Source organism: Bauldia sp., assembly GCF_020442045.1.
Lineage (GTDB): Bacteria > Pseudomonadota > Alphaproteobacteria > Rhizobiales > Kaistiaceae > Bauldia.
Map to the genome: position 1 here is coordinate 1 of NZ_JAGRLA010000014.1, position 56,387 is coordinate 56,387.

Annotated in this window: 54 protein-coding genes (1 of these 54 running past the window's edge); 25 read left to right on the plus strand and 29 right to left on the minus strand. The window is 65.5% G+C overall.

Annotated features, from left to right (window positions below):
• Positions 1-54: 54 nt before the first annotated feature.
• On the minus strand, positions 55-321 hold the full coding sequence (locus KDJ86_RS01485; RefSeq protein WP_291741961.1) for a hypothetical protein: 267 nt from the start codon (positions 319-321) through the stop codon (positions 55-57).
• Positions 322-547: 226 nt separating this feature from the next.
• On the opposite strand from KDJ86_RS01485, the gene KDJ86_RS01490 reads away from it, so the two are divergent.
• Positions 548-1,000 carry a hypothetical protein gene (locus tag KDJ86_RS01490; protein ID WP_291741964.1) on the plus strand — a complete coding sequence of 151 codons (453 nt, stop codon included), beginning with the start codon at positions 548-550 and terminating at the stop codon, positions 998-1,000.
• A gap of 111 nt (positions 1,001-1,111) precedes the next feature.
• Here KDJ86_RS01490 and KDJ86_RS01495 read toward each other — a convergent pair whose 3' ends face one another.
• Positions 1,112-1,348, minus strand: coding sequence for a hypothetical protein (locus tag KDJ86_RS01495; RefSeq protein ID WP_291741966.1), 237 nt, complete (start codon positions 1,346-1,348; stop codon positions 1,112-1,114).
• A 212-nt stretch (positions 1,349-1,560) separates the two neighbouring features.
• Between KDJ86_RS01495 and KDJ86_RS01500 the strand changes: the two genes are divergently transcribed.
• The 3 genes from KDJ86_RS01500 (at position 1,561) to KDJ86_RS01510 (ending at position 4,518) form a co-directional block, all read left to right on the plus strand.
• Entirely contained in the window at positions 1,561-3,378 is a 1,818-nt protein-coding gene (locus tag KDJ86_RS01500) for a tetratricopeptide repeat protein (RefSeq protein WP_291741968.1), read from the plus strand.
• A gap of 123 nt (positions 3,379-3,501) precedes the next feature.
• The gene (locus tag KDJ86_RS01505) at positions 3,502-3,867 is read left to right on the plus strand and encodes a hypothetical protein (protein WP_291741970.1); all 366 of its coding nucleotides are present in this window, start codon (positions 3,502-3,504) and stop codon (positions 3,865-3,867) included.
• Between the two features lie 42 nt (positions 3,868-3,909).
• Positions 3,910-4,518, plus strand: a complete 609-nt coding sequence (locus tag KDJ86_RS01510; protein ID WP_291741973.1) for a DUF1236 domain-containing protein — start codon at positions 3,910-3,912, stop codon at positions 4,516-4,518.
• Positions 4,519-4,629: 111 nt separating this feature from the next.
• Here KDJ86_RS01510 and KDJ86_RS01515 read toward each other — a convergent pair whose 3' ends face one another.
• Complete coding sequence (locus KDJ86_RS01515) at positions 4,630-5,502, minus strand: hypothetical protein (RefSeq protein WP_291741976.1); 873 nt, start codon at positions 5,500-5,502, stop codon at positions 4,630-4,632.
• 96 nt (positions 5,503-5,598) lie between these two features.
• A complete protein-coding gene (locus tag KDJ86_RS01520) occupies positions 5,599-6,444 on the minus strand; it encodes a transporter family protein (RefSeq protein ID WP_291741979.1) in 846 nt (281 codons plus the stop codon).
• A gap of 513 nt (positions 6,445-6,957) precedes the next feature.
• Between KDJ86_RS01520 and KDJ86_RS01525 the strand changes: the two genes are divergently transcribed.
• The 3 genes from KDJ86_RS01525 (at position 6,958) to KDJ86_RS01535 (ending at position 8,615) form a co-directional block, all read left to right on the plus strand.
• Positions 6,958-7,752 (plus strand): DUF2092 domain-containing protein, encoded by a 795-nt coding sequence (locus KDJ86_RS01525; RefSeq protein ID WP_291741980.1) that lies wholly within the window; start codon positions 6,958-6,960, stop codon positions 7,750-7,752.
• Positions 7,752-7,964 (plus strand): hypothetical protein, encoded by a 213-nt coding sequence (locus KDJ86_RS01530; protein WP_291741983.1) that lies wholly within the window; start codon positions 7,752-7,754, stop codon positions 7,962-7,964. Before KDJ86_RS01525 ends, KDJ86_RS01530 begins: the two co-directional genes overlap by 1 nt.
• A 162-nt stretch (positions 7,965-8,126) precedes the next feature.
• Positions 8,127-8,615: a DUF992 domain-containing protein gene (locus KDJ86_RS01535; protein ID WP_291741986.1), complete on the plus strand. Its 489-nt coding sequence runs from the start codon at positions 8,127-8,129 to the stop codon at positions 8,613-8,615.
• 76 nt (positions 8,616-8,691) lie between these two features.
• Here KDJ86_RS01535 and KDJ86_RS01540 read toward each other — a convergent pair whose 3' ends face one another.
• Entirely contained in the window at positions 8,692-10,458 is a 1,767-nt protein-coding gene (locus KDJ86_RS01540; RefSeq protein ID WP_291741989.1) for a mechanosensitive ion channel family protein, read from the minus strand.
• Positions 10,459-10,718: 260 nt separating this feature from the next.
• Between KDJ86_RS01540 and KDJ86_RS01545 the strand changes: the two genes are divergently transcribed.
• Positions 10,719-11,333 (plus strand): calcium-binding protein, encoded by a 615-nt coding sequence (locus tag KDJ86_RS01545; protein WP_291741990.1) that lies wholly within the window; start codon positions 10,719-10,721, stop codon positions 11,331-11,333.
• A gap of 78 nt (positions 11,334-11,411) precedes the next feature.
• On the opposite strand, the gene KDJ86_RS01550 is transcribed toward KDJ86_RS01545, so the two are convergent.
• The 3 genes from KDJ86_RS01550 to KDJ86_RS01560 all read right to left on the minus strand — a co-directional run bounded on the left by KDJ86_RS01550 (position 11,412) and on the right by KDJ86_RS01560 (position 15,105).
• Positions 11,412-12,779, minus strand: coding sequence for a TrpB-like pyridoxal phosphate-dependent enzyme (locus tag KDJ86_RS01550; RefSeq protein ID WP_291741992.1), 1,368 nt, complete (start codon positions 12,777-12,779; stop codon positions 11,412-11,414).
• A 112-nt stretch (positions 12,780-12,891) separates the two neighbouring features.
• Entirely contained in the window at positions 12,892-13,764 is an 873-nt protein-coding gene (locus KDJ86_RS01555; protein WP_291741995.1) for a phytanoyl-CoA dioxygenase family protein, read from the minus strand.
• A gap of 255 nt (positions 13,765-14,019) precedes the next feature.
• Positions 14,020-15,105: an ABC transporter substrate-binding protein gene (locus KDJ86_RS01560; RefSeq protein WP_291742091.1), complete on the minus strand. Its 1,086-nt coding sequence runs from the start codon at positions 15,103-15,105 to the stop codon at positions 14,020-14,022.
• A 646-nt stretch (positions 15,106-15,751) separates the two neighbouring features.
• On the opposite strand from KDJ86_RS01560, the gene KDJ86_RS01565 reads away from it, so the two are divergent.
• Entirely contained in the window at positions 15,752-16,663 is a 912-nt protein-coding gene (locus KDJ86_RS01565) for a dihydrodipicolinate synthase family protein (protein ID WP_291741997.1), read from the plus strand.
• A gap of 30 nt (positions 16,664-16,693) precedes the next feature.
• Here KDJ86_RS01565 and puuE read toward each other — a convergent pair whose 3' ends face one another.
• The 6 genes from puuE to KDJ86_RS01595 all read right to left on the minus strand — a co-directional run bounded on the left by puuE (position 16,694) and on the right by KDJ86_RS01595 (position 23,851).
• Complete coding sequence (gene puuE / locus KDJ86_RS01570; protein ID WP_291742000.1) at positions 16,694-17,605, minus strand: allantoinase PuuE; 912 nt, start codon at positions 17,603-17,605, stop codon at positions 16,694-16,696.
• Positions 17,606-17,759: 154 nt separating this feature from the next.
• Entirely contained in the window at positions 17,760-18,635 is an 876-nt protein-coding gene (pssA, locus tag KDJ86_RS01575; protein ID WP_291742003.1) for a CDP-diacylglycerol--serine O-phosphatidyltransferase, read from the minus strand.
• Between the two features lie 7 nt (positions 18,636-18,642).
• Positions 18,643-19,344 (minus strand): phosphatidylserine decarboxylase, encoded by a 702-nt coding sequence (locus tag KDJ86_RS01580; RefSeq protein ID WP_291742006.1) that lies wholly within the window; start codon positions 19,342-19,344, stop codon positions 18,643-18,645.
• 74 nt (positions 19,345-19,418) lie between these two features.
• Positions 19,419-21,341 carry an ABCB family ABC transporter ATP-binding protein/permease gene (locus KDJ86_RS01585; RefSeq protein ID WP_291742009.1) on the minus strand — a complete coding sequence of 641 codons (1,923 nt, stop codon included), beginning with the start codon at positions 21,339-21,341 and terminating at the stop codon, positions 19,419-19,421.
• The gene (locus KDJ86_RS01590; RefSeq protein ID WP_291742012.1) at positions 21,338-21,670 is read right to left on the minus strand and encodes an ArsR/SmtB family transcription factor; all 333 of its coding nucleotides are present in this window, start codon (positions 21,668-21,670) and stop codon (positions 21,338-21,340) included. Before KDJ86_RS01590 ends, KDJ86_RS01585 begins: the two co-directional genes overlap by 4 nt.
• A 54-nt stretch (positions 21,671-21,724) precedes the next feature.
• A complete protein-coding gene (locus tag KDJ86_RS01595; protein ID WP_291742015.1) occupies positions 21,725-23,851 on the minus strand; it encodes a LysM peptidoglycan-binding domain-containing protein in 2,127 nt (708 codons plus the stop codon).
• A 106-nt stretch (positions 23,852-23,957) separates the two neighbouring features.
• On the opposite strand from KDJ86_RS01595, the gene KDJ86_RS01600 reads away from it, so the two are divergent.
• Positions 23,958-24,569 carry an LOG family protein gene (locus tag KDJ86_RS01600; RefSeq protein WP_291742017.1) on the plus strand — a complete coding sequence of 204 codons (612 nt, stop codon included), beginning with the start codon at positions 23,958-23,960 and terminating at the stop codon, positions 24,567-24,569.
• On the opposite strand, the gene cimA is transcribed toward KDJ86_RS01600, so the two are convergent.
• The 6 genes from cimA to cysS form a co-directional block, all read right to left on the minus strand.
• Positions 24,562-26,187 (minus strand): citramalate synthase, encoded by a 1,626-nt coding sequence (gene cimA / locus KDJ86_RS01605; RefSeq protein ID WP_291742020.1) that lies wholly within the window; start codon positions 26,185-26,187, stop codon positions 24,562-24,564. The genes KDJ86_RS01600 and cimA overlap by 8 nt on opposite strands.
• Positions 26,188-26,251: 64 nt before the next feature.
• Positions 26,252-26,740 (minus strand): GFA family protein, encoded by a 489-nt coding sequence (locus KDJ86_RS01610; protein ID WP_291742023.1) that lies wholly within the window; start codon positions 26,738-26,740, stop codon positions 26,252-26,254.
• Positions 26,733-27,257: a GFA family protein gene (locus KDJ86_RS01615; protein WP_291742026.1), complete on the minus strand. Its 525-nt coding sequence runs from the start codon at positions 27,255-27,257 to the stop codon at positions 26,733-26,735. Before KDJ86_RS01615 ends, KDJ86_RS01610 begins: the two co-directional genes overlap by 8 nt.
• A gap of 19 nt (positions 27,258-27,276) precedes the next feature.
• Positions 27,277-27,783: a GNAT family N-acetyltransferase gene (locus tag KDJ86_RS01620; RefSeq protein WP_291742029.1), complete on the minus strand. Its 507-nt coding sequence runs from the start codon at positions 27,781-27,783 to the stop codon at positions 27,277-27,279.
• A gap of 24 nt (positions 27,784-27,807) precedes the next feature.
• Positions 27,808-28,206, minus strand: coding sequence for a VOC family protein (locus KDJ86_RS01625; RefSeq protein WP_291742032.1), 399 nt, complete (start codon positions 28,204-28,206; stop codon positions 27,808-27,810).
• 388 nt (positions 28,207-28,594) lie between these two features.
• Positions 28,595-30,223 (minus strand): cysteine--tRNA ligase, encoded by a 1,629-nt coding sequence (gene cysS / locus KDJ86_RS01630; RefSeq protein ID WP_291742035.1) that lies wholly within the window; start codon positions 30,221-30,223, stop codon positions 28,595-28,597.
• Positions 30,224-30,542: 319 nt separating this feature from the next.
• On the opposite strand from cysS, the gene KDJ86_RS01635 reads away from it, so the two are divergent.
• Positions 30,543-31,214: a GDSL-type esterase/lipase family protein gene (locus KDJ86_RS01635; RefSeq protein ID WP_291742036.1), complete on the plus strand. Its 672-nt coding sequence runs from the start codon at positions 30,543-30,545 to the stop codon at positions 31,212-31,214.
• A gap of 24 nt (positions 31,215-31,238) precedes the next feature.
• On the opposite strand, the gene KDJ86_RS01640 is transcribed toward KDJ86_RS01635, so the two are convergent.
• Positions 31,239-32,078: a sulfotransferase gene (locus KDJ86_RS01640; RefSeq protein WP_291742040.1), complete on the minus strand. Its 840-nt coding sequence runs from the start codon at positions 32,076-32,078 to the stop codon at positions 31,239-31,241.
• Positions 32,079-32,328: 250 nt separating this feature from the next.
• On the opposite strand from KDJ86_RS01640, the gene KDJ86_RS01645 reads away from it, so the two are divergent.
• From KDJ86_RS01645 to KDJ86_RS01655, 3 genes are all read left to right on the plus strand, one after another.
• Positions 32,329-34,641 carry an NADP-dependent malic enzyme gene (locus KDJ86_RS01645; RefSeq protein WP_291742043.1) on the plus strand — a complete coding sequence of 771 codons (2,313 nt, stop codon included), beginning with the start codon at positions 32,329-32,331 and terminating at the stop codon, positions 34,639-34,641.
• A 362-nt stretch (positions 34,642-35,003) separates the two neighbouring features.
• Positions 35,004-36,197 carry a lytic murein transglycosylase gene (locus tag KDJ86_RS01650; RefSeq protein WP_291742046.1) on the plus strand — a complete coding sequence of 398 codons (1,194 nt, stop codon included), beginning with the start codon at positions 35,004-35,006 and terminating at the stop codon, positions 36,195-36,197.
• 130 nt (positions 36,198-36,327) lie between these two features.
• A complete protein-coding gene (locus KDJ86_RS01655; protein ID WP_291742048.1) occupies positions 36,328-36,939 on the plus strand; it encodes a dihydrofolate reductase family protein in 612 nt (203 codons plus the stop codon).
• 24 nt (positions 36,940-36,963) lie between these two features.
• Here the strand turns inward: KDJ86_RS01655 and KDJ86_RS01660 are convergent, their stop codons facing one another.
• Complete coding sequence (locus tag KDJ86_RS01660; protein WP_291742051.1) at positions 36,964-37,818, minus strand: universal stress protein; 855 nt, start codon at positions 37,816-37,818, stop codon at positions 36,964-36,966.
• Between the two features lie 97 nt (positions 37,819-37,915).
• Entirely contained in the window at positions 37,916-39,400 is a 1,485-nt protein-coding gene (locus KDJ86_RS01665; protein WP_291742055.1) for a SulP family inorganic anion transporter, read from the minus strand.
• Between the two features lie 530 nt (positions 39,401-39,930).
• Here KDJ86_RS01665 and KDJ86_RS01670 point away from each other — a divergent pair.
• From KDJ86_RS01670 to KDJ86_RS01720, 11 genes are all read left to right on the plus strand, one after another.
• Positions 39,931-41,226 carry a DEAD/DEAH box helicase gene (locus KDJ86_RS01670; protein ID WP_291742057.1) on the plus strand — a complete coding sequence of 432 codons (1,296 nt, stop codon included), beginning with the start codon at positions 39,931-39,933 and terminating at the stop codon, positions 41,224-41,226.
• A gap of 23 nt (positions 41,227-41,249) precedes the next feature.
• On the plus strand, positions 41,250-41,525 hold the full coding sequence (gene infA, locus KDJ86_RS01675) for a translation initiation factor IF-1 (protein ID WP_291742059.1): 276 nt from the start codon (positions 41,250-41,252) through the stop codon (positions 41,523-41,525).
• Between the two features lie 121 nt (positions 41,526-41,646).
• Positions 41,647-42,411 (plus strand): DUF1295 domain-containing protein, encoded by a 765-nt coding sequence (locus KDJ86_RS01680; protein ID WP_291742061.1) that lies wholly within the window; start codon positions 41,647-41,649, stop codon positions 42,409-42,411.
• A gap of 16 nt (positions 42,412-42,427) precedes the next feature.
• Positions 42,428-43,411, plus strand: coding sequence for an NAD-dependent epimerase/dehydratase family protein (locus KDJ86_RS01685; protein ID WP_291742063.1), 984 nt, complete (start codon positions 42,428-42,430; stop codon positions 43,409-43,411).
• Between the two features lie 211 nt (positions 43,412-43,622).
• Entirely contained in the window at positions 43,623-44,312 is a 690-nt protein-coding gene (locus tag KDJ86_RS01690) for a calcium-binding protein (RefSeq protein ID WP_291742064.1), read from the plus strand.
• A gap of 24 nt (positions 44,313-44,336) precedes the next feature.
• Complete coding sequence (locus KDJ86_RS01695; RefSeq protein ID WP_291742066.1) at positions 44,337-45,239, plus strand: C40 family peptidase; 903 nt, start codon at positions 44,337-44,339, stop codon at positions 45,237-45,239.
• 120 nt (positions 45,240-45,359) lie between these two features.
• Complete coding sequence (locus KDJ86_RS01700) at positions 45,360-46,229, plus strand: metal ABC transporter solute-binding protein, Zn/Mn family (protein WP_291742067.1); 870 nt, start codon at positions 45,360-45,362, stop codon at positions 46,227-46,229.
• Complete coding sequence (locus KDJ86_RS01705) at positions 46,226-47,026, plus strand: metal ABC transporter ATP-binding protein (protein WP_291742068.1); 801 nt, start codon at positions 46,226-46,228, stop codon at positions 47,024-47,026. Before KDJ86_RS01700 ends, KDJ86_RS01705 begins: the two co-directional genes overlap by 4 nt.
• Positions 46,980-47,792, plus strand: coding sequence for a metal ABC transporter permease (locus tag KDJ86_RS01710; protein ID WP_291742070.1), 813 nt, complete (start codon positions 46,980-46,982; stop codon positions 47,790-47,792). The genes KDJ86_RS01705 and KDJ86_RS01710 overlap by 47 nt, the downstream gene beginning before the upstream one ends.
• Positions 47,793-47,899: 107 nt before the next feature.
• Positions 47,900-48,700, plus strand: coding sequence for a calcium-binding protein (locus tag KDJ86_RS01715; protein ID WP_291742072.1), 801 nt, complete (start codon positions 47,900-47,902; stop codon positions 48,698-48,700).
• Positions 48,701-48,758: 58 nt separating this feature from the next.
• Positions 48,759-49,853, plus strand: a complete 1,095-nt coding sequence (locus tag KDJ86_RS01720; RefSeq protein WP_291742074.1) for an ATP-dependent DNA helicase — start codon at positions 48,759-48,761, stop codon at positions 49,851-49,853.
• Here KDJ86_RS01720 and KDJ86_RS01725 read toward each other — a convergent pair.
• The 6 genes from KDJ86_RS01725 to KDJ86_RS01750 form a co-directional block, all read right to left on the minus strand.
• Entirely contained in the window at positions 49,850-50,074 is a 225-nt protein-coding gene (locus tag KDJ86_RS01725) for a hypothetical protein (RefSeq protein WP_291742077.1), read from the minus strand. The two genes, KDJ86_RS01720 and KDJ86_RS01725, sit on opposite strands and share 4 nt — an antisense overlap.
• A gap of 232 nt (positions 50,075-50,306) precedes the next feature.
• Positions 50,307-51,050 carry a L,D-transpeptidase gene (locus KDJ86_RS01730; protein ID WP_367116732.1) on the minus strand — a complete coding sequence of 248 codons (744 nt, stop codon included), beginning with the start codon at positions 51,048-51,050 and terminating at the stop codon, positions 50,307-50,309.
• 295 nt (positions 51,051-51,345) lie between these two features.
• The gene (locus tag KDJ86_RS01735; RefSeq protein WP_291742079.1) at positions 51,346-52,467 is read right to left on the minus strand and encodes a DUF2865 domain-containing protein; all 1,122 of its coding nucleotides are present in this window, start codon (positions 52,465-52,467) and stop codon (positions 51,346-51,348) included.
• Positions 52,468-52,731: 264 nt separating this feature from the next.
• Positions 52,732-54,408 carry an NAD+ synthase gene (locus KDJ86_RS01740; protein WP_291742081.1) on the minus strand — a complete coding sequence of 559 codons (1,677 nt, stop codon included), beginning with the start codon at positions 54,406-54,408 and terminating at the stop codon, positions 52,732-52,734.
• 272 nt (positions 54,409-54,680) lie between these two features.
• Positions 54,681-55,634 (minus strand): ABC transporter permease, encoded by a 954-nt coding sequence (locus KDJ86_RS01745; RefSeq protein WP_291742083.1) that lies wholly within the window; start codon positions 55,632-55,634, stop codon positions 54,681-54,683.
• Positions 55,624-56,387, minus strand: the 3' portion of a protein-coding gene (locus KDJ86_RS01750) for an ABC transporter ATP-binding protein (protein WP_291742084.1). Its footprint extends 181 nt past the window's final position; 764 of the gene's 945 nt are visible here — the last part of the coding sequence; its start codon lies beyond the right edge, outside the window; the stop codon is at positions 55,624-55,626. Before KDJ86_RS01750 ends, KDJ86_RS01745 begins: the two co-directional genes overlap by 11 nt.

Sequence of the window (56,387 nt, forward strand, 5' to 3'; positions counted from 1 at the left end):
GGACTCTGACTCCGCCAGTCTAGGTTCGAATCCTAGTGCCCCAGCCAAATTTTTTCAAAGACTTAGCGGGCAGCCGGCGTTCAGAGATGGATGCCATGTCGCGCATGCGATTTCACGGGCGTCAAGCATCAGGTCCCCTGTTTCGCCAATCATCATATTTGTGCTGGTTACGCCCGGCTTGACCATTGCGGCGGATCGGCCTTCCTCGCGCAATTGATCCTGAAGCGCGACAGCCGGTACGCTCAATTGCGAGAGCCTGACGTGACCGATGAACGGGAGAATGTGCAAGTCGACATGCTGCCGGTATTCGGCGAGTGTCACCTTTTCCAGTCCGGCCGCCTCCCCGCTCCTGATTCAATCGCTACATCCCATCTCGCACGCAAGAGACCGGGCGGAGCGCAGACGTGCCGCCGGTCGCAAGGTCAGCGTGCCGGATGATCGATTTCCCTGACAAGGCAAGAAGCCCAACGCCGCGTCGTCCGGCGTTTCATTTCACATCGACAGCCGAGGCGCTAATCTCTGCCGGTGGGGATTCGGAGACGGGCAGATGGTGGAAAAGGGTGAATTCGACGGGGTCTTCTCGGTCACCTTCAGCGGGCCGGCCGGTTCGGCGCTGGGATATTACAAGGTCGAGGGAACCAGTCTCTCGGGCGGCGACATCGCCGGCGCGAGGGCAACCGGCACGATCGTTCGCAATCCCGACAGATCGGTCACCCTCGACATCCAGGCGGACCTGCCACCGGATGCGTGGATGATCCGCGGCACGACGCCGACCTTCGTCTGGCACAAGCGGCATGTGACATTCACGATTCCCGCCGATGCGGTCGATGCCACCTTCAACGGCAATCCCTACTTCGCGCCGGAGGAGGAGGTGACCGTGGTCATCCGCAAGGTGCCGGCGGAACAATTTGGCGACATGGCCGGCCCTGGCGGTCTCGATATCTGGATCGACCTCCTGACCCAGGTCCGCGACGAATGGAAAAAGGTCGACAAGGACTAGCGTCCTGATAGCCGGGAAGCCGGCCGGCCCAGGGTCGACCGGCACCCGTTCCCTTGACCTGGACGTTCAGTTGCTTGACGAGGCGGCATCGCCGGCGTCCGGCCCGCCGGTTCAGCTTGCCAGCAGCATCTCGATCTCATCGGCGAGCTCGTTCACCAGGGTTTGATATTCGCCAAGCCTTGCCGCTCGCACCGAGGACGAGGAGGCAGCCCAGGTATCGCGTGCATGCTCGGCATCGGCGAGGTCTTCGCAGAGCGATCGAAAGGACATGTCCGAAAGCGCAAGGCGCATGATCTCCTGTCCCTTCAGAGGAAACCGACGGACCGCGGCAAGCAGCCCCCTATCCATGTCCACCTCACACAGCCATGACACCGCTCGCATCATGGAGTGTGGACCTCTGCCACGCCCGGCGCGACGTAGCGTACCGTAGCAAACACGCCCGACGCCCGGCCGTTGCCATCTTCGGCCGGCATGCGAACACCGTGACGACCCATCGCTGAAGTGGTAGGGACTTTCCAGGGGGAGCACGATGCCCTTCCCTGCGGTTGCGGAGAGGAAGCGTGACGAGTGCGGCGCCCCATTCCGGCGATGCGGAACGAAGCGGTGATACGGTGATGTCCTCGGCCGACATACGCGCCGCGGTTGAACGCATTGTCGACAGCCCGGACTTCACCGCATCCGATCGAGCCCGCAATTTCCTTCGGTATGTCGTCGAAGAGGCGCTCAATGGTCGCGCCGACCGTATCAAGGCGTTTTCCGTAGCGATCGAGGTCTTCGGCCGCGACGAAACCTTCGACGCCCAGAATGATCCGGTCGTGCGGATCGAGGCTGGACGGCTGCGACGCGCGCTGGAGCACTACTATCTGCTGTCCGGCAAGGACGATCCGGTGGTGATCGAGATTCCCAAGGGCGGCTACGTGCCGGTCTTCGGTCGCAACCCCGCGGCCACCAGGACACCCGACTCCGATCCCGCCTCCCCGGCCGACGGCCGGCCCACCGCGCCTTGGTGGCCAATGAACCGCTGGATGGCTGCCGGCGCCGCCGCCGCAGTCGCCGTTCTCGCAATCGGCCTGGGCTCATACGCTGTCGGACTGTTCGACCCCGGCCTGCCCGATTCCGGGCCCAAGGGTCCAAGCCTTCTGGTGCTCCCCTTCACGGACCTCGGCAACGGCGACGTTTCCGCGATCTATTCCGCGGGACTTACCGACGAAATCGTATCCGAGCTCGCCCGGTTCAAGGAAATTACCGTCTTCGGCGTCCAGACGTCGCGCGCGGTCGACAGGGATGCCGACATCTCCACTCTTCGCGACCGGCTCGATGTCGACTACGTGCTGGAAGGCAGCGTCCGGGCCGACACGGACAAGGTTCGCGTCAGCAGCCGTCTCCTCAATTCCGAGACCCGGGCGGTCCTTTGGGCGCGGACCTACGAGAACCCGCTGACCGCCACCGACCTGTTTTCGATCCAGGAGAAGACCGCGCAGGAGGTCGCGACCGCGATCGCCCAGCCCTACGGCATCGTCTTCAGGGCCGAGCGCGCGCGCGACGGCGCCGCGCCGCCCAATGATCTCGCGGCCTATCTGTGCACCTTGCGCTACTACGCCTATCGCGCCGCGCAGGATGCCGGCCGGCACAAGGCCGTGCGTGAATGCCTGGAGCAGGCTGTAGCCAGCTTCCCGTCCTATGCGACGGCATGGGCGCTGCTCGGTCTCGTCTATGTCGACGAGGTCCGCGCCGGGTTCAATCGCCGGCCCGAGGCACAGCAACGCGCGCTGGACGCGGCGAAGAAGGCGGTGCGCCTCGATCCGGAGAACGTCCGGGGCCTCCAGTCGCTGGCCATGGCCTATTCCTACGCCCACATGCCCTCCGAGGCCCTCGAGGCCGCACGAGAGGCAATCAACCTCAACCCGAATGATACCGAACTGCTCGGAACGCTCGGCCTCCTTGTCGGCCTCTCGGGCCGGACCGAGGAAGGCCGCGCCCTCATCGAGCGCGCACTCGACAAGAACCCCGGCCATTCCAGCTTCTACCGGGGCGTGCTGGCCACCATCGCCTATATGCAGCACGACTATAAAAAGGCGCTGGAGGAGATCGACAAGGTCGATATGACCGGGCTGCCGATCTACTATGGCGTGGCGGCGATCGTCTATGCGCAAAACGGTCTGGATGAGAAGGCCCGGGCTATGGCCGCGCAGTTCCGGAAGATGGCACCGAATTTCGTCCCCAACCTGTGGTCCGAGCTGACCATTCGCAACATCCCGCCGGACGAGCAGCTTCACATCGCGGAAGGACTTCGCAAGGCGGGCGTCGAGATCCCCCCACCGCCGGCAGGATCGACCGACGGCAAGGCCGCCGCGGCGGCCTCAGATTCCGGAACATAGAGCCTACGCGAAGCTACAGGCGGTGGCGTTCGCCCTCCTGTATCCGGATGACCAACGCCACGCCGGGTCGTGGGTCGCGACAGGTTTCGGCCCGGCCGTTGCCGCCTTTGTGGAGGGTTCCCGATGCGATTTCCGCACGTTGCAGGCCCATTCACGCTTTCCGCCGGCCTCCTGCCGGCGCAGGCCGCCAAGTCGGAGAGGACAGCCGGCTTCCGGTTTGTCCAGACCGCCGATCCAATGACCTTCGACAAGGATGCGGACACGATCACACCCGATGACGACGACCTGAGGCAAGCGGTCGTGGTCCGCCGCGATCCCGTTCTTGACGGTCGTGCGCTGACCTATAAGGTCGATATCATTGATGGTGAAATGCCGAAAAAGGGGGCCGATCCGTCGGTATTTATTGATATCATCGGTATGCCGTTAACGCCTGTCTCCTATGCCGGCGTTGCCCGGGAGGTTACTGCCGGGCGTGCCTTCGTTAGCTGATCCACCGACCAAGACAATTCGACCGAGGAGTAGAAAAATCCCATGAGGCATTCCCTGAAACTCGCCGCCGGGACCGCCCTTGCAACCCTTCTGGTTGCGGGCCCGGCATTCGCGGTAAGCGGCTATTCGACCGCGCACCTGAACCTGCGCACCGGCCCTGGCACGCAATACCCGGTCGTCGGCGTGATGGAATATAACGTACGCTCCAACATCACCGGCTGCCTTGCTGATTATTCGTGGTGTGCCGTCCAGGTGGCCGGCCTTTCGGGCTGGGCGTCGGCCGAGTATCTCGTCGTCGATGAAGGCGGCCAGATCCAGCAGGTCGACAGCGCCGGTGCCGCGACCGGGATTCCGGTGGTCGCGGCCGAAGGGGTCGAGGAAGTGGTGGCGCCGGCGACTGTCGGTGTGGTCGTCGGCGCCGGCGGCAATGTCGCCGCGATCGTGCCGGAGCCGGCAGTCGTCCAGTATATTTCGGCGACGCCGGTTCCCGCGGTCGCCGTTCAGGGTGAAATCGTCGTTGGTGCCGTGCTGCCGGCCGAGGTCCAGCTCTACGAGGTGCCTGGCTCCGCCTACGGCTACGCGATCGTCAACGGTCTCACGGTACTCGTCGACGTCAACGCCCGTTCGGTGGTCTATATCCACCGCGCCTGAGGTTGGGGGGCATTTCCCCCACCGAGTTGCAAAGGGCCGCCCCGCAGGGCGGCCCTTTTTCCGTTTATGGCTTGCGAACGAAATCGGTGGCCCGCAATGGCCCGAGGCCTCTCACCAGCGGACGGTGAATCCGGCGATCGGACCGTGCAGCACGAAGTCCAGCGAATTACCCGATTTCGCCTCGTAGTTGGCCGCCAGCGCGCGGTAGCCCAAGGTCCAGGCGAGGATTGCCTGGCCGACCTGATAGCCCTTGGTGTAGCCGGCGTATACCTGCCAGGAGAATTCGCTGCCGACACCGAAGCCGCCGATATCGCCGAGCAGTTCGAACTTCTGCATGTTGGCGAATTCCTGGCTTATCCGGGCACCGATCACCGGATCGACCCAGTCGATATCACCGGACTTCGCGACCGCGTATTTGCCCTTCTTCTTCAGGCCGAGATTGCCGAACTTGACGGTGCCGTTGATCTTGAGCGACGTGTCGATCGAGCTGTACCAGTAGCGGGCGCCGCCCAGCACCTCGAGCCCGGTATCTCCCATCGGTCCCTGCCAGCGCGCGACTTCGTAGCTCGCCCCCCCTTCGGCAAAGGCCAGAGTCTGGGTTACCGCCGCCTTGCTCTTCAGGGTCAGGTTGGCCTTGGCGAAGGGATTCTTCGTGATCATGTTGGACTTGCTGAATTTCATCTGGGTGTAGAAGCCGTCCGCGAAGATCGCGAAGCGATCCTTGCGCAGCTCCGTGTAGCCCATCACCGGAATCAAGTAGTCGCTTTTGGTGAGCAGGTCGTAGAAGTTGGCGTTGATCTGGAGAGTCCGGCCCGCCACGCCGAGGTCGCCGCTGATGCCGGCCATCCATCCGTAGGGGGTGATGCTGACTTCCCAGCCATTGGGCATCTCATCCGCGACGCTGAAATCGACGTCCCGCTCCTGCGCCGCGGCAATGGAAACCGCCGCGCTGCCGGCAATGCCGGCACCCACCGCAAGCGCCATGCAGGACCGCATTCCCCGCAGAAAAACGCTCTTGCCCGTATTCATCGTCATTACCCCCTGATCACCCCGTGTCACCCGGCGCGGCGTCCCCCGCCGCTAGCCACCCGTCGGGAAAAGAAACGTCAACTGACCGCGAAATCCCCAACCGTCAGGGCCGCCTTTCGGGCTTTCGGCCCAATAGCGGACACCGGCCTGCAGGCTGACCTTCTGACTGCCGATCGATGTCACCTTGGAGACCATGAAATTGATCGGCACCGACCATTGGTCGGTTTCCCAGTTGTAGGTCGATTCGGAATTCAGCGTGTAGGTCCAGGCAGTCGGTGTCGTGTAGACGAGGAACGGCTGGATGAAGGTCGAGTTCACGGGGCCGCGCCGATCGTCGCCGCCAATGTCCCATGAGTGACTGACCAACGCGCCGGTGGTCCATCCACCGTTGATCAGCAACGCGACGGCGGTCGGCCCGGCCGTGTATTTGCCGGTACCCAGCAACGGGTCGGCATTGCCGGTCGGAAATCCGAAGATTGGTCCGACACCCCAGACGAGATTGCCGGTCTCGCCGAGCGACAGCGGCTGCTTCGGCGAGAAGAAGAAGGACTGGGTGCTGTCGGCGAAACCGCTCTGGTGACCGGAAGGCGCCACCGGATTGACGTTATACTGGTCCCAGACATACGGGACGATCGTCCGCGAAATGACGTTCCAGTTCTCGCCGAGCGAGATCGGAATCACCGGCTGGACGGTGGTGACGACCTGGTAGCCGTTGTCCTTTGGTCCGTATCCCTGATTGTAGTCCGTCTTGAACGGAACGCTGATCAGCGCGGCGACGGGATTTGCCAGCTGCTGGGCGAGTTCGGCGTTGCTGTCCTGGGCCGACGCTCCGGAAATCCCGACTCCCAGCGCCATGCCGGCCGCCAGGATCGTCGACAAGAAAACATACCTATGCATCGCCGCCTCGCCCGTCTCGTTTGCCAAAATATTACGCCGCACACCTCCACCCACCAACCGGACAATCGCCATTCGACCGGACCCCGGCCAATTTGGCTCGTCGCAGGTGCAAAATTGCAACGCGGCATCGGATCCGGCGGACGGCATCAATGCGCCTTCATTCTCTCCTCACCGCCCAAGGCGCGCATCGAGGCCCCGATTCGGTGTCTCCCGGAAGGTTCATACCCGTGACATGGCGGCCGGCGAAGGTAACCTACGCGTCGCTACCCGGGTGCCGGCGGACCCTGTCGGCCGTCGCCGCGGGCACGACCTGGCCACCACCTTCAATTCCGCGAAAATTGTGGTTCTGCATGGAGGCTACCCCGAAGCTACTACCCGCTGACGACGGACAGGTGTAGGCTTACAATCGTCAAGTCACGCAACCGGGCAAACACGGAAACACCGGTCGGATAGCGCACCGGGACGGGCACCGCCATGTCAACGATGTTTGCTGAAACGCAAGAGGTATCAACGATGCGGAGCGTACGGGGAAAGCTCGCACGCGGGGTCTCGGCCAGCCTGCTGGCCGCGGCAGTGGGGATCTCGTCCGCCGGCGTCGCAGGCGCCGACGAGACCGACGCCAAGAACCTGCTCAAGGCAATGTCGGACTACATGGCCTCGACCGAGGCGTTTTCGTTCAATTTCAACAGCGACCTCGAGGTCGTCACCACCGAGGACCAGAAGCTCGCCTTCGCCAGCTCCGGCACCATGGCGATCAGCCGGCCCGACAAGGTCCATGCGACACGGACGGGAGGCTTCGCCGACGTCGAGTTCATCTTCGACGGTACGACGGTTACTTTGTTCGGCAAGTCGGCGAATGTCTATGCGCAGGCCAGCGCCCCGGGTTCGATCGACGACCTGATCGACACCTTGCGTGATACCTATCGTCGGCCGATCCCCGGCGCCGATCTGCTGACGTCCGACGTCTATGACACGCTGATGGCCGACGTCACCGACATAAAGGACCTCGGCAGCGGGGTGATCAATGGCGTCGAGTGCAACCACTTCGCATTCCGTGCGCCGACGGTCGACTGGCAGATCTGGATCGCGACCGGTGACGAGCCTTATCCCTGCCGCTTCCGGATCGCCAGCAAGGAACTCACGACATCGCCGCAATACACGGTCGACATCACGGACTGGAAGGCCGGCGACGCCGCGGGTGCGACCGACTTCACGTTCAAGAACACCACCGATGCCCGCGAAGTCGATGTAGCCAATCTGCCTGACCTGGACGAGCTTCCAGAACAGTATACTCCGGGAGAGAAATGATGACCTTGACGAAGAAGCTGGCGGTCGGCGCGATCGCCATCGCCGTTGCGATCGGTGGCCTCGAACTCGGCGCGCGCCTGTCGGTTCCCGGCGTCTACAGTCCGGTCTCGACGGCGGAAGCCATCATCGGGCGTCCGCTGACGCCGGTCAGCGTCGCCGGCGTGGGACGGCGCACCGTCAGGCGCTGCGCCGTCGGCGTCTATTACTGCTGATCCTGGCCGCCCATCGCGTCCCGGCCCTGCCGGGACGCACTTGACCGTATTCGGGAATCGATCCCCAATCCGCGCCTGACCTGCCGACCGGCCGCCACAGGAAGGCGCGGTGCCCTTCGTGATCGCATTGAATGAATCCCCTGAGCAACGGAGCCTGCATCGATGAAAAGCAAACTTGGACGTACTCTGGCCGGCCTCGCCGCGCTGATGCTGATGTTTTCCTTCTATTCCTCCAGGCCGGCCGAGGCGGCGCACATCAAGATCGGCGTCCTGACCTGCGCGGCCGGCGTCCAGGTCGGGCTTCTCATCACCTCGGGTGAGCGCATCCAGTGCTCCTTCGTTCCCGACGCGACCGACAGCGAGAACTATCATGGCTTTATCCGCAAGTTCGGCCTCGACGTCGGCATCACCGCTGCTTCGGTAATCGTCTGGGCGGTGATGGCTGTCGAGGGAACCAAGTACACGCCCGGTGCTCTTGCAGGTACCTATGCCGGACTGACGGCCGAGGAGACATTGGCTCTCGGCCTCGGCGCCAACGTCCTGGTTGGCGGTTCCCAAAAGTCGTTCGCCCTGCAGCCGCTCAGTGTTTCGGGCCAGGCCGGCCTCAACCTCGCAGTCGGCGTTTCGGTCCTGCGGCTCGAGTCCCGCTGACGCGGCGATCGACCTGCCGGTGGAGGACCATCTTGCGTCCGGCCCCTGACGAACGCGGCCGGACGTTTTCGTTTCCCTAGCCGGTTTGTGGCATGCTTCCGGCAGCCTCTTCCGCCGCGGCGGCGATCCCGGCGCGGCGTTCCTCGATCTCCCGCTCCACGCGCGCCCTGGCGTCCGTGTCGATTCCCTCGTCGCGGGTGAGATAGGCGGTCTGGCTCGGGAAGGCGAAGCCGGTTCCGGCCGTCTCGATCGCCTTCATGATCGCCAGCATCAGCGACTGCTGAATATCGAGGAAGGCGCCATAGTCGCCGGTCATTACATAGCAGCGGACCTCCATGTCGATCGAGGACGCGCCGAAGCCGACCACCACCACCCGCGGCAGCCCCCTCGCCTCCTCCACCATCGGATGTTCGGCGAGAAGCCGGTGGATTTCCTCCGCGAGCCATTCGAGCTGCCGCGGCGATGTCTCGTATCTGAGGCCGAGGACGTGCTGGAAGTGGCATTTCGTCCGCGCCGAATAGTTCGAGATGTGCAGCTTGGCGAGGTCTCCGTTCGGCACGGTGGTGAGAGTGCCGTCCAGCGATCGGATGCGGCTTGAGCGCGGGCCGACCGCCTCGACCGTGCCGCCGCCATCGCCGTAGTGGATGAAGTCTCCGACTCGGAACGGCCGATCGGCGAAGATCGAGACACCACCGAACAGATTCTCCACGGTCGACTGCGAAGCCAGCGCGAAGGCGAAGCCGCCAACGCCGAGGCCGGCGACCAGTCCCAGCGCCGGTATCCCGATGTCGTTTGCCCCGTAGATGACGATCGCGCCGGCGGCAAGGATGCCGCAGACCCGTGCCGTGAGCCGAAGGAGATGGGCGTCATAGCTGTTGTCGGGAATTCGTGGCGAAGCGATGATCGCTTCGACGACGAAGAAGCACGTGACCCAGGCGGCCCAGGCACCGGCGAGGTAAAGCAATGCCGCGACGGCGATGTCCTCCCCGGCGGCGAAGGCGCCCGAGAGATTCAGCTCGTAGTCGACAAACCAGTCGGCCAGAAGGGCCAGGCCGAACAGCAGGATCGGCGTCGTCAGGTGCCAGGCAAGCGAGACCGGCCTGGACATGTGCTTGCGGAGGCGCCGCGTCAGCCACGCCCATTGCCAGGTCGCGACGGCGACGAGCGCCGCGATCACCAGGGTGGAGAACACCTTCCACAGCGGCGTGCCAAGCACGTCGACCTGGATCGAGCGGGGCAGCCCGCGGGTCAACGTGTCGGGAAACAACGGACCTGTCAGTCGGATCTGCTCGTTTCGCCAGTCCTCGTAGCGCACCGGCCTCAATGGCTGCTGGCCGATGATCAAGGCATGAAACTCGGGAAGGCGTTCTATGCTCTCGCCGGTGAACAGGTATTGCCCGGCCTGCGGACCATCCTCCACCTTGTCGATCTGAATCTCGGTTCCCGGAACCTCCCATTTCTTGGGCAGGTCGCCCCAGTCGCGGCCGGCAGCGCCCGGAATCGCAGCCGCCGGAACCTCCGGGATCCGGTTCAGGATATCCATCAGGTAGCCGAAGGCCGCGCCGCCGACCTTGTCGCGCGTCGCCGACGGTATCGCACGCAGGTCCATCAGGCCCCGCAGGCGGGCGATGTCGCGAAGGAGCCTGCGCTCGCCCGCCCAATCCTTGTCGGCGAGATAGTCGGCGTAGTGGCTTTCGATCACCCCCGCCTGGCTCAGGAACGACTGGAAGGTCGCGCTGGGGCTTGACGTGTCCAGCGGGGCGAGCGGGTTGACCGGCTGCGCGCCGGCGGTTCCCGCGAAGGCAAAGACAAGAAGGAGGATGTGGAAAGAAATTCTGGGCATTGAAGGAACTCCGGCCGACATCGCGGTGACGACACGTCACTACCGGACGATCACAATGTGGCAAGTGTGATCATAGTGTGCGCTCGGTTCCGGGCTCCGTATTGTCCGGGAGTCTCCACGTTCGCGCCTTTTTCCCACCCGGACGAGCCAGCGGCATCGGGGTCGCTGCCCCCTTTTCGACACCATTGACCACCATTTGTCCACGCGTCGGGGGCAACCGACACGCGGCCGACCAGCCGGCCGGCAGAACGGAGTCCGTAATGGCAACCTTCGTAGGCAGCAACTTCAACGACACCAATTACGGCAGCGAGCAGATCCAGTACGGCCTCGACGGCGCCGACTACCTGTCACCGCAGCACGACAACAAGTCTTATTACATCTATGGCGGCAACGGCAGCGACAAGCTGTTCGGCTATGGCTACGAGGACGAACTCTACGGCGGCTCCGGCGGCGACCGAATTCGCGGGCTCGGCGATGACGACTATATCGAAGGCGGAGCCGGCAACGACAAGATATTCGGCGATTTCGGCAACGACGACCTCTATGGCGGACGAGGACGCGACACCTTCACCTTCGACACCAAGCTCAACAACAAGAACAACGTCGATACGATCTACGATTTCAGCACCGGCCGCGATGAGATCGACCTCGCCAAATCGATCTTCACCAAGATCGGCCCGACCGACAAGACCCTCAAGAAGAACAAGTTCGTCGTCGGCAACAAGGCGGAGGATTCATCCGACCGGATCATCTACAACGACAAGAACGGCGTCGTGAAATACGATCCCGACGGCGACGGCCCGAAGGGCGCCAAGAAGTTCGCGATCCTCGACTCCCACCTCGACCTGACGCATTCCGACTTCTTCGTGATCTGATAGCCGACGGCCGGCGAGACGGGCGAGACGGCCGGAACCGTCCGGCTGCCTTGCCCATCCCGTCTGTCGCGCTTGGCGTCAGGCCGCCGCTTCGGTCGGCAGTCCGGCGAGCGCCATGGCAAGGTCGGCCTCGTCATAGTCGAGGTCCTGCAGCTTGCCGCCGAAATAGTCCATGTAGGCCTGCATGTCGAAATGACCGTGGCCGCAGAGATTGAAGAGGATGGTCTCGGACTTGCCCTCCTCGCGGCAGCGGATTGCCTCGTCGATCGCGCCCCGGACCGCGTGGTTCGCCTCCGGCGCCGGCAGGATGCCCTCGGTGCGGGCGAACTGGACGCCGGCTTCGAAGCACTTCGTCTGATGGTAGGCTTTCGCCTCGATCAGCCCGAGCTCCTTGATATGGCTGACCAGCGGCGCCATGCCGTGGTAGCGCAGACCACCGGCATGGAAGCCCGGCGGGATGAAGGTCGAGCCGAGGGTATGCATCTTGACCAGCGGCGTCAGGTGCCCGGTATCGCCGAAATCATAGGCGTATTTGCCGCGGGTCAGGCTCGGACAGGCGGCCGGCTCGACCGCCACGATCCGTACCTTTTGTCCACCGCGGAGTTGGGCGCCGAGGAACGGGAAGACGATGCCGGCGAAGTTCGAGCCGCCGCCGGTGCAGCCGACGATGACGTCGGGATAGTCGTCGGCCATCTCGAGCTGGGCGATCGCCTCCTGCCCGACAACGGTCTGGTGCAGCAGCACGTGGTTCAATACCGAGCCGAGGGCGTATTTGGTGTCGTCACGCTGCGCGGCGACCTCCACCGCCTCCGAGATAGCGAGGCCGAGCGACCCCAGGTGGTCCGGCTTTGCTTCGAGCGCGACACGACCGGCATTGGTCTCGCCCGAGGGCGAGGGAATGCAGCGCGCGCCGTAGGTCTCCATCAGCGCCCTGCGATAGGGCTTCTGGTCATAGGAGACACGCACCATGAAGACCTCGACCTCGAGGTCGAAGAGCGCGCCGGCAAAGGCCAGCGACGAACCCCATTGCCCGGCGCCGGTCTCGGTCGACAGGCGCTTGACGCCGGCTTCCTTGTTGTAGAAGGCCTGCGCCACTGCGGTATTCGGCTTGTGGCTGCCGGCCGGCGAGACGCCTTCGTACTTGTAGTAGATCTTCGCCGGCGTATTCAGCGCCGTCTCGAGCCGCCGGGCACGGAAGAGCGGCGACGGACGCCACTGGCGATAGACTTCGCGCACCGGCTCGGGAATCTCGATATCCCGCTCGGCGGAGACTTCCTGGCCGATCAGCTCCATCGGAAAAAGCGGCGCGAGGTCGTCCGGCCCGATCGGCTGCTTGGTGCCGGGATGGAGCGGCGGCGCCAGCGGCTCGGGCAGATCGGCCGCGATGTTGTACCAGGTCTTCGGAATACGGCTTTCGTCGAGAAGAAATTTGACAGTATCGCTCATGGGTCCCTCCCCCGGCTTCCCGGGCGTCCGATCGTTGCTATTCGAGGACTGTAGCGCCCGCCGAAGCGCCCTGTCGAGCGACGCAGAGCCGCGCCCGCGAGTCGCGCCGCCGTCAGTTCCACCAGCCGCGCTGTTCGCGCTTCGGATGGCGCAGGACGCCATCGCCGTCCTTCGGCGGCTCGATCTCGAGAAGGTAGCGATGCTCGGGGCTCATCCGGTCGTAGAGTTCCCTGGTGAGGTAGTCGAGCTGGACGAGCTGTTGCGGCAGGTCGCGCCGGGTATAGGTCAGGTGGATCAGCCGCCGGGGCGCGTCGCTCTCCTTCCGCGTCCCGCTGTGCCAGCCGGAGGAGTTGAGGATGACGGCGGAACGGGCCGGCGCCGTCACGAGCAGCTCGCCCGGATACGGCGCTTCGAGGTCTTCCGGCACCCGCGCAGCGTCTTCCGGTGACAACGGAGACGGCTCCCAGTCGCCCTGGTTGACCACCGGCACGTTGATCGGCGCCCACTTGTGCGACTGCGGGATGACCCGGGTCGGCCCGTTCTCGAGCGTCATGTCGTCGAACAGGATCATCGCATTGACGACCCACCAGTCGTCGTCGAAATGCTTCGGAACGTCGACATGGAGTTGCTGCTGGCCGTAGCCCTTCACCGGATCGCGGATATTGGCGCCGTGCACCTTGATTTCTCCAAGCAGGTAATGCGCGGCGGCAAGTACCGGCTTGATCTCAAGCAGCGGATCGAAGACCGGGGATTTGTTGAAGATGTTGGAGAGACGCCGCGAGCCCGGCTCGATATGGACTTCCTTGCCGCCGGTGTCTCTCTCGGCGGCGTGAAGCCGCTCGAATTCCTCCGCCATTGCCCTGGCCTGCGCCTCGGTGATCACGTCCTCGACGATGACGTAGCCCAGGTCATCAAGCTGGTGCTTCTGCTCGGTGGTCAACTCGTCCTTGACGCCAAGGGCGTGGAGCGCCTGCTTCGTGTACACTCTTCCTGTCCTCCCCGAACGGTTTCTTTGGTCGGGATTGTCTTGGCTTTTTGCCGGGCTCGCAAGATTTCTGCGACGATTTCCGCCGCGTCACCTCGCCCCCGGGACGGCGATGGAGCGCTTCTGCCTGGAAGAAACAAGAGGGGCGTCGATCAACCGGTGGACCGCGAGCGGACCACGGCGCCGGTCGCTCGCCAACAATTCCTTCCAATCGCGCGCGACACAGGCCGCACGCCGGCTATTTCGCGGTCGGCCTCAGTTCACCCCGGCGCCGACCATCGTCTCCCATTCTTCGGCGGTCGTCTGGTTCGCGGCACCTTGATCCTCGATCGACGGGAAGACCACGTCGGCATAGGCATCGGCCGGCGGCATCGTCGCGGCCAGGGCTTCGGGTATCTTCTTGTATTTGACGAGATCGTCGAAGCGGATCGGATGACAGCCGCCCTTCAACCAGCCGAGCTGGCCGTCATCCGAATAGAGGTATTCCATCCACAGCCGCGCGGCGTTCGGATGCGGCGCGTGGGCACTGATCGCCTGGACATAGGGCCGCGCGACGACGCCGCTCTTCGGGACGACGACCTCGATCCTTGGCTCCTCGACGCTGTCGCGATCGGCGAGCCCGACATAGTCCCAGCGGATGACGATCGGCGTCTTGCCTGCGATCAGCGAAGCGGCCGTGCCGGCTTCCGGAACAAAATTGCCGGCGGCGTTGAGGTCGGCAAAAAACTGCACGCCAGCCTTTCCAATCGCCGCGCCGTCGGCGTCGGCATCGGCGGCGAGGCCGGCGGCGTAGACGCTCTGCGCGGCCTGTGCCGAGCTTCGTGGGTCACCTGAGAGCGCCACCGCGCCCTTATAGGCCGCGTCGAGAAGATCCGGCCAGTCCTCCGGGATTTCCTTGACGATATCCGCATTCACCTCGAAGGCGATAACCCCGTAATAGTCGCCATACCAGTAGCCCTCGACATCCTTCACCTCTTCGGGGATCGTGTCCCAGCTACCGACCTTGAAGGGCGCAAGAAGCCCCTCGTCACGCGCGGGTCCGGCAAAAGAGAGCCCGATATCGACAACGTCGGGCGTATCCGCGCCTGCATCCCCGGCGCTCGCCCTGATCGCTTCGAGCTGCTCGGCCGAGCTGGCTTCCGGCTGCGTCTCGTGGACTTCGATGCCGTATTTGTCGGTGAAGGCCTCGATGATGCCGCCATAGCCGCACCAGTCATGTGGCAGCGCGATCGTCGTCAGGGTCCCCTCGTCCCGGGCCGCCTGGATGAGATCGTAGGATTGCGCCTCGGCAATGCTGGCGCCGCCAGCCAATGCCGCCGCCGAAACCGAGACTACCCGCATCCACTTGAATCGCACGTCATTCTCCTCGCAAGAAACGCCATCGACGCGGGCCGCAACCTGCCACGCCGATCAAGGCCGCATTTGACTCGACTTGATTCCACTTGGGTAGCATCGCAGACGCCGGTCTTCCAGACGTCCACATAATACCAGGGATCGCGAGGACTTTGATCCAGACAAGAGTGCGGCGCCGAGGGGGCCTTCGGCGCCGCACCTACTTCGGGGGATGAAAGGAGGCTGTTCGGAAACGCAAACACCCCAGCCCTGGTATCCGTTTGCTTCCCCCTCGTCTTGCGCGAGCAGCTCTTGAAGGACGCGTTCCCTGCGGCGGCTAAGGGCGGCGTCCCCGAGCAAATGGCCCTGCTCGATACACTTCGGGCCGGAACTCAACCGGCTAACTCAAGCCGTTCCCGCTCGTGCGGGGGCTGAGTAGCCGCCGGCGGCGACAGCACGATTTCGGTTCGATGACGCTTCGATGACGGGCGACCGGGTACCGGGTTTATCCACAGGCTTCCGGCGCGGACACCGTCGATGGACGCGAAAAGACCCTTCCCGGGCGTCTGTCCGCGAATGGCGCCGTCCGGCTTACAATCACCACCGCAAAGCTGCTATTGCAGCGCGGGGTCCCACATCGTCCGGGCAAACCGTCATGACACCAGCTCTCACGGGCCTCTGGCCGCCTGTCGCAACACCATTTGGCGCAAACGGCGAGGTCGACCTCGCCCGCCTTGTCAGGCACAGCAAGACACTGCTCGCCGACGGAGCCCACGGTCTCGCCCTCCTCGGCACGACAAGCGAAGCCAACTCACTGACCGTCGACGAGCGGAGAAAGGTGATCGACGCGCACCTCGAGGCCGGCATTGACGCCGCGCACTTCCTGCCCGGTACCGGTGCCTGTGCGATCGGGGACGCGGTCGCCCTGACGCGGTACGCCGGCGAGGTCGGCGCGGCCGCGGTCCTGCTGCTCCCGCCCTTCTACTACAAGAACGCCACGGACGAGGGACTCTACGCCTTCGTCTCGAAGGTGATCGAGCGGGCCGGAGCACAAGCGCCCAGGATTATGCTCTATCACATCCCGCAGATGGCCGGCCTCGGCTGGTCGATCGAGCTGATCGGCCGGCTTAAGGCCGCATTCCCCGAGATCGTCGTCGGGATCAAGGATTCCGCCGGCAAATACGATCACACCGCCGCCCTTATCGAAGCCTTCCCGGGCTTCTCGGTCTTCCCCGGCGCCGAGGTCTATCTGCTGAAGGCGCTGCGCGCCGGAGCGGCCGGGTGCATCTCGGCCAGCGCCAATATCAATGCCCGAGGCATCCGTGGCCTTCTCGACCGCTGGCAGGGACCCGGAGCCGAGGCGCTCCAGGAGGAGCTCATCGCCGTACGCAAGGCCGTGGAAAGCCACGGCATGATCCCGTCGCTGAAAGCCGTGCTCGCCGAGCGCTACCGCGACCCGGTCTGGCTCGCGGCCCGTCTGCCACTGCTGCCGATCACCGAAGAAGCCCGGGCGGCCGTCCTCGCCGACCCGGCAATCACCGGCCTCCTCGAGGCTGTCGCGACCTGAACGCGCTGCACGACGGCGCGCTCCGGGTTCTCACGCCGGCTGGTGATGGGCGTGCCAGTGCCAGGCGATGTCGATCCGCCGGGGCAGCCAGACCTTCTCCTTCGATCCGACATAGTCGAGGAAGCGCGCGAGCGCCGCCGCGCGCCCCGGCCGACCGGCGAGCCGGCAATGCAGCCCGACCGACATCATCTTCGGGGAGCCGGCCTCGCCTTCGGCATAGAGCGTGTCGAAGGCATCCCTGAGATAGGCGAAGAACTGGTCGCCCGAATTGAAGCCCTGCGGCGTCGCGAAGCGCATGTCGTTGGTGTCGAGGGTATAGGGGATCATCAGGAACGGCCCGTTCGGCCCATCGATCCAGTAGGGCAGATCGTCCGAATAGACGTCAGCCGAATAGAGGAAGCCGCCCTCCTCCGCCGCCAGCCTGATCGAGTGGATTGACGAGCGCCCGGTGTACCAGCCGAGCGGCCGCTCCCCGGTCACCTCCGTGTGGATGGCGATCGCCTGGCGCATATGCTCGCGTTCGTCGTCCTCGTCATAGTCGCGATATTCGATCCACTTCAGGCCGTGGCTGGCGATCTCCCAGTTCGCCTCCTTCATCGCGGCGACCGCCTCGGGATTGCGGGCGAGCGCGGTGGCGACGCCATAGACGGTGACCGGAATGTTGCGGCCGGTGAACATCCGCCACAGCCGCCAGAAGCCGGCTCGCGAGCCGTATTCGTAGATCGACTCCATGTTCATGTGGCGCATGCCCGGCCACGCGGCCGCGCCGACGATCTCCGACAGGAAGGCCTCGGAAGCCGCATCGCCGTGGAGGATGTTGTTCTCGCCGCCTTCCTCGTAGTTGACGACGAATTGCACCGCGACCCGCGCGCCGTCAGGCCATTTCGGATCGGGCGGGTTCCGGCCATAGCCGATCATGTCGCGGGGGTAGGTGTCGTCCATGTCCGGTAGCCCTCGGCATCGTTGCGTCACCCGCAAAGCATGCAGGCGTCGCACCGTTTGGCAAGACCGAAGCGGCGGATCCCAGCCGGCGAAATGGCCGCCACGCCTTCGAGCGATCTTCCCGCTCGCCCGGATTAGGTCGCGACGCCGCCGGCTAAGCTGCGGATGGCGGGCCGGCATCCGGAGAACCGTTGCCGCTCCCCCCGTCAGCCGCGCCCTCTTCCTTCGGTCCACATTCCTCGGCTGCCAGATGCCGATGGAACGAGCGCCAGCTCAGCGGCAATGCGCCGAGATAGGCGAGTGTCAGCACGGCCATCGTTTCCCATGGGAAGCTCAACAGCAGCGCGACCACCAGCACGACCACGACGAAGAGCGGCAGCACCATGTCGCGCGGGATCTGCCTGCCGATCAGCTTGCCCGACCAGGTCGGTACGCGGCTGACCAGCAGCAGCGCTATCGCCAGCGTATAGACGATGACCAGCGGCGCGGTCAGGAAACCGTGCGGCGCCCCGACGAACTCGAGATAGACCGGCAGGAAGACGATCATCGCACCGGCCGGCGCCGGCACCCCGACGAAGAAATTCGACTGCCATTCCGGCTTTTTCGGACCGAGCAGGGACACGTTGAAGCGCGCCAGCCGCAGCGCGGCACAGATCGCGAAGATCAGCGCCGCGATCCAGCCGACCGATCCGGCATCGTCCAGCGCCCAGACGAAGAGCAGGATCGCCGGCGCAACGCCGAAATTGACGAAGTCCGTGAGCGAATCGAGTTCCGCGCCGAAGCGCGAGGTGGACTTGAGGAAGCGCGCCACCCGCCCATCGACCCCGTCGAGCAGCGCCGCGATCGCCACGGCGGCGATTGCCCAATCGAACCGCTCCTCGATGCTCATCCGGATCGAGGTCAGCCCGGCGCAGAGCGCCAGCAGCGTGACCAGGCTCGGCAGCACCATGCGGATCGGCACGACACGAATCTGCCGCAGCCGCTTGAGCTTCGGTTCGTCATCCGGGTCGAAAGGCTGGAAGATCGACATCGGGATATCAGTCGGTCCGTGCCTGTCGGGTGACGATCGCTCCGTCGAGGCGGGCCAGCACCGTCTCGCCGGCAATCGCGATCTGCCCCTCGGCGACGAAGACGCTCGCATTCTTCGGCAGGTAGACATCCAGGCGCGAACCGAAGCGGATCATCCCGAACCTCTCTCCCCGCTCCACAACGTCCGCCTCTCGCGTCCAGCAGACAATCCGCCGCGCCACGAGCCCGGCGATCTGGACCACGGCGATGGGTCCGGCCGCGCCCTCGATGACGAGCGCGTTGCGTTCATTATCCTCGCTTGCCTTGTCGAGTTCGGCATTGATGAACTTGCCCGGCGTATAGACGATCTTCGACACCGCACCGGCTATCGGCGAGCGGTTCACGTGGCAATTGAAGACGTTCATGAAGACCGATATCCGGCGCTTCGGCTCGCTACCCAATCCGAGTTCCTCAGGCGGGACGACGCTGGCAATGGAGGAAATCCTCCCGTCGGCGGGGCTGACCACCAGTCCCGGCTCCAGCGGGATGACCCGTGCCGGATCGCGGAAGAAGTAGATGCACCAGCCGGTCAGAAAGAGCCCGATCCACAGGAGCGGCTGCCATAGCAGGCCGACCAGTACCGCGACGACGAAGAAGATGGCGATAAACGGCCAGCCTTCCTTTCGGATCGGCACAAGCATCGACCGGATCGAGTCGAGTACGGACTCCATAACTTGCCTGAACCTTCCCGACCCCGGTCTCGCCGGGCGCTAGAAAGCATGGAAAGCACCGGAAGTGAAGCGGACTATTCGGCCGGCTCCGGTTGCTGGACCGGCGCACGCCGGACAAAGCCCTCGGCGTCGGTCTCCTCGACCTCGTGCAGACGTTCGATCGCCTCGGCGGCCTGGCGCTGGCGGTTCCACATGCTGGCGTAGAGACCGTCCTCGGCGAGCAACTCGTCGTGCCGGCCGCGTTCCGCGATACGCCCCTGGTCGAGGACGATGATCTCGTGGGCATGGATCACGGTCGACAGGCGGTGGGCGATGACCAGCGTCGTCCGCCCGGCCGAAACCCGGTCCAGCGCCGCCTGGATTTCCCGCTCGGTATGGATATCGAGCGCCGAGGTCGCCTCGTCGAGGATCAGGATAGGCGGTGCCTTGAGCACGGTGCGGGCGATCGCCACCCGTTGTTTCTCGCCGCCGGAGAGCTTCAGGCCGCGCTCGCCGACCTCGGTGTCATATCCGGCCGGCAGCGTGGCGATGAAATCGGCGATCTGGGCGGTCTGCGCCGCTTGCCTGATCTCCTCGTCGGTGGCGTCGGGCCGTCCATAGCGGATATTGTAGGCGATCGTGTCGTTGAACAGGACGGTATCCTGCGGAACCATGCCAATTGCTGCCCGGAGGGATTCCTGGGTAACGTCGCGAACGTCCTGGCCGTCGACGGTTATCTTCCCGCCGATCACGTCATAGAAGCGGAAGAGCAGGCGCGAGATGGTCGACTTTCCGGCGCCCGACGGACCGACGATGGCGATGGTGCGACCGGCCGGCACGTCAAAGCTGATCCCTTTCAGGATCGGCCGGTCAGCATCGTAGTGGAACGCGACATCCTCGAAACGGACATTGGCCCCGTCGACGATCAGGTCCCTTGCTCCGGGCTTGTCGACGATCTCGGGCGCCACGTCGAGCAGATCGAACATCGCTTCGATGTCGATAAGGCCCTGCTTGATCTCGCGATAGACAAAGCCGATGAAATTCAGCGGGATCGAGAGCTGCATCAGCAGTGCGTTGATCAGCACGAAGTCGCCGATCGTCTGCTCGCCGCGCAGCACCGCGGCGCCCGACATGGCCATGCAGATGGTCATGCCGGTGGTGAAGATGACGACCTGGCCGATATTCAGCCAGGCAAGCGACGTCCAGATACGGATCGCCGAAGCCTCGTAACGCTCCATCGCGGTATCGAAGCGCCGCGCCTCCATCGTCTCGTTGCCGAAATACTTGACCGTCTCGAAGTTGAGCAGCGAGTCGATCGCCTTGGCGTTGGCATCGGTATCGGAGTCGTTCATCGCCCGGCGAATCTTGATCCGCCAGTCCGACGCCTTGACGGTGAACCAGGTGTAGAGGACGACCGTGACGCTGATGACGATCAGGTAGGTCCAGTCGAACTGGTAGGTGATGATCACCGCCGCCAGCAGGAACTCGATCACCGTCGGCGCGGTGTTGAGGATCGTGAAGCGGACGATGATCTCGATGCCGCGCGTGCCTCGCTCGATGATCCGCGACATCCCGCCCGTCCGCCGTTGCAGGTGGAAGCGGAGCGAGAGCTCGTGCATATGCACGAAGGTCTTGTAGGCGAGCTCGCGCACGGCGTGCTGGCCGACCTTGGCGAACAGCGCGTCGCGAAGGTTGTTGAAGACGTTCATCAGGATGCGGCCGACGCCATAGGCGATGACCAGCAGGATCGGCACGGTGATCACCGCCGTCAGGCCGGCTGCCGCCTCCTTGTCGCCCGGCATCGGCGAAACCAGGGCGTCCGTCGCCCATTTGTAGGTGTAGGGAATGAGCACCGTGACGACCTTGGCCGCCACCAACACCACCAAGGCGACGCCAACGCGGCGCTTGAGGTCCGGCCGGTCGCCCGGCCACATATAGGGCCACAGGTTGAGTAGGGTCGCGAAGGCGGATTCGGCCTTCACCCTGGGCTGGTTGGTCGGGTCGGCCGCGGTGGTCATTCACAGGCCCCCACGGGTTCGGCGGTCTTCGCCGCTACCGCCCGCTGAAATCCGCCCATGGCCTCCCCGACCTCGGCAAGCGCCTGCGTATCGAGCCAGTAGCAGGATCGCGGACCTTCGATCTCACCCCGAATGATCCCCGCCTCCCGGAGAACCTTCAGGTGCTGGGATACGGTCGATTGTGCCAGCGGCAGGTCACGGACGATGTCGCGACAACGACAGGCGCCGTCCGGCGCGCCGAGCAACGCACGGACGATCGCGAGCCGGGCTGGATGCCCGAGCGCCTTTATTCGCGTGGCAAGCTGAACGTCTTCTTCGTCGAAGGGCATGCAAACTTCATCGTAATTTTACGATGGAGCAGGTAGGGCCGGTCTGGACAGATTTCAACCCGGCGGGTCGGTTTTCTCCGTGTCCTCCCAGGCTGCGTTGCCTTCCGGAAGCACGAAGACCTGGCCCGGATAGATCCAGCGCGGATTGCGGATCTGATCCTTGTTGGCCTGGTAGATCGTCGACCAGCGAATGCCCTTGCCGTACAGCCGGCGGGAGATCCGCCACAGGTTGTCGCGCCGCTTGATGATCATGGTCTGCGGCCCGCTGACCGCGCCGGCGATCTCGGCGCCCGCCGATCCGCCAGCCTGGCCGACAGGCTTGAGGATCGCCACCTCGACATCACGCTCGAACGGCACCTCGGCGCGCGCCACCACGTCGCCAGAACCGGTAACCTGATCGGCACGGACCGAATAGGTCCCGGCCGGCAGGTCGCGACTGACCTCGAGCAGCCAGGTCCCCGACGGCGACGGCTTTGCCTCACCGAGCAGCTTGTCGTCCATATAGACACGGACGAATTCCGGCGTCGTCGCCGTGCCGGCGACAAACAGCGCACCGGTGGTCTCGGCCTCGACCGCCGTCACCACCACCTCGGGCTCGATCACCGGCTCGGGCTCGGGTTCCGGCTCCGGTTCGACGGCGGCCATCTCGACCTCGGCGGGTCGGGTTTCGGCGGCGGGGGCCGGCTCGTCGCCCGGCTTTGCCGCATCGGCAACGTCCGGCGCCATCCCCTCGGCGGGCTTCTCGCCGGCAACCTCGGGGGTCATCTCCGGTGCGGCCCCGGGCGTGGTTTCAGGCGTGGTCGCGGGCTCCGGGGCCGCGCCGACCTCCGTCTTCTCCGGGGCTGGTCCGGCCGATGGCTCGTCGGTCTTCGGACCGGCTTCAGCAACACCGGTCCCGGCCTTGTCCCCATCAGCGGCGGCGGGAACGTCCGTCATCGCCATTTCGGTTTCCTTCGCCGGCTCGCCGGGCTTGCCTTCGGCGGCGGCCTTCTCCGGTGTCGCCGCTGCCGCAGGCTCTTCCGGCTCGGTCGGCACACTCGCAACGACCGTCTCCTCAGGCCCGGCAGCGGGCGTATCGGCGACCGCGGTCTCCTTCGGCGCTTCGGGAAGCTGGACGACCGTCGACGGCGCATCCGGCGCGTTGAGCACCACAAGCGGCTCCTCGTCCGGCGACTCCGGCACCATTACCGCCACGCGCTGGTCGGAGATCATCACACTCGACTTGTCGGGCGAGGTCGTGCGGATTGCGAGATCGTGCGGTCCCGGCGTCAACGGCTCAAGCAGCGCCAGCGCCCATTCGCCACGATCGTTCGCCTCGGCCGTGGCGACCGCGTCGCCGCCGCTCATCAACTCGACGGTCGAGCCCGGCTCCGCGAGCCCGGCAATCACCGCGTCACCGGTCGGCTCGACCCTGACCACGTCGAAGCTCGGCGCGACGATATCGGCCTGCGGCTCGGCGGCCGCCGACTCGGGTGCGGCGCCGGCATCCTTCGCCTCGTCCGCAGGCACATCGGCCGGCGCCTCGACCACCTCGGCCGGGGGAGCGGGCTCGTCGTCCGGCGCAGGCATAACGGCATCGACCTTGGTGTCGACTTTCGCATCGGGGCCTGGCTCGCCGGGCGCAGCCGCCTCGGCTTCCTTTGCCGCGTCTCCGGCCGGGACCGCGGCCTCACCGGGTTCCGCCGCCGCGACATCGCCGGCTTGGTCGGCGGGAGGCGGCATCTCCTCAGGCGCCGCGGCGATCATGTTGTCGTCGGCTTCCTGGATCATGCTCGGCAAGTCGGTCGGCGCGGGTTCCGCCACCTCGCCGCCCGCCTCCTCGGCGAGGCCCGGCTCGCCGTCGGGCGCGGCCTCCGCCACGGTCTCGGAGATCTCCTCGTCGGGCGCATCGACATCCGCCCCGGCCATCTTCGCCGGTGTCTCGGCGGCCGCGACCACGGACTTCTCGTCGTCAGTCTCGGCAAGCGCCGGCTCGGCCGGCGACGGCGCACCTTCGGTTGGCGACGGATCGGCGGCACCCGCCTCATCGGGCGTCGCCGCGGCCATCGCGGGCTCCTCGGCCGTGCTCACGCTGCCCGGCGTGCCGGCGTCCTGTCGGCCATAGTCGAAATAGACAAGGACGGCGATGCCGAGCAGTAAGACGATCACTCCGATCCAGACGGTGGTGCGTCGCGCGTCCATGTGACCTCCAGTGCGAGCCGACTCCGTCATTTAATCCCTGTTCTCCGGGCGCCACAAGAAGGGCAGGCGCTTGACGCCCTGCCTCGGCCAATGCCACATGAGTCCCATGGCAGAACTACGGAATGTTTGTGTTTATTGCGGGTCCAATGACGGAACGTCGCCTGAATATGCGGCGGCGGCCCAGATACTTGGCCGCGATATCGCCGAAGCCGGCATCCGGCTCATCTATGGCGGCGGCTCGGTCGGCCTGATGGGAATCGTCGCCCGTACCGTGCTCGAGAATGACGGCAAGGTGACCGGGATCATCCCCCAGTTTCTGAAGGACCGGGAGGTGATGCTCGGCGAGGCCAGCGAGCTGGTAGTTACCGCCGACATGCACGAGCGAAAGCGAATCATGTTCGAGCGGGCCGACGCCTTCGTCGCCCTGCCCGGCGGCATCGGCACCCTCGAGGAGGTCGTCGAAATGATGACCTGGGCCCAGCTCGACCAGCATGAGAAGCCGATCCTGATCGCCAACGTCAACGGTTTCTGGGACCCTCTCGTCGACCAGTTCAGGCGGATGGCCGATGACGGCTTCCTCCGCAAGGACTTCCTCGGCGAGCATGTCGCCCTCCCCGTCCGCTTCTGTGACAGCGCCGAGGATGTCATCCCGACGCTTCAGGACGCGGTGGCGGACCTTCCCCAGCCGGCACTCGACGAGCGCGCCGGGCTCATGTGACGAGCGCGGGCGCCCGGCTCTCGGCCACGTCGGTTCCCTCGTGGAGCAGTTTGTAGACGATCGAATCGTGCAGCGCCTCGAAGGAGGCGTCGACGATGTTTTCCGAGACCCCGATGGTGAACCACGATTCGCCGCCACCGTCGGCGCTCTCGATCATGACGCGGGTCACCGCCCCGGTGCCGCCGTTGAGGATGCGGACCTTGAAATCGACCAGCTCGAGGTCGGCGATCACGTCGCGATAGACGCCGAGATCCTTGCGAAGCGCCGTATCGAGCGCGTTGACCGGGCCGTTTCCTTCCGCGACGGTCAACAGCCGCTCGCCGCCGACCACCAGCTTGACGACGGCCTCCGACACGGTGACGAGGTTGCCGAGCGCGTTGTGGCGGCGCTCGACGGTGACATGGAAGCCCTCGACGTCGAAATAATCCGGCACGCCACCGAGCATCCGCCGCGCCAGCAGCTCGAAGGAGGCGTCGGCGGCCTCGTAGGCATAGCCCAGCGATTCGCGGTGCTTGACCTCGCGGAGCAGCGCCTCGAGCCGGCTGTCGGAACGGTCGACGGCAATCCCCAGCCGATCCAGCTCGGACAGCAGGTTGGCCTTGCCCGCCTGGTCGGAGATCAGCACGTGGCGGCGGTTTCCGACCATCGCCGGATCGACATGCTCGTAGGTTCGGGGATCCTTGACGATCGCGGAGGCATGGATGCCGGCCTTGGTGGCGAAGGCGCTGGTGCCGACATAGGGCGCCTGGCGGTTGGGCGAGCGGTTGAGGAGCTCGTCGAAGCGGTGGGCGAGCCGGGTCAGCCCCGAAAGGCTCTCGGCCCTGACACCGATCTCGAAGGCGTCGGCATAGGCGGGCTTCAGCATCAGCGTCGGGATCAGCGATGTCAGGTTGGCGTTGCCGCAGCGCTCGCCGATGCCGTTCAGCGTCCCCTGGACCTGGCGCGCGCCGCCGCGCACCGCCGCGAGCGAATTGGCGACCGCCTGCTCGGTGTCGTTATGGGCATGGATGCCCAGGTGTTCGCCGGGGATCGTCTTCGCCACCTCCCTGACGATCGCCTCGACCTCCTCCGGCAGCGTGCCGCCATTGGTGTCGCAGAGCACCGCCCAGCGGGCACCGGCGTCATAGGCGGTCTTCGCACAGGCGAGCGCGTAGTCGGGATTGGCCTTGTAGCCGTCGAAGAAATGCTCGCAGTCGAGGAGAACCTCCCGGCCGGCCTCGCGGGCGGCGGTCACCGACTGGGCTAACGACTCGAGGTTCTCCTCGTTGGTCGTGCCGAGCGCGACCCGGACGTGATAGTCCCAGGTCTTGGCGACGAAGCAGATCGCATCGGCCTCGGCATCGAGCAGGCCGCGGAGGCCCGGATCGTTGGAGAGGCTGACGCCCGGCCGCTTGGTCATGCCGAAGGCGGTGAAGGTCGCGCGCTGCGTCCGCTTCTTCTCGAAGAAGGCGGTGTCGGTGGGGTTGGCGCCGGGGTAGCCACCCTCGACATAATCGATGCCGAGCTCATCGAGGAGGCGGGCGATCTGCACCTTGTCCTCGAGCGAGAAATCGACGCCATTGGTCTGCGCGCCGTCGCGCAGCGTCGTGTCGAACAGATAGAGGCGTTCCTTACTCATCACTCATTCACCTGTTCGCGCCCTGTCTTTTCAACGACATGGGGCGCTGCCTTGAGAATCCGATTCAGGCCGGCGGCCAGTGCTCGGTGTCGTGGTCGGGATGCTGGTGGTTGGTGTTGACGATCTCGGCGAGCAGGGCCTCGTAGCCCTTGAAGGCATCGTCGGTGCGCATCTCCATCACGCCGGCGATACTCAAGGTCCACGGCAATCGCGACTCGACTCCGGCCTGGTATTCGGGGTCCACCACCGTGGGATCATCGAGCGTCGCGATTGCGGGGTGGATCACGTCATTCTCGACCCAGTTGTTGAACAGCGGCGTGCCGCAGTCCCGACAGAAGCCGCGCTCCATCTTCAACGAACTGTGGAACACGGCCGGCTTGCCGCGTGTCCATTCGAGGTTCGCGTTCTTGACGGTGAAGGTTGCGAAGAAGGGCCCGCCTACCGCCTTCTGGCACATGCGGCAGTGGCAGATGCCGACCTGGAAAGGCGTCTCATGAATCGCATAGCGCACGGCGCCGCACTGGCAACCGCCGGTCGTCCTGACGTCAGCCATCGATCTCACTCCCCTGGCCTCGTGATGAGGTTCCGGCCGGAGGCCATGCGGCCGTGTCGTGATCGGGATGCTGGTGGTTGGTCCGTCGGATCGCTTCGTATTTCGCCGGCGGACCTTCGTCCGGGGTATTCGAGCCGGGCAGGTCGTCAAGCTCGCCCACCCAGGCGATCCGGCCCTCGAGGCCGAACTGGATGATCGGCCGCGCCACCGAAGGATCGTCGAGCGAGCCGATCGACACGGCCATCTCGTCGCGATCGAGGTCGTCGAAGGTGAGCGGCGTGCCGCAGTCGCGACAGAAGCCGCGCTCGACCAGGTCGGAGCTCCTGAAGATCGCGAGCTCGCCACGGGTCAGCCGGAAGCCCGCCCGGCGGACGCCGACCAGCGGCGCATAGAAGGCGCCGAAAGCCTTCTGGCACATGCGGCAATGGCAGATGCTCGGCTCGATCAGCGAGCCGCTGAGGTGATAGCGCACCGCGCCGCACTGGCAGCCACCGCTCAGGGGCCTTCCGACACGCATCGCCGCCTCCGCCATCGCCTCAGGCCCCCGCCCCACGGTCATCGCCAAGCTGCTTGGCCATCACGGTCCGGCCGAGCCATTCGCCGACTCGGATCACCGTTTCGCGCCGCTCCGCGACGTAGCCGCGACCGGCGAAGAACGGCCGTGCCGTATCGCTTGCCTCGGTGGTGAGGCGGGCGGCGCCGCGACCGGCGGCGAGTTTCTCCAGCGCATCGACGAGCATGGTGGCGATGCCCTGCCGGGCCACCGCCGGATGGACGAAGAGCATGGCGATCCGCTCGTTGCCGTCGAGCGAGGCGAAACCGACCGGCGACTGCCGGAACACGGCGACCAGCGTCAGTTGCCCGGCCAGCTCGTCGGTGAAGGCCTCCTCGTCGTCGGCCGAGGCCGCCCAGGCCTCCTGCTGCGCCGGATCGTAGTCATCGCCGGTCAGCTCGGCGATGCTCTCCCGGTAGATTTCGGCGAGCGCCGGCCCGTCCTCGGGCAGCATCGGGCGCAGGCCGAAGGTCGGGTTCGCCTCGGCCATCAGTCCCGCGCCTCGTCCATGGGTCTATTCGGGCGCATGGCATACCGCCTCGATGTTGTGGCCCTCGGGATCGAGCACGAAGGCACCGTAATAGGTCGGATGGTACATTTCGCGGATGCCGGGCGGTCCATTGTCGGTCCCGCCGGCCGCGATCGCCGCCGCGTAGAAGGCGTCGACCTCGGCCCGGGTCTCGACGCCGAAGGCGATATGGGTGCGCGGCGTCTGCCTGCCGGCTCCGGAAAGCCAGAAATACGGCTTGCCCTCGACCCCGTAGCCCGCGACGTCGACCGTACCAGTCACGCTTGCCGGGAATTCCATCATCAGGGTGAAGCCGATCGGCGCCAGCGCCTTGCCATAGAAGGCCTTGGCGCGGGCCATGTCTTCAACACTGAGGCTGATGTGATCGATGACGTGGCGGGTCATGGTCGTGGTTCCCTTCCCAATGCGTACCGTTGGGGACGACTTCGATTGCGCACTTCACTCTCACGGGCGTCATGCCCCGGCTTGTCCCGGGCATCCACGCGAACACCGGTGTTACCGAAAAAGCCGTGGATGGCCGGGATAAACCCGGCCATGACGGCCGAGGGGAACGCGACGATCACCGCTTGACCTCCCAGGTGGTCGCCAACTCGCCGGTCTCGGGCGCCCTCACGTCGCCCCGACGCACTCTGTCGTCCTCCGGCTTGACAGGAGGACCGTTGGCCGCTCGCCGAGACGCTGGGGAGCGGTCCGCCTTGCGCCCAGCCTTGTGCCGGGTGGAGACCGGTCCTCCGGTCAAGCCGGAGGATGACGGTGGAGGGAGTGGCTGCGCTCATCGCTTGACCTCCCACGTCGTCACCAGCTCGCCGGTCTCGGGGTCCTTCGCGTCCTTGAGGGCAATGCCCATCGCGTCGAGCTCGTCGCGGATGCGGTCCGCCTCGGCCCAGTTCTTCTCTGCGCGAGCAGCGGCACGGGCCTCATCAGCCCTCAACCAGTCAAGCGCTGTCCCGTCCAAGCTTCTGATGTCGCGAACAGTCGTCCCCGGAACGAACTTCGCCAATACATGTACAAAGTTAGGATGGACGCTACGGTCCAGCTGACCACTAATGTCACGAAGATCGAAGTCACCAGTTAGTTTCGCGACACCCGCGACGAAAGCATCTACATCACCGTTTTGCGGTATAAGAAGATCCAGCCGAACTGAGAACTTTTTCTCAAAGAGACCCAAGATACGCAGCGACCCCGTCAGAGCTTGACCTGCTGATTGATCGCCGGAGATCGCCATATCTCTGAGTCGAAATAATTCGGAGAAAGCGGCCGGAGTATTCAGATCATCGCTAAGCGCGGTGAGGACAGTGTCGTCAACAGCCGCGCTCGCCATGTGTTCCCGGACGACGTTGCCAAAGCCAACGTAATGCTTCTGCGCCTCCTCCAGAGCAGCAACGGTCCAGTCGATCGGTTGCCGATAGTGCGTTCGTAGCATCGCCAGCCTGAGCACTTCGCCGGACCACGAGCGCCCACCAAACCTCTCCGTCTCCAGCAACTCCCGGATGGTCACAAAATTCCCCAGGCTCTTGGACATCTTCTCGCCCTCGACCTGGAGGAAGCCGTTGTGCATCCAGTAGTTGGCCATCACCGCCGTGCCGTGGGCGCAGCGCGACTGGGCGATCTCGTTCTCGTGGTGCGGGAAGACGAGGTCGATGCCGCCGCCGTGGATGTCGAATTCGTGCGGATGGGCGAGGCCCTTCTCCGAAAGGTTCGGCTTCGCCTTCTCCCAGAGCCATTTGTCCGACATCGCCGAGCATTCGAGATGCCAGCCGGGCCGTCCCGGCGTCGCGATGCCGGCCGGTGACGGCCAGGCCGGCTCGCCCGGCTTCGACGGCTTCCACAGCACGAAATCGGTCGCGTTCTTCTTGTAGGGCGCGACCTCGACCCGGGCGCCGGCGATCATGTCGTCGAGCGAGCGGTTGGAGAGCTTGCCGTAGTCGGGCATCCGGGCCACGTCGAAGAGGACATGGTCCTCGGCGACGTAGGCGAAGCCCTTCTCGACCAGTTCGTCGATCATCGACCGCATCTCTGCGATGTGGTCGGTCGCCCGCGGCTCGACAGTCGGCCTGAGGCACCCCAGCGCGTCAACGTCGGCGTGGAACTGCTCCTCGGTCCGGGTGGTCAGCTTGCGGATCGCCTCGTTCAGCGGCAGGCCGGAGAAGTCCTCCGCGGCGCGCGCGTTGATCTTGTCGTCGACGTCGGTGATGTTGCGGACATAGGTGACGTGGTCGGCGCCGTAAGTGTGCCGAAGCAGCCGGAACAGCACGTCGAAGACGATCAGCGGCCGGGCATTGCCGATATGGGCGAAGTCGTAGACGGTCGGCCCGCAGACATACATGCGCACGTTCCGCGGATCGATCGGATCGAAGACTTCCTTCGTCCGCGTCAGGGTATTGTAGAGGCGCAGGCCCATACCGAAACGTATCCCTTGCCCGCCGGCCGGGGGTTCGTCTCGTCTCAGATGGTCAAGGACAGGACGGCTCCAGCCAGCGATTGTCGCTAGCTAATAATAATCCCGCAGATGCAAATCGCGCGTGAACGCGTCACAGCCGTCATGGCGGTTGCCATCGCGCATTTGGCGGGAAAGGTCAAGCGCCGCGCGCCGGCCATGCCCCGAGGAGCCGGCGAATCCTCCCCCTGGTCTGGACGTGCCGCGCGGGGCTGATACCATCCGGCGCGACTCTCGCGGGGTCGGGGCGGCTTCTGTCGACACGACAAGGCATGGCGTACCGGTGCAGTTCCTGAACGATTTCCTTTCCATTTCCGAAGAGGAACGGCGAGGCGCGCTGGTCATGCGCGTCGTCACCGCCGTCGTCTTCGCCACCGCCCTGCTCACCCTTGCCGCCGGTCCCGCCGCGGCGCGGACCGTCCACATCGTCGCGCTGGGCGACAGCAACACCTACGGCTACGGCACCAAGCGTATCGCCACCTATCCGGCCCAGCTCCAGGTACTGCTCCAGGCGCGCGGCTATGACGTCGAGATCACCAACCGCGGGGTTAACGGCGACACGACCTTCGATGCGCTCGGCCGGCTCGACAAGGCGATCCCTGAGGGGACCGACGCGGTCATCGTCTTTCTCGGCCGGAACGACTGGCGCCGCAATTCACCGACCAGCGCGATCAGCCACAACCTCGAAATTATTGTCGCAACGCTCCGCCAGCGCGGGATCGCGGTGCTGCTGATCGGGTTCAAGCCGCACGATTTCTCCGACATCGCCGAGAAATACGGCGTCCTCTACTACCCGGACTTCTTCAACGGCACGATGGTGATGAACCGCAAGCTCCGCAAATACAGGCTGAAGGGCGGCGACATCGCCGGCCATCTCAATGCCGATGGCTATGCGGTGGTGGTCAACAAGATGCTGCCGAGCGTCGAGGCGCTGATCAGCCAGGTCGAGGACTGATCGGTCCGGCAGGCGCCCGCGCGCTCAAACCTTCTTCGTCGCCCAATCGACCGCGTGCCCGCCGAAATCCTCGGCGCAGGCCTCCAACTCCTCCGCGAAAATCCCACGGATCGCAGCGTGGATATCGCGGGTCATTTCAACCTTCCTGAGGTCGCTCTTACGGTTGAATCCGACGTCGATCGGTATCGACACGTCCGGACTCGCGCCGAGGAAGGCGAGGATGTCGCGCCGCAGCGATGCTGGGTCGGCAACCAGGTCGTCGAAGAAATAGAGCGCGAAACTCCCGGACGGGACGGCCTGCCGCCAGCGGCGCACCGCGACCGACTGACGGGAGCGCTGCATGACGCCCTCGCGCGCCGCGAAGCGCCGGACGGCCGTGGCGTCGGCGCGCCCCTTCAGGTCCCCCCGGCGCAGCCGCATGTTGAGAGCCGACCAGAAGCGATCGATCGGATTCCGCGCCATGAAGATCACCTTCAGGCGCGGGAACCGTTCCGCGATCCCGGCGATCGCCGGCGGCTCGAGCACCGCATATCCGGGCGTGATGTCGCCGGAGGCCTCCTCGCCCTTCCCCGCGAAGAGATCGGCATAATCCTCGACGGTGGCGCCTTCGCGGAGAGCGATGAAGGCGCGGAGGAAAGTGAGATCGCGCTCCTCCAGCAGGCGACGGCGATGCTCCGCGCGCCGGCGATTATCGCCCTCGGGGTCGGACAGCGCGCGATCGAGGATCGATCGCGCGTGCCCGGCACGCGAGCCTGGTGCATCGAAGTGATGCAACTCCTTGATCGGCGGCATCCAGAAGCCCGGATGCAGCGCGAGCTGGTCGTAGAGCCATTGGGTGCCGCCCTTCTGTGCCCCAACGCACATGAAGTCGGGTCCAGGGCCGGGCTGCCCCTCTGTGGCGGGCGCCGGCCCCGCGCCGTTTTCCAACGTCATCGGAAGTCCGATATCTCCGAAGAAGTCCCCATTCGGCGATCACCATAGCGGCGCGTCCGGCATCGTCAAAAACTGCCCGATTGTCTTTCGCCGCTCGACGGGAAGCGGACCCGCCATGTATCTGCTATCGTTCCCCCGTCGACCTCCGCAGCGCGAATATCCCGGATCGAAGTCCAAAAAAATGTCAGACCCGCGTCCCGAGGGCAGCGACCTCGACCAGCACGCCCTTTTCTTCCACAAGTTTCCCAGGCCGGGAAAGCTCGAGATCCAGGCGACCAAGCCGCTTGGCAACCAGCGCGACCTGGCGCTCGCCTATTCGCCGGGCGTTGCCGCGCCCTGCCTCGCGATCGCCGGCGACCCGTCGCTGGTGGCCGACTACACGTCGCGCCAGAACCTCGTCGGCGTGGTCTCCAACGGAACCGCGGTTCTCGGCCTCGGCGCTATCGGGGCGCTTGCCTCCAAGCCGGTGATGGAGGGCAAGGCCGTCCTCTTCAAGAAGTTCGCCGGGATCGACGTCTTCGATATCGAGGTCGACGAGCGCGATATCGACCGCTTCGTCGACGTCGTGGCCGCGCTGGAGCCGACCTTCGGCGGCATCAACCTCGAAGACATCAAGGCGCCGGAATGCTTCGCTATCGAGACGCGGCTCCGCGAGCGGATGAACATTCCGGTCTTCCACGACGACCAGCACGGCACGGCGATCATCGTCGGCGCGGCGGTGGTGAATGCCCTGTCGCTCGCCGGCAAGGCAATCGGCGACGTCAAGATCGTCGCCTCTGGCGCCGGTGCCGCGGCGATCGCCTGCCTCAACCTGCTGGTCTCGCTTGGCGCCACGCCGTCGAACATCTGGGTCACCGATATCGACGGGGTCGTCCACAAGGGACGCGAGACGCTGATGGACCCGTGGAAGGCGGCCTATGCGCAGGAAACCGGCAAGCGGACCCTCGCCGAGGTGATCCCGGGTGCCGACGTCTTCCTCGGCGTCTCGGCCGGCGGCGTCCTCAAGCCCGAGATGCTGGAGGAGATGGCCGAACGGCCGCTGATCCTGGCGCTCGCCAACCCGGTGCCGGAAATCATGCCGGATGTCGCACGATCCGTGCGCCCCGATGCGATGATCTGCACCGGCCGGTCGGACTTCCCCAACCAGGTCAACAACGTCCTCTGCTTCCCCTACATCTTCCGCGGCGCGCTCGATGTCGGCGCGACGACCATCAACGAGGCTATGAAACATGCCGCGGTGGCGGCGATCGCCGATCTCGCGCGCGAGCCGCCGTCCGACGTCGTCGCCCGCGCTTCCGGTGGCGAGGCCGAGACCTTCGGCGCCCAGAGCCTGATCCCCTCCCCCTTCGACCAGCGCCTGATCCTCAAGATCGCCCCGGCCGTCGCCCGCGCCGCCATGGAGAGCGGGGTCGCGACGCGGCCGATCATGGACTTCGAGGCCTATCTCGACCAGCTCAACCGCTTTGTCTTCCGCTCCGGCCTGATCATGAAGCCGATGATCTCGGCGGCCAAATCGGCACCGAAGCGGATCGTCTATGCCGACGGCGAGGACGAGCGGGTGCTCCGCGCCGCACAGATCGCCATCGAGGAAGGCATCGCCCGTCCGATCCTGATCGGACGCCCGAACGTCATCGACGTGCGCTGCCGGCGCTATGGCCTTCGCTTCTCGCTCGACAGCGACTGCGAGATCATCAATCCGGAGGACGATCCCCGCTATCGTGCCTATTCGGACCTCTATTTCTCCAAGGTCGGTCGCAAGGGCATCGACCCGGAAGCCGCCCGCATGGTGGTGCGCACCAATACCACCGTCATCGCCGCCCTGGCGGTCGAGCGCGGCGACGCCGACGCGCTGATCTGCGGGCTTGGCGGCCGCTTCATCCGCCACCTCCGCGACATCGGCCACGTGATCGGGCTGAAGCCCGGCGCCCGGACCTTCTCGGCCCTCAGCCTGCTGATCAACACCCGCGGCAGCTACTTCCTCACCGACACCCACGTCACTGTCGATCCCGACGCCGAGGAGATCGCCGAGATGACACGGCTTGCCGCCGCCGAGATCCGGCGCTTCGGCCTCGAACCCAAGGCGGCGCTGCTGTCGGCATCGAACTTCGGGACGCGGGAGATCGACACCGCGATCAAGATGCGCGCGGCGGTCGAGATGCTTTGGCGGACCGATCCGGACCTCGAGGTCGACGGCGAGATGCACGGCGACGCCGCCCTGTCGGGGGCGTTCCGCCAACGGGTGATGCCGACGTCACGTCTGGAAGGCGAGGCCAACCTCCTCGTCTTCCCGAGCCTCGATTCGGCCAATATCGCCCTCAATCTCCTCAAGGGGATGACCGACGCGCTGCATGTCGGGCCGATCCTGCTCGGCGCCGCCAAACCCGCCCATATCGTGACGCCCTCGGTCACCTCGCGCGGCGTGCTCAACATGACGGCGCTCGCGGTGGTCGGCGCGCAGGCGGAGGAAAGCGCGGCCGCGGCGGCATTGCCTTAACGCCCCGGTAAGGTCCCTGAACCGCGGACAACAAGGCATTCAGCCTTGGTACCGCCACAAAATGCGAGGCTCCGCCGCAACCCTCAATGCGGCGGACCTTGTCATGGCCAACACCCTTTTCGCTTTCGTCACCCTCGCCTTCCTCACCTGGATCATGGCCGGGATGCTCTTCGGCTATTCGGTCGCCTCCTTCATGTGAGATCGGCGCGCCGCCGGCCTTTCGATCGCCCGGATCGGTCTGCTATCCTCACCGGATGCCGATCCCGCGCCGACCGAACACGCCTCGATCCGATGCCGAAGCGCGACCGCCCGCTCGGCGGCGCGACTGGCGCCACGCCTGGCTCGCCGGGCTGATCCTGATGATGGCGACGGGCCTCGCCCATGCGGTCGACCGCCGGGCGATCGAGCGCGACTTCCAGGCCTTCCTCGCCAATGAGATATGGCCGGAGGCGCAGGCCGCGGGCGTGTCGCGGACAGCCTTCAACGCCGCGCTTGGCGGGGTGACGCTCGACTGGGACCTGCCCGAACTGGTGCCACCTGGCACATCCGCACCGCATACCGTGGAATCCCAGGCCGAGTTCCGCAGTCCCGGCGCCTATTTCAACCAGAACAACCTCAACACCCAGGTCGCCATCGGCCGCAGGCTGATCAAGAAATGGGGCAAGACGCTCGCCGCGATCGAGCAGCGTTTCGGCGTCCCCGGCGAGATCCCGCTGGCGATCTGGGCGCGCGAGACGAGCTTCGGCAACGCCAAGCTGCCCTATTCGGCGATCCGGACGCTGGCGACGCGCGCCTATATGGGGCGGCGCAAGGCGTTCTTCCGGCCGGAGCTGATCGCGGCGCTGCAGATCGTCGAGGCCGGTGACATCAAGCCATCGCAGATGAAGAGCTCGTGGGCCGGCGCCCTCGGCCAGCCACAATTCCTCCCGTCCTACTACCTGAACTATGCGGTCGACTTCGACGGCGACGGCCATCGCGACATCTGGAACTCGGTGCCGGACACCCTCGCCTCGATCGCCAATTTCCTGCTCCACAAGGGCTGGGACCCGGAGCGCGGCTGGGGCATCGAGGCGGCGGTTCCGGCCGCGGTCCCCTGCTATCTCGAAGGCCCCGAGCAGGGCCGCGGCATGGCGGAATGGGGCAAGCTTGGCGTGACCTGGATCGATGGCCGTCCGCTCCCCCGCATCGAGCAGAACCGGGAAGCCTTCCTGCTCATGCCTGCCGGCCGCCTCGGCCCCGCCTTCATCGTCAGCGGCAACTTCTATGTGCTGAAGGAGTACAACTACTCCGACCTCTATGCCCTTTATGTCGGGCACCTCGCCGACCGCTTCGCCGACAACAAGCCGTTCGTCGCCAAATGGGGCAAGGTCGGAGGTTTCAGCCGCGCCGATGTTGCCAGGATGCAGCGGCAGTTCGAGGCGCAAGGATTCGACGTCGGCGGCTCGGACGGCCTGGTCGGCTTCAAGACCCGGATCACGGTCGGCCAGTGGCAGGCCAAGAACGGCGACACGATCACCTGCCTGCCGGATGCCGGGATGATCCGCAGCATCCACTGACGGTGAGACATCGATCATCTTCCGTATGGTCATACCCGAGTGCCGGCCGGCTTCAAGCAGGCCGATGTCGATTCCGCGCGACTTCGTTCGTCACCGCCGTATCGGACAGTGAACCCAGGGAGTTTCACCCATGCGGACGATCACGATCATCGAACATATCTCGCTGGACGGCGTGATACAGGGTCCGGGCGGGCCGGACGAGGACCGGGATGGTGGCTTCGACCTTGGCGGGTGGTCGATGCGGCATGCCGATCCGGCGGTCCGCGAGGCGATTGTCGTCGCGCATGGCGAGGCCTTCGATCTTCTTCTCGGGCGCCGTACCTACGATATCTGGAGCGGCTACTGGCCAAAGGCCGGGAAAAGCCCGATGGCCGACAGCCTGAACGCGGCGAGGAAATACGTCGCGACCCATCGGCCGGAAAGCCTGGAATGGGGACCGGTCGAGAGCCTGGGCGCCGACATCGTGGCGGGTATTGCCGACGCCAAGGCGAAGGACGGTCCTCACCTGATCGTCTGGGGCAGCTCGACCCTGACGCCGGTGTTGCTGCGGCACGGGCTCGCCGACAAGGTGCTGCTGCTCGTCTGTCCGGTTCTGCTCGGGCACGGGAAACGTTTCTTCCCCGAGGGCGCGGACGCCCGCGAACTTTCCCTCGTCAGCACGACGCCGGTGGCGAGCGGCGTGCTGGTCAACGCCTATCATCGCGTCCGGCCGCTGCCGGTCGAGTCCGGGCCGGCCGGCTGAAGCCGGACGGTTTTCGGTCGGATATCAGCGGTAGAGAACCACCGGCACCTGGCAGGACCGGACCATCTCCGTGGTCGTCGAACCGATGATCAGGTTGCGGATCTTCGAGTGGCCATAGGCCCCCATCACCAGCAGGTCGATGCCGTCGGCTTCGACCGCCTCGGCGATCACCTTCTCCGGCTGCCCGGCGACAACCGCTCCCGCCACGTCATAGCCGCCGGCTTCGAGTATCGCCCTGGCGTTGTTCAGCTGGCGGCTCGTCTCGTCCGTCTCGACACCGGCCATGACCAGCCGGCATTGCAGGCCGGCATAAAGCGTGCTGCGGGCGACGTGATCGACGGCCTTCATGCTGCTGGCGCCGTCGTCAAAGGCGATCAGGAAACGCTCGATCGGCTTGAAGGCGCGGGAGGCAACGAATGTCGGCTTGCTGGCCGAGCGAACAATGCGCTCGAGGTTCGAACCGAGATGGAGCCGCGCGAAATCGGCCGCCTCGCCACGCTTGCCGATGACGACCATGTCGGCATGCGCCTCGCAAGCGGCCACTTCCTCGACGAGGTCCCCGATCCTGAGCCGGGTCGTCACGCCCGCGATGCCGGCCGCCTCGATCAGCGCCTTTGCATCGTCGAGGATCGCCCAGCCCCGCTGCTGGGACAGCCGGGCGCGCCGCTCGTCGAGAGCGCTCAACTCTTCGAGGATCGCGGTCCGCGCGCCGAGCGCGATGCTGCCGCTCAAGTCCGACTGCGCCGTCGCCACGTCGCGCCGGCCAAGCACGTGCAGAATCTCGACCTCCGACCCCGTCCGCGCGGCGATCCAGGCGGCATGGTCGCAGACGCTCTTCGAATAGATCGAGCCGTCGACCAGGGCGATGAATTTCGACATGGCTTACTCCTAGAGCAAAACAGGCGAGGCCGCGCGTTTTTTCGGCCCGGACATGCGACAGACCGGCCTGATGGAGAAACGAAACGGAGGCCGCGCGCTAGTGCCCCATCAGGCGTTCGAGGGCACCGGGCTGGTCATGGATGGCGAGCCTGTCGACGATCGTCTCGCTCGCCTCGTTGATGCCGACGATCTCCACCACCGCCCCCTCGCGACGGAACTTGAGAACGACCATGTCGAGCGCCGCGACGCTGGAAATGTCCCAGATATGGGCGCGACTGACATCGATGGTCACCTTCTCCAGCGCCTCCTTGAAGTCGAAGGCGGCGGTGAAGGCGTCAGCCGAGGCGAAGAAGACCTGGCCCTCGACGACATAGGTCCGCGCCTTGCCATCAGGCGACAATGTCGATGTCACCCGGAAGATCTGGGCGATCTTCCAGGCGAAGAAGATGCCCGAGAGCAAAACCCCGACCAGCACCCCGATCGCCAGGTTGTGGGTGAAGACGACGCAGAGCACCGTCGCCAGCATCACCACCGACGACGACCTCGGGTGGGTCCTCAGATTCTTGATCGACGACCAGCTGAAGGTGCCGATCGAGACCATGATCATCACCGCGACGAGCGCCGCCATCGGGATCTGCCTCACCCAGTCGCCGAGAACGACGATCAGGAAGAGAAGGAAGATGCCGGCGCAGAAGGTGGAAAGCCTGCCGCGCCCGCCCGACTTCACGTTGATCATCGACTGGCCGATCATCGCGCAGCCGGCCATGCCGCCGATGAACCCGGTCGCGGTATTGGCGATGCCCTGGCCGATGCATTCCTGGTTCTTGTCGCTGGGGGTATCGGTCAGGTCGTCGACGATGGTGGCCGTCATCAGCGACTCGAGCAGGCCGACCGCCGCCACCGCCGCCGAATAGGGCAGGATGATCGTCAGCGTCTCGAAGGTCAGCGGGATGTCGGGGAGCAGGAAGACGGGCAGCGTCGACGGCAATTCACCCATGTCGCCGACCGTCCGCAAGTCGAGACCGAAGGTCATCGCAACCGCGGTCAGGATGAGGATGCAGATCAACGGCGACGGAATGGCCTTCGTCACCCTCGGGAACAGGTAGATGATCGCGAGCCCGGCGGCGACCATGACATAGGTCAGCCAGGGCACGTCGATCAGTTCGGGCAGTTGCGCCATGAAGATCAGGATCGCCAGCGCATTGACGAAGCCGGTCATCACCGAGCGCGACACGAAGCGCATCACGTAGCCGAGCCGCAGGAGGCCGGCGGCGATCTGGATGAGACCGGCGAGAACCGTGGCCGCCAGCAGATACTGGAGGCCGTATTCCTTCACCAGCGTCACCATCAGCACGGCCGTCGCCGCGGTCGCGGCGGAGATCATGCCCGGCCGGCCGCCGGTGATCGCGACGATCACGGCGATCGAGAAGGAGGCATAGAGGCCGACCTTGGGATCGACCCCGGCGATGATCGAAAAGGAGATGGCCTCGGGAATCAGGGCGAGCGCGACAACAAGGCCCGAGAGCAGATCGGCACGGATGTTCCCGAACCATTGGGCGCGATAGGCAGTCAGTGACCTCATGAACCATCCGGCGAGAACGCACGACACGAATGCGGGGTGTGAAATCCGCGCATCAGCACGTCTGGTGACTGGAGAAGAGCCGCCCTCGCCGGAAGCGAAGACGCGTCGAATCGCCGGAATAGTCGAATTCCGACAGGGCCAACGGGTAGCCCGGGCGTTGCTGCATCGCAATATCGCCGCTGCATAGCGGCTATGCGTCGGGCCGGCCGATCGGCCCAGGGGGCGCGAGAGAAGCGACCAATTCAGCCGGGATCGGCGATACGTTCAGCTATCGCGGCTGGCCGACCCGTGCTGTCGGATGGCCGCCACGGCAAAGAAATCGTTTGATTTTTCGGCGCCGAGCACCGATATAGCCGCCATAACGCTTCTGCAGGCCGCGTTGCACGGAACCCGACCACGGTTTTCTGCCTGCCCACAAACACCCAGAGACGACAGCCCAGGCCGCGCGGGATGTCCCCGACAGACGGCGAATTGCGTTCCCGGCTTGAGTGAGCCGACGGGCTGAATCCGCTTATAGAAAGAACTGCTACATGTCATTCGACGCGCTCGGCCTTGCCGAGCCGATAACACGCGCGCTTTCCGAAGCCCGCTACACCAATCCCACGCCGATCCAGGCACAGGCGATACCGATCGCGCTGGACGGGCGAGACCTTATCGGCATCGCCCAGACCGGAACCGGCAAGACGGCCGCCTTTGCGCTGCCGATCCTCCACAAGCTGGCCACGTCGCGTAAGCCGCTGACGCCGAAGTCCTGCCGGGTGCTGGTCCTCAGCCCGACCCGCGAGCTTTCCGGACAGATCGTCGAGTCCTTCACCGCCTATGGCAAGCATCTCCGCCTTAGCGTCAGGCTGGCGATCGGCGGCGTTCCGATCCGCAAGCAGATCCGCCAGCTCAGCGGCGGTGTCGATGTGCTGGTGGCCACGCCCGGCCGCCTGCTCGACCTCGCCAAGAGCCGGGCCGTCAAGCTCGACCAGGTCGAGTTCCTCGTCCTCGACGAGGCCGACCGGATGCTCGACATGGGCTTTATCCACGACATCCGCCGCGTCGTCGCGATGCTGCCGAAGGAACGCCAGACACTGTTCTTCTCGGCCACCATGCCGACCGAGATCGCACGGCTTGCCGGCGAGATGCTCACCGACCCGGCGAAGGTCAGCGTCACGCCTCCCTCGTCCACCGCGGAGAAGATCGAACAGCGGGTCATCCATGCGGATCGCGCCGACAAACCCGGCCTCCTCGCCGACGCCCTGAAAGACGGCTCGGTCGACCGGGCGCTCGTCTTCACCCGCACCAAGCACGGCGCCGACCGTGTCGTCCGGGTGCTGGCCAAGGCCGGCATCGACGCCAACGCGATCCACGGCAACAAGAGCCAGGGCCAGCGTGAGCGGGCGCTTGCGGCCTTCCGGAACGGCAGCGTCACCACGCTGATCGCCACCGATATCGCGGCCCGCGGCATCGACGTGTCCGGCATCAGCCACGTCATCAACTACGATTTGCCGAATGTCCCGGAGACCTATGTCCACCGCATCGGCCGGACCGCCCGCGCCGGGACATCGGGGATCGCGATCTCGCTGGTCAGCGCGGACGAGACACCGTTCCTGCGGTCGATCGAGCGGCTGATCAAGCTCGACATCCCGGCGACCGGGGAGCGAGCCGAGGAGCGCCCTGCCCCGTCCCAGAAGCCGAAGCCGCGGCGTGCAGCGCGCGGCCGCAACCGGAGACGCGGCGGCGGGCAACGGCCACCCCGTCAGTCCTATGCCGGCGACAATATCGGCGCCGTCGCCTTCCTGCGGGAACCGCACCCTCCCGCGGCTGATCCGCAAAGCTGAACCTGCCCTAGAAGGAGAAAAAGATGGCAAAGGAAGAACTCCTGGAATTCGAAGGCACGGTCACCGAGGTCCTTCCCGACGGGAATTTCCGGGTGACGCTCGACAACGATCACCAGATACTCGCCTATGCCGCCGGCAAGATGCGCAAGTTCCGCATCCGCACCATCGCAGGCGATCGGGTGCGGGTCGAGATGACGCCCTATGACCTCGACAAGGGCCGCATCAACTTCCGGCACAAGGCGGAGGGCGGCTCGGCAGGCGGAACCGGCCAGCGCCGGCAGCAGTTCAAGCGCCGCTAGGCCACCGACACCGGTCCGGGCACAACGAGACACGGCGCGCCCGGGCCTTGCCTTTCCGCCACAGGCGCGAAATCGTTGCCGGCCCGGCGCACGGGCCGGGAGACGGGGAGCGCGCTGACAGGTGTCTCTTACCCCCTCGGGCTTCGACCTCATTGTCCTCGCGTGGATGGCGCTCGCGCTTGCGCTCATGCCGATCCAGCTTCGAATTACGGCCCCCTACGGCCGTCATCTCCGCCACGGCTGGGGACCGACGGTGCCGGCCCGTCTCGGATGGATCACGATGGAGCTCGTGCCGCTCCTCGTCTTTGTGCCCCTCTTCCTTGCCGGCCCGACGGCGAAGACAGCGCCGATGTGGGTCTTCTTCGCCCTCTGGGTCGCGCACTACCTGCAGCGCGGCCTGGTCTTTCCTCTCCGCGCCCGCAATCGCGGCCGCCGGATGCCCTTCCTGATCGTCGTCTCGGCCGTCGGCTTCAACGCGGTCAATGCGGGCCTGAACGGCAGCTATCTCGGCTGGATCGCCGCGCTCTATCCCGATTCCTGGCTGGCCGACCCGCGCTTCATCATCGGACTTGTGCTGTTCGTCGCCGGTGCGCTCCTGAACCTTTGGGCCGACAACCGGCTGATCCATCTGCGGCGGCCCGGTTCCGCCGATTATGTGATTCCGCGCGGCGGCCCGTTTGAATATCTCTCATGCCCGAACCACCTCGGAGAGATCGTCGAGTGGACCGGCTTTGCCGTAATGTGCTGGAATCTCCCCGCGCTCAGTTTCGCCATCTGGACCGCCGCCAACCTGATCCCGCGTTCGCTCAGCCATCATCGATGGTACGGCGAGCACTTCCCGGACTATCCCGCGGGACGCCGGGCCGTGATCCCCGGCTTCCTCTAGCGATGGCGGCACCGCCATGCACATAGCCGTCACCGGCGCCACAGGGCATCTCGGAGCGAATCTTGTCCGACTCCTCCTTGCCGATGGTCATGCGGTCCGCGCACTCCACCACTCGACGGCAAGATCGGAGGCGCTGGAGGGCCTGGCCGTCGAGCGAATGGCCTGCGACGTGTGCGATCCCGCAACACTCGCCCCGGCCTTCGCCGGCATCGACGTGGTGTTCCACCTCGCCGGCCTGATCAGCATCCGTGGCGACCCGGACGGCCGCGTCATGCGGACCAATGTCGAGGGAACGCGAAATGTCGTCGCCTCGTGCCTCGACTCCGATGTCGGCAGGCTGGTTCATTTCAGTTCGATCCACGCACTGCGGACCACCCGCACCGACGGGGTGATCGATGAATCGGCGCCGCCCGCCGACGCGACCTCCTTCCGCTACGACCAGTCGAAGGCGCTCGGCGAGGGCGAGGTGCTCGCCGGCGTCGAAAAGGGACTCGATGCGGTCATCCTCAATCCGACCGGGGTCATCGGGCCATACGACTTCGTGCCGTCGCGGGCGGGCGCGATGCTGCGGGCGCTCTTCTCCGGCCGCATGCCCCTCCTCGTCGAAGGCGGCTTTGACTGGGTCGACGCACGCGATGTCTGCCGGGCCGCCTGCGATGCCATCCATCGCGGCCGGCGCGGCGAGCGCTACCTCCTGTCCGGCCACTGGGCCTCTTTTGGGGAGCTGGGCGGGCTGTGCGGGGATATTGCGAAACGACCGGTCCGGCGCCGGGTGGTGCCGGCGGGCATCGCCCGGCTGGGACTGCCCTTCAGCCTCTTGTCGGCGCGCCTGACCGGCGGCGAGCCGCTCTTCACGGCGGAAAGCCTCGCCATCGTGACGCATGGATCCCGCAACTGCTCGAACGCCAAGGCGAAGCGTCAGCTCGGCTACCGGCCCCGCGCCCTCGCCGAGACCCTCAGGGACACCCATGCCTGGTTCGCGGGTCGCCCTGCGTCGTAGCTGCCCACAGGGTCGACGCCGAGCTCGCCCTCCGGCCATGTCGCCCCTGAAATGACACCGGAATTTTGTCCGTCACAACGACACGAACCGGGTTGCCGTTGGCGCCTCGGGGTGACACTATGACGCGCATGGCTGGTTCTATTCTAGGCAGTAACTCCAAGAAACCCGATGACGACAGATTGATTGTAAGCCACGTTGGAGGAAGACGGTAATGGTTGCAGATATCGCGACATATATTGGTGACGAAAAAGACAATAACGAATCCGGCTCCTACATGACGATGTACGGATACGATGGGAACGATCAGCTTAGCTCTACCCTTACGGCTGCCGGTTTCGTGAAGATATACGGCGGCGACGACAACGATACCCTTGCCTACTACGGGATGGGTCAGGTGAAGCAGATCGGCGGAAATGGCAATGACTGGGCCGCTGGTGGCGCCTACGACGATGTCTTGAATGGCGGCAATGGTAAAGACTTCCTCCAGGGGTTTGACGGCAACGACAAGTTAAAGGGTGGAAAAGGCGGCGACTGGCTTTTCGGCGGCCTCGGTCTCGACTGGATGAAGGGTGGCAAGGGAAAGGATCACTACGGATTCAACACCACGCCGGACTCGAAGACCAACGTGGACATGATCGTCGACTTCAACGTCAAGCAGGATTACCTCCACTTTAACCACAACGTTTTCATGGCCGGCTTTGACGGCACCATGGGCGAGATCAAGAAGAAGTATTTCGCTCTCGGCAAGGGCCCGAAGGACGGGAACGATTATTTCGGCTACAACGAGAAAAACGGATATGTGTGGACCGACCAGAACGGGTCCGATCCGGGAGGGTTTGACAAGGTCGCCAAGCTGGACGCGCATCTGCACCTGACCTTCCACAACTTCATGTTTGACTGACCCGCTCTCGCCGGAACGGCGCGAATGGGCGACGCCGAAGCGCTCGATCCGCGGATCAACGCCTTCCGACCGGAGCTGGCGGATGTGCGTCTGAAGGGGCGGGTCGAGGCGCAATCCTTCGCGGAAGGAACCCTCAAGCGCGTCGCCGTCAGTCAGGCGCCATTGAAGCGCTCGCCGCTTGTGGCGGCGCCAATGGACAGCGAAGTCGTCCTTGGCGAGGTGGTCCGCGTCTTCGGCGACACCTCGGACGGCTGGTCCTTCTGCCAGTGCGCGTTCGATTCCTATGTCGGCTTCATTCCGACCCAGGTGCTTGGCGACATGGAGCCGGAGCCGACGCATCGGGTGACGGCGCCGAGGACGTTCCTGTATCCATCACCCGACCTGAAATTGCCGCCCCGTGCCACCCTGGTCGCGGGCAGCCGGATTGCCGTCGACGGTCAGGCGACAACCCGGGGAACCGTCTACCGGCTGCTGCGCGGTGGTGACGGAGCGGTGGTCGACGTCGATGTCGAGCCGCTGGAAACACCGCTCGCCTCCGATTTCGTCGCCGTCGCCGAACGTTTCATCAACACGCCCTATCTGTGGGGCGGCCGCACGAGCCGTGGCGTCGACTGCTCGGGCTTCGTCCAGCTTGTCCTGTCGCTCACCGGCCGCTCCGTCCCACGCGACACCGACCTTCAGGCCAAGACGATCGGTGATCCGGTGGCGGACGGGCTCGACGGAACTCTGGAACGCGGAGACATCGTCATCTGGCCCGGCCATGCCCTGATCATTCGGGATCGCGACACGGTTATCCATTCGAGCGGCCATCATATGCGCGTGGTCGTCGAGCCGACCGGCGAGGCCTTCCGCCGGCTGCTCAAGGTCGTCGGCCAGCCCTCCGGTGTCCGGCGGCTGGTTCCCGGCCCGGCTTCCAGCGCCGCCTAGAGCCATCGTCGCCCACGATTCTCGGAAGCTCGTCTCGCAAGCAACACGTCCGATGGCCATTCGTCGTTGCATTCCAAAATGTAATGTTATAACGTTGCATCTCCCTACAGGAGCAACTCCATGAAATCCGCCCTTGCCGCCGCCCTCCTCCTCGCCATGCCGGTCTCGGCACGGGCCGCGGACCTCCCCATCCCGATTGTCGCCGCCGAGAACTTCTACGCGGAGGTCGCTTCGGCAATTGGCGGGGATCGCGTGTCCGTCGAAAGCGTCGTCGTCAGCGCCGAGGCCGATCCGCATGATTTTGAGCCGCCGGCTTCCGTGGCCCGCTCGGTCGCCGATGCCCGCTTCGTGGTGATGAACGGCATCGAGTATGATCACTGGATGGAGCGGCTGGTCGAGGCGACCGACGCTCCGGACCGCACGGTGATCGAGGTCTCGACGCTGATCGGCGCGAAGGAAGGCGACAATCCGCACCTCTGGTACGATCCGCGCGCCGTGCCGGCGCTGGCCGATGCGCTCGCTGGGGCGCTCTCGGCCGCAGACCCGGACGGTCGCGCCGGATATCAGAGTCGCAAGAAGGCTTTCCTCGCAACGCTTCAGCCGCTGGATGAGAAGATCGGGGACATTCGCGGCCGCTACGCCGGTGCGCCGGTGACCGCGACCGAACCGGTCTTCGGCCTGATGGCGGAGGCGCTGGGGCTGGAAATGCGCAACGTCGATTTCCAGCGCGCGATCCAGAACGAGACCGAGCCCTCGGCCCGCCAGATCGCCGAAATGGAAGCCGATCTTCGCGACCACCGGGTCAAGGTGCTGTTCTACAACAACCAGGTCGTCGACCCGCTGACCGAGCGGTTGCTGGCGACCGCCGAGGAAGCGGGCGTGCCGGTCGTCGGCGTCACCGAGACCATGCCGGTTGGCGCAACCTATGCCGGGTGGATGCTCGATCAGCTCGACGCCACCGAAAGAGCGCTGTCCACGCCATCGTCTTGAGCGCCATATCCCTCGATCATGTGACGCTGTCCGTCGGCGCGGGGTCCCCTCTCCTCGCCGACGTCGGCCTTGATATCGCCGAAGGCGCCTTCGTTGGCCTGCTCGGACCGAACGGTGCCGGCAAGACGACGCTGATCCGCGCGATTCTCGGCCTCCATCCAACCGCCAGGGGCCGCATCTCCGTCCTCGGCCATCCGGTCCGCCAGGGAAATCCGGCGGTCGGCTATCTGCCGCAGACCCATACCGCCCGTCCCGATATCCGCCTGTCCGGGCGGGCCTTTCTCGCCAGCTCGCTGAACGGCCATCGCTACGGCCTGCCCATCCTGACCAGGGCGGCCCGGCGGGAGATCGACTGGGCGCTCGAGGCAGTGGACGGAACCGCGCTGGCGAAACGCCCCTTCTCCGCGATGTCGGGCGGCCAGCGCCAGCGGCTGCTGATCGCCGAGGCATTGATCGGCCGTCCGAGGCTGCTGCTCCTCGACGAACCCCTGATCAGCCTCGACCAGCACCAGCAGCATGTCATCGTCACTCTGGTCCGACGCCTTTCGAAGGAATTCGGCCTCACGGTGCTGTTCAGCGCCCATGAGCTGAACCAGCTTCTCGGCGCCATCGACCAGGTGCTGTATCTCGGCGGCGGGACCGCGGTCCTCGGCACCGTCGACGAAGTCGTCAATCCGGAGACGCTAAGCCGGCTCTACGGCACGCCGATCGACGTCATCCGCTCCAAGGGCCGGATCTTCGTCATGTCCGGTGGCGAGCATATCGAACGCGATCATCACGACCATGCTCACCTATGACTTCATGCTACGCGCCTTTGCCGCGAGCGGCATCGTCGCCGTCGTTGCCGGTGCGGTCGGCTATTTTCTCGTCCTGCGCGGACAGACCTTCGCCGGCCATGCGCTGTCCCATGTCGGCTTCGCCGGCGCGACCGGGGCCGCGCTTGTCGGCATCGGCCCGCTTTGGGGCATGCTCGCCTTCACCCTGGCGGCCGGCTCGGCCATGGGGCTGCTGGGAGAAAGGCTCAGCGGCCGCGACGTCGCGATCGGCATCGTGCTGACCCTGGCGCTCGGCTTCGGCCTGCTCTTTCTCAACCTCAACACCGCGACGACCCTTCAAGCGACCTCCATCCTCTTCGGCAACGTGCTGGCGGTCTCCGCGACCATGCTCGGCTGGCTGATCCTGCTCGGCGTCGCCGCTCTGGCGGCGCTTGGCGCGATCGGCCGGCCGCTCCTCTTCGCCAGCCTCCAGCCCGAACTAGCCGAGGCCCGTGGCGTCTCGCTCCGGCTGGTGGGAACGCTCTTCCTCGCCGTGGTGGCGCTGGCTGTCGCCCAGTCGGTCCAGATCGTCGGCGTGCTGCTCGTCTTCACCCTGCTGGTCGGACCGCCCGCCGCGGCGCAGCGCCTGACATGCCGGCTATGGCCGGGAATCGCCCTCGCCTGCGCTCTCGGGCTCGGCCAGGCATGGATCGGGATCGTCGTTGCCTATTACAGCGACTGGCCGGTCAGCTTCTGCATCACGGCCCTCAGCGCGCTGGTCTATCTCGCGGCGCTGGTTCCGCGGTGACAAAAATGAGGCCATTGGCCGCCGGTTTGGCCAAATCTTGACACGATTGACCTCCAACGAGAGTGTGTGCGGCCGCGCAGGGGCGGCCTGAGGGGATTCGTGAAAGTATGTCGACGTTCGATGCGACCGCTGGCTCCAACAACAGCAAGCTCACCGAAATCCGGAAGACACTGAAGCACCGTGGTTTCGTCGAAGACAACGGCGAGCTCGTCGTCGTCAAGAATGGCATCGAAGTCCGCCTGCAAGGCCATTTCAAGCTGGACAAGAACAACAAGGTCAAGGAAGGCAAACTGTTCGGCGTCGTCGTCAAGGAATATGGCGGCGACGAACTCTACCGAATCACCCACATGAACGTGAAGGTCGACAAGTTTCTCGACGCCGCCTACGGCAGCAGCGACAAGTGGCATAAATACATTCCGAAAATGTTCGCGGAGGAAGATGGCATCCTCGGCTCTTTCTTCGACGACAAGCTGTACGGCTTCAATAAGAAGGACAAGCTCATCGGCTATGGCGGCGACGATGAGTTGCACGGCGGCAAGGGCAACGACATCCTCAAGGGCTACACTGGCAACGACGCCTTCGTTTTCGACGAGAAGCTCAACTCGAAGCACAATGTCGATACGATCAGGGACTGGAACTACCTGAAGGGCCAGGGCGGCGGCACCGACTCGATCTGGCTCGATGACAAGATATTCACGGCTTTCAAGGGCATGGACGGCGAAGGCATCTCGAGCAAGAACTTCGTCGTTGGAAGCAAGGCCAAGACTGCCGACCAGTACCTCGTCTTCCGCGAGAACAAGCAGAAGCTCTACTACGACGCAGACGGCGCGGGCGGCGACGCCAAGGTGCTCTTCGCCAAATTCTCCGGCCACCATGACATAGGCTACGGCGACTTCCTGATCGTCTAGGAACGATGCCGGCCGCCATGGGCTGGCCGGATGGCGCCGCCTCGTCTAGACCACGCCGATGCAGTGGTCGCGTGAGCAGGATTCGGCGCTGAAGGCGGTCGCCGATTGGCTGAAGGCCGGCGAAGCGCCGGTCTTCCGCCTGTTTGGCTATGCCGGCACCGGGAAGACGACCCTTGCCCGGCATCTCGCCGACAGCGTCGACGGCCCGACCCTGTTTGCCGCCTATACCGGCAAGGCCGCGCATGTCATGCGGGGCAAGGGCTGTCGGGGCGCGGGCACCATCCACAGCCTGATCTACCGGATGCGCGGCGAGGACGAGACCGGCCCGACCTTCATCCTCAACGACGACAGCGCGGCGGCCAAGGCGTCGCTCATCGTCATAGACGAATGCTCGATGGTCGACGACGAGATCGGCCGCGACCTGCTCTCCTTCGGGGCGCCGGTGCTTGTCCTTGGCGACCCGGCCCAACTCCCGCCGGTCGCCGGCGGCGGCTATTTCACCGACGCCGAACCGGACGTGATGCTGACCGAGGTCCACCGCCAGGCCGCCGGCGATCCGATCGTCCGGCTTTCGATGATCGTCCGCGAAGGCGGCCGGCTCGACTATGGCGTCTATGGCGAAAGCGCCGTGATCTCACGGGACGACATCGACCCGGAAGCGGTCACCGGCGCCGATCAGGTCCTGGTCGGCCGCAACGTCACCCGTCGCAACTACAATAGCCGCATCCGCGAACTGCTCGGGCGCGCGACGCCCCATCCCGTCGCCGACGATATCCTCGTCTGCCTCCGCAACGACCGCAAACGCGGGTTGCTCAATGGCAGCCTGTGGCGCGTCGACAAGGTGCGGGCACCGCGCAAGGGCCTGCTCCGCTACGCCCTGGCGCCGGAGGATGGCGCGATCGGTCGGGCCAACACGGTGGTGGCGATCAACCCGGCCTATTTCGACGGCACGGCGGAGGCGCTGGCCCCCCCGGCGCGGCGGCGCTCCGACGCCTTCGACTACGGCTATGTGCTCACCGTCCACAAGGCCCAGGGATCGCAATGGGACGATGTGATCCTCTTCGACGAAAGCTTCGCCTTCCGCGAGAATGCAGCACGGTGGCTCTACACCGGCATCACCAGGGCTGCCAGGCGCATCCGCGTCGTGCGCTAGCCTGGCCCGTCGCGGCAGGTGCCGTCGCGCACCGACGGAACCGCCGGCGGGCTTTCTGGAATGAAATGTCCGATGTCGTCCCGCATGTCATACAGCGCGCCGGCGACCCTGCGGGACCTCCCGAAGCCGCTTGCGGCTGTCACCACCCGATCGAGCAACGCCGCATCAACCGCGCCGAACCGGCGCGCGAGGTGGCCGACCGCATGGATCGCGGCGGCCATCAGGTCCTCCCCATCGCGCGTATGAGATCGGTGGACCGCGGCCGCCACGGCGGTGTCGATCGCACCAGCGACCTCCGATGGATCCGCAGCATCCAGAGCGATTCCAGTCAGTCCGGCTGCATCCATGCGGCGGTCATTCGTCCCTTCGGGGCGACTCTCCCGGCGAAGGTGTCGGTCGCGCCAGGGCGAGGCGCGCCCCGCGCGCCGTTGCGGATGCCCGCGGCTTCGCCGATCAGATCGTCGAGTTGCTGGGAAGCGACACGGCAACCGGCTCGGCACCCGGCGTCGATGGCACCGCCGGGTCGATCGGAATCACCGTTGGGGCACCGGCGACCGCGGGCGCCGGAGCGGCACCGCCCGGTCCCTGCAGCACCACGACCTTGGTGCCGAGTTGAACCCGATCATACAGATCGATCACATCCTGGTTCCACATCCGGATGCAGCCGCTCGAGACGGCCTTGCCGATCGACAGCGGCTCGTTGGTCGCGTGAATGCGGTAAAGCGTATCACGGCATTGCGGCGTACGGATATTGCCGTTCTTGCAATTGCCTTCGTAGAGATACATGGCACGCGACCCCAGCGGGTTCTGCGGGCCGCCATCCATGCCGTCGGGATATTTGGCGGCGTGCTCGTCGCGCGCCTGCATCTCGACCGGCGGGAACCACTTCGGCCAGTGCTGCTTATCCTCGATCTGGGCCTCGCCGGCCCAGGCGAAGCCCTGCTTGCCGACCCCGATCCCGTAGCGGAGCGACTGCCCCCCATCCTGGACCAGATAGAGAAACTTCTCGTAGGGATCGACGACGATCGTTCCCGGCCCTGCCGTGATCTTCGCGGGCGTCGGCACCGTCTGGCGGAAGAGCTTGGAATCGACCCGGTTGATGGGGATCGCGGGAACGGGAAAAGGCTCGCCCTGAACCGGTGCATACATGGCGACGACAAGGGGATCGATCGGCTGGCCGTCCTTGGTCGTGGTCATGGACGAACAGCCGCCGAGCGCGACGATCGCGCAGAGCGCCGCGGCACGTAAAAGAGAACGGCGCTCGCGCCAACTGGTCACTCTCGACGTCACGTCTTGTGCTGCTCCCCCAGCCGCATTGCGGCAAGATACTGTAACAGAAAAAGAAATTGCGATTCCCCTGAATTCGCAGGCCGCATAACACACTGCAAAAATGGCAAACCTCGGGCCGCCAAGGAAGTGATCCTTGTCACAAAAGGTTTCACAATCCGTTCAGCGGCTTGGCGGTGCCGATATGGCACAACCCGGCAAACGGCTATTCGACCGTCAGGTAGCTTGGTGGACCGACCACCCGGACGGGCCGGTCGCCCTGATTTCCGGCTTTCTGCGCGGCAGCCGCGTGTGGCCTGGCGGGCGGCTTCATCGAGAACGGCGCGACGTGGCCGTCGGGGGAAGCGCCGGCGGTCTCCGTCGCCGGCGGATCAGCCGGAGGCGCTTCCGGCGGCGGCGGTCTTTCCGGTGGCGGCGCTGGCGCGATCGTCAGGACACCACCATGCATTTCCGCGATCAGCGGCGGCGCTGGCGGAGCGACCGGTGCGGGAACCGGTGTCGCGGCATATGCATCGACCGGCGACGCCCCGCAGCTGCAGGCCCGTATATATTTGCTCCGGTAGAGGAAGGCGGTCGGCAGGGCCGTGTAGGGCTCACCGGCAAGCGACATCATCTGCGACGTGGTCTCTCCCGGGTTCCGGTACACGTAGAGCGACACGTCGGTGCTCGGGCATTGCGCGTGGCACGCCGCCTCGTCGCGGCCGAATTCGGCGGCGGTAGCCTGGAAGCTGATCGGGAAATAATAGCCGTCGCAGGTCCGCACGCAGACGGTCCGGTAGGTGCCGCCGTCGAAGCCGCTATCGTATCCCCCGCCATAGAAACGCACACCGTCATAGGATCCCCGCCGGCCGAAGAGTGACGCGAGGAGCCCGGTCCGGCGGCGTCCGCCGCGCTCGAAGGAGGCATAGTCGCCGCATTGCTTCGCGACCAGCTCGCCAACCACCTGCGACCGCTCGCGGTCGACGCTGTAGGGATCGTCGGCGATCGAGTGGCTGCGCCCCTGCTCCTGGAGGAGCTCCGCCTGGATTCTCTCGATGCGGCTGGTCAGCGCCGGACAGTTGCTGCCCGCCCCCCTCGGCCGGAAGATCGTCCGTCCGTAACAGCCGGCCCGCCGCGCCTGGCGCATCGCAGTGTCGAGTTCCGCCTGCTTGCGATCGATCGCCGTCTCGGTGTTGCGGAAGTCGTTGTCCCAGTAATCGTCACTCACCCGGTCAAGTGCCGCGAGGCGTGCCTCGAGCGCGGCGCAGGCACCCGTTTCGGCCGAACCTTCGGCCGACTGCGTCAGGGTCGCGACGACCGCCAGGGCGAGTATCCGCCAATATCGCATCCGCAAGGTCCTCGCACCGACCGGACAACCCGGCCCTTTACCGTGTTTGGGACCCCTCCCCGGCCCGTTCTTCCCGGCGCATGACGCACCGGCGCGGGCCTGGCGAACAAATCACCTGAAGTATGAATCCGGCGACTCGGCGGGTCAACGACGAAGACGCGTGGTGGCCATCGGCCCGACCACGGTGTTTCGACATGGTATCGATCGGCAATCGCCGGCCCGGAGGGCGGGTGGTCCGCCAAGGCGCGGCCAGACCGGACGACCTCAGCCGCGATCGCGGAACTTGTTGACGATCGGATAGCGCCGGTCGCGACCGAAATTCTTGCGGGTGATCTTGACGCCGGGCGCCGCCTGACGGCGCTTGTATTCGGCGATGTAGAGCAGCCGCTCGACCCGCCTTACGGTATCGATATCGTGGCCGCGCGCCACGACCTCCGATATCCGCATCTCGTCCTCGACGAGGCATTCGAGGATATCGTCGAGAATATCATATGGCGGCAGCGAATCCTGGTCGGTCTGGTCGGGCCGCAGTTCCGCCGACGGCGGACGGATGATGATGTTTGCCGGGATGACGACGCCTCCCGGTCCCAGCGCCCCCTCCGGCTCGTGCCGGTTGCGCCATTCCGCCAGCTTGTAGACCTCGGTCTTGTAGAGATCCTTGATCGGGTTGAAGCCGCCGTTCATGTCGCCATAGAGCGTCGCGTAGCCGACCGAGTTCTCGGATTTGTTGCCGGTTGTCAGCACCATCGAGCCGAACTTGTTGGAGATCGCCATCAGAATGGTGCCGCGGGCGCGCGACTGGAGATTCTCTTCCGTGGTATCCGGCGCCCGATCGCCGAACATCGGTTTGAGCGCCGCCTCGAAGCCTTCGACCGGACCGACAATCGGCACCTGGTCATAGCGAACGGCGAGATTCTCGGCGAGCGCCGCCGCGTCGCTCAGGCTTTCGTTCGATGTGTAGTGGTAAGGCAGCATCACGCAGTGGACCCGTTCGGGCCCGAGCGCATCGACCGCCATCACGGCACAGACGGCGGAATCGATCCCGCCGGACAGGCCGAGGACGATGCCGGGAAAGCCGGTCTTGTCGACGTAGTCGCGCAGTCCCAGCACGCAGGCCCGCCAGTTGGCCTCATCGAGGTCGGGCAGCGCGGCGAAGGCACCATCTGCGCAGCGCCACCCGCCGACGCGGTCGCGCGTCCAGGTCACCGTCTCGGTCGCCTCGACGAATTGCGGCATCTGGAAGGCCAGCGTCCGATCGCCATGGAGGCCGAAGGAGCCGCCGTCGAAGACCAGCTCGTCCTGGCCGCCACACTGGTTGATATAGATCAGCGGCAGGCCGGTCTCGACAACACGGGCGATGGCGACCTGCTGCCGGGCGTCCGCCTTGCCCTGCCAGTAGGGCGACCCATTCGGCACCACGAGGAGTTCCGCACCGGTTTCGAGCAGGCATTCGCAGACCTGATCGAACCAGATGTCCTCGCAGACAGGCAGGCCGAGCCTGACACCTCGGAAATCGACCGGCCCCGGCAGCGGCCCGGGCTCAAAGACCCTCAGTTCGTCGAACACACCGTAATTCGGCAGCTCGACCTTGTAGCGCATCGCCTGGACACTGCCGCCGTCGAGCAGGGCGACTGCGTTGTAGACCTTGCCGGCTTCGGGCCATGGCGTGCCGATGACCACGCCGGGGCCGCCATCCGCCGTGTCGGCGGCGAGGTCCTCGACCGCCTTGCGGCAGGCATCCTGGAATGCCGGCTTGAGGACCAGGTCTTCCGGCGGGTAGCCGGCGACGAAGAGCTCGGAAAATGCCACGAGATCAGCGCCCGCCGCGGCGGCGGCCTGCCGCGCGGCCCGCGCCTTGGCAAGGTTTCCATCGATATCGCCAACCACGGAGTCGAGCTGGGCGACGGTGATGCGGATGGTATCGGTCAGGTTTGCTGCCATATCGCCGGTTTAGCGCGACCGCCCATGGCGGGCAATCGTCATCCGCCGGCGCCGAGGTATTCGCCGAAGAAAGCGAAGGTCCGCCTATGCGCCGATTCGGCTGAAGGTGTGCGCCAGGCGGCATTTCCGGCCCGGTTGAAAGCCGGCCGGCGCTGCGTCCGTCCTCGTCCCGACTTCGCTCGCCTCGCCCGCATGCGGTGCCGCCCTCCATTGCCGCGGCACCAATATTTGCGCCGCGGCAACGGGAGCGAGACCCGGTCAGGCGACCGGTCTCAGGCCCGTATCTCCTGTCGCTGGAAGACGACATAAGCGATCGTGAAGACGACGATCATGGCGGCGATCAGGCCGGCGAATTGGGGCCAGACGAGAAGCGCGCTTTGTGAGAAAGGCAGCGGCGCGCCCATAACCGCCCCCTGTAGCTGACCGAAGAAGATCAGGCCCAGAGCGCGGGTGGCCGGATGGAGCAGCCCCAGGGTCATTTCGCCGAACAGCGTGAATGGCGAGGCCCTGGCAATGCCCTGCTGGAGTTCGGCATTGGTCACCACCGACATGGGATCGAACTGGTCGACCGGGGCAGCAGCGCTGGCGATCAACGGCGCGAGCATCGACCAGAAGACCGTGAACAGGAGCCAGAGGGACAGCGCTGCGAGCGCCGAGGTCGCCGGCGACCGGAACACCGTCGAGAAAAGCAGCGCGACCGCGAGCCACACCCCGCTATAGGCGATGCAGCAGAGCAGGAATCCGATGCCGCGCAGCACCTCCTCGCCGCTTGGCGGCAGGCCAAGCGTCAGAATGCCGAGACCGGTGACCAGCAGCCACAGCGTGACAAGGCAGATGGTCAGGACGATCAGACCGCCGAGGAATTTCCCGGCAAGAAGCCCGTCCCGATAAATCGGCTGGGCGAGAATCCGGCTCATCGTGCGCCGGGAATACTCGCCGTTGATCGCATCGAAGGCGAGCGCGATGGCCAGTAGAGGCAACAGGAAGCCCAGGAAGGACACGAAGGACGGCAGCGGATCGCGCGCCGTGGTGAAGAGCCGGAGGAACAGGAACGGATCCTGCCCCACCGTATTCTTGATCTGGCCGATGGCGCCGTAGATGGCGCCGATCGCGGTGAGCAACACGAGCAGCATCGCCAGATGCATCCGCGCGCTCGTCATGTGGTCGGCGGCTTCCTTCAGGGCGACCGTCGACAGGCCCGTGAATGGTGATCCCTCACGCCGCATCGGACATCTCCTCCTGTTCGAAGTAGCGGCTGTAGATCTCGTCGAGGCTGGTCCGGGTGAGCGTCATGTTGCGCAACCCGCCACCGGCTTCGACCACCCGCCGCGCGATCTCTTTCCTGAGGTCGCGATCGGCGTCGACGCGGCTTCGGCCATCTTCCGACCGGGCGACGCCGGCGATGCCGTCCATTCCCTCCAGGACGCCGGCGAGATCGACGCCCTCGGTCTCGATCTCGACGACGTAGGCGCCGCCGAGAACGTCCCGGGCGAGTTCGTCCACCGGCCCGACCAGCCCCACCCGTCCCTTGCGGAACAGCGCGACGCGGTCGCAGATCGATTGCACCAGGCCAAGCAGATGCGACGACAGGAGCACCGTCATCCCTTCCGCCTTGAGGTTGAGGATAAGGGCAAGCAGTTCGCTGGTACCCTGCGGATCGAGGCCATTGGTCGGCTCGTCGAGGATCGCCACCCGCGCCTCCTTGACCAGCAGCTCGGCCACCCCCAATCGCTGGCGCATGCCATGGGAGAAGGTCGATACGCGGCGATCCGCCACCTCGGCGAGTCCAACGACCGAGAGGGCCCGGTCGATCCGCTGGGCGGCATCCCCGGAAGCAAGGCCGAGGAGCCGCGCCGAATAGACAAGGTTCTCGCGGGCCGAGAGGGTGTCATAGAAGCCAACCTGATCGGGCAGGTAGCCGACGCGACGCTTCACCTCCAACGGCTGGCGCAGCGGGTCGAATCCGAGCACCCGGACGC

What these genes read in the sequence shown, in the direction of transcription:
- KDJ86_RS01730 (WP_367116732.1), bottom strand. Translation starts at nt 51,050, where the DNA reads ATGACCACGACCAAGGACGGCCAGCCGATCGATCCCCTTGTCGTCGCC.
- KDJ86_RS01725 (WP_291742077.1), bottom strand. Translation starts at nt 50,074, where the DNA reads ATGGCCGCCGCGATCCATGCGGTCGGCCACCTCGCGCGCCGGTTCGGC.
- KDJ86_RS01580 (WP_291742006.1), bottom strand. Translation starts at nt 19,344, where the DNA reads ATGGAGTCCGTACTCGACTCGATCCGGTCGATGCTTGTGCCGATCCGA.
- KDJ86_RS01685 (WP_291742063.1), top strand. Translation starts at nt 42,428, where the DNA reads ATGCACATAGCCGTCACCGGCGCCACAGGGCATCTCGGAGCGAATCTT.
- KDJ86_RS01735 (WP_291742079.1), bottom strand. Translation starts at nt 52,467, where the DNA reads ATGCGATATTGGCGGATACTCGCCCTGGCGGTCGTCGCGACCCTGACG.
- KDJ86_RS01600 (WP_291742017.1), top strand. Translation starts at nt 23,958, where the DNA reads ATGGCAGAACTACGGAATGTTTGTGTTTATTGCGGGTCCAATGACGGA.
- KDJ86_RS01660 (WP_291742051.1), bottom strand. Translation starts at nt 37,818, where the DNA reads ATGTCGAAATTCATCGCCCTGGTCGACGGCTCGATCTATTCGAAGAGC.
- KDJ86_RS01690 (WP_291742064.1), top strand. Translation starts at nt 43,623, where the DNA reads ATGGTTGCAGATATCGCGACATATATTGGTGACGAAAAAGACAATAAC.
- KDJ86_RS01550 (WP_291741992.1), bottom strand. Translation starts at nt 12,779, where the DNA reads ATGAGCGATACTGTCAAATTTCTTCTCGACGAAAGCCGTATTCCGAAG.
- KDJ86_RS01540 (WP_291741989.1), bottom strand. Translation starts at nt 10,458, where the DNA reads ATGCCCAGAATTTCTTTCCACATCCTCCTTCTTGTCTTTGCCTTCGCG.
- KDJ86_RS01625 (WP_291742032.1), bottom strand. Translation starts at nt 28,206, where the DNA reads ATGACCCGCCACGTCATCGATCACATCAGCCTCAGTGTTGAAGACATG.
- KDJ86_RS01505 (WP_291741970.1), top strand. Translation starts at nt 3,502, where the DNA reads ATGCGATTTCCGCACGTTGCAGGCCCATTCACGCTTTCCGCCGGCCTC.
- pssA (WP_291742003.1), bottom strand. Translation starts at nt 18,635, where the DNA reads ATGTCGATCTTCCAGCCTTTCGACCCGGATGACGAACCGAAGCTCAAG.
- KDJ86_RS01715 (WP_291742072.1), top strand. Translation starts at nt 47,900, where the DNA reads ATGTCGACGTTCGATGCGACCGCTGGCTCCAACAACAGCAAGCTCACC.
- KDJ86_RS01490 (WP_291741964.1), top strand. Translation starts at nt 548, where the DNA reads ATGGTGGAAAAGGGTGAATTCGACGGGGTCTTCTCGGTCACCTTCAGC.
- KDJ86_RS01640 (WP_291742040.1), bottom strand. Translation starts at nt 32,078, where the DNA reads ATGTGCGTTGGGGCACAGAAGGGCGGCACCCAATGGCTCTACGACCAG.
- KDJ86_RS01610 (WP_291742023.1), bottom strand. Translation starts at nt 26,740, where the DNA reads ATGGCTGACGTCAGGACGACCGGCGGTTGCCAGTGCGGCGCCGTGCGC.
- KDJ86_RS01665 (WP_291742055.1), bottom strand. Translation starts at nt 39,400, where the DNA reads ATGAGGTCACTGACTGCCTATCGCGCCCAATGGTTCGGGAACATCCGT.
- KDJ86_RS01720 (WP_291742074.1), top strand. Translation starts at nt 48,759, where the DNA reads ATGCAGTGGTCGCGTGAGCAGGATTCGGCGCTGAAGGCGGTCGCCGAT.
- KDJ86_RS01655 (WP_291742048.1), top strand. Translation starts at nt 36,328, where the DNA reads ATGCGGACGATCACGATCATCGAACATATCTCGCTGGACGGCGTGATA.
- KDJ86_RS01740 (WP_291742081.1), bottom strand. Translation starts at nt 54,408, where the DNA reads ATGGCAGCAAACCTGACCGATACCATCCGCATCACCGTCGCCCAGCTC.
- KDJ86_RS01510 (WP_291741973.1), top strand. Translation starts at nt 3,910, where the DNA reads ATGAGGCATTCCCTGAAACTCGCCGCCGGGACCGCCCTTGCAACCCTT.
- KDJ86_RS01620 (WP_291742029.1), bottom strand. Translation starts at nt 27,783, where the DNA reads ATGGCCGAGGCGAACCCGACCTTCGGCCTGCGCCCGATGCTGCCCGAG.
- KDJ86_RS01530 (WP_291741983.1), top strand. Translation starts at nt 7,752, where the DNA reads ATGACCTTGACGAAGAAGCTGGCGGTCGGCGCGATCGCCATCGCCGTT.
- KDJ86_RS01515 (WP_291741976.1), bottom strand. Translation starts at nt 5,502, where the DNA reads ATGGCGCTTGCGGTGGGTGCCGGCATTGCCGGCAGCGCGGCGGTTTCC.
- KDJ86_RS01495 (WP_291741966.1), bottom strand. Translation starts at nt 1,348, where the DNA reads ATGGATAGGGGGCTGCTTGCCGCGGTCCGTCGGTTTCCTCTGAAGGGA.
- KDJ86_RS01545 (WP_291741990.1), top strand. Translation starts at nt 10,719, where the DNA reads ATGGCAACCTTCGTAGGCAGCAACTTCAACGACACCAATTACGGCAGC.
- KDJ86_RS01520 (WP_291741979.1), bottom strand. Translation starts at nt 6,444, where the DNA reads ATGCATAGGTATGTTTTCTTGTCGACGATCCTGGCGGCCGGCATGGCG.
- puuE (WP_291742000.1), bottom strand. Translation starts at nt 17,605, where the DNA reads ATGGACGACACCTACCCCCGCGACATGATCGGCTATGGCCGGAACCCG.
- KDJ86_RS01535 (WP_291741986.1), top strand. Translation starts at nt 8,127, where the DNA reads ATGAAAAGCAAACTTGGACGTACTCTGGCCGGCCTCGCCGCGCTGATG.
- KDJ86_RS01590 (WP_291742012.1), bottom strand. Translation starts at nt 21,670, where the DNA reads ATGCCCTTCGACGAAGAAGACGTTCAGCTTGCCACGCGAATAAAGGCG.
- KDJ86_RS01745 (WP_291742083.1), bottom strand. Translation starts at nt 55,634, where the DNA reads ATGCGGCGTGAGGGATCACCATTCACGGGCCTGTCGACGGTCGCCCTG.
- KDJ86_RS01645 (WP_291742043.1), top strand. Translation starts at nt 32,329, where the DNA reads ATGTCAGACCCGCGTCCCGAGGGCAGCGACCTCGACCAGCACGCCCTT.
- KDJ86_RS01615 (WP_291742026.1), bottom strand. Translation starts at nt 27,257, where the DNA reads ATGCGTGTCGGAAGGCCCCTGAGCGGTGGCTGCCAGTGCGGCGCGGTG.
- KDJ86_RS01525 (WP_291741980.1), top strand. Translation starts at nt 6,958, where the DNA reads ATGCGGAGCGTACGGGGAAAGCTCGCACGCGGGGTCTCGGCCAGCCTG.
- KDJ86_RS01560 (WP_291742091.1), bottom strand. Translation starts at nt 15,105, where the DNA reads ATGCGGGTAGTCTCGGTTTCGGCGGCGGCATTGGCTGGCGGCGCCAGC.
- cysS (WP_291742035.1), bottom strand. Translation starts at nt 30,223, where the DNA reads ATGGGCCTGCGCCTCTACAATACCCTGACGCGGACGAAGGAAGTCTTC.
- infA (WP_291742059.1), top strand. Translation starts at nt 41,250, where the DNA reads ATGGCAAAGGAAGAACTCCTGGAATTCGAAGGCACGGTCACCGAGGTC.
- KDJ86_RS01585 (WP_291742009.1), bottom strand. Translation starts at nt 21,341, where the DNA reads ATGACCACCGCGGCCGACCCGACCAACCAGCCCAGGGTGAAGGCCGAA.
- KDJ86_RS01565 (WP_291741997.1), top strand. Translation starts at nt 15,752, where the DNA reads ATGACACCAGCTCTCACGGGCCTCTGGCCGCCTGTCGCAACACCATTT.
- cimA (WP_291742020.1), bottom strand. Translation starts at nt 26,187, where the DNA reads ATGAGTAAGGAACGCCTCTATCTGTTCGACACGACGCTGCGCGACGGC.
- KDJ86_RS01670 (WP_291742057.1), top strand. Translation starts at nt 39,931, where the DNA reads ATGTCATTCGACGCGCTCGGCCTTGCCGAGCCGATAACACGCGCGCTT.
- KDJ86_RS01595 (WP_291742015.1), bottom strand. Translation starts at nt 23,851, where the DNA reads ATGGACGCGCGACGCACCACCGTCTGGATCGGAGTGATCGTCTTACTG.
- KDJ86_RS01695 (WP_291742066.1), top strand. Translation starts at nt 44,337, where the DNA reads ATGGGCGACGCCGAAGCGCTCGATCCGCGGATCAACGCCTTCCGACCG.
- KDJ86_RS01700 (WP_291742067.1), top strand. Translation starts at nt 45,360, where the DNA reads ATGAAATCCGCCCTTGCCGCCGCCCTCCTCCTCGCCATGCCGGTCTCG.
- KDJ86_RS01650 (WP_291742046.1), top strand. Translation starts at nt 35,004, where the DNA reads ATGGCGACGGGCCTCGCCCATGCGGTCGACCGCCGGGCGATCGAGCGC.